Source organism: Nitrincola sp. A-D6, from assembly GCF_000764495.1.
Taxonomy (GTDB): Bacteria; Pseudomonadota; Gammaproteobacteria; order Pseudomonadales; family Balneatricaceae; genus Nitrincola.
Map to the genome: position 1 here is coordinate 1 of NZ_JRLB01000096.1, position 42,271 is coordinate 42,271.

The window sequence follows — 42,271 nt, forward strand, 5'->3', positions numbered from 1 at the left end:
GGGTCCAGCTGTGGTTGAAGCTCTGCAGTTGCGTGGTTTTGATGTATTTCTTGATCTTAAATTTCACGATATACCCAATACCACCGCCAGTGCAGTGAGGGCTGCTGCAGAGCTGGGTGTCTGGATGGTTAATGTGCATGCGTCTGGTGGTCGGCGCATGATGCAGGCTGCACGTGAGGTGCTGGATAAGCAGTCAGACTGTCAGACTCTGCTAATTGCTGTGACTGTGCTGACCAGTATGGAGCAGTCTGATCTTGAGGATATTGGTATTGCTGTTGCACCAGAGCAGCAGGTGCAGCGTCTGGCACGTTTAACCGCTGAGTGCGGTCTTGATGGAGTGGTCTGTTCTGCACAGGAAGCGAAATTGTTGCGTCAGCAGTTACCCGATAGCTTTAAGTTGGTTACGCCTGGAATACGTCCCCTGGATGCCGATGCAGGTGATCAGCGTCGTATCATGACGCCACTGGAGGCCTTGCGCCAGGGTAGTAATTATCTGGTTATTGGTCGACCGATCACGCGTGCGGATAAGCCTGCCGATCGCTGTCGCCAGATTCTGAGTGAACTTCATGCGGGTGGATTTATCTGATCGGCGTTTGATCTGTGTCAATCTATTTGCTGTTTTTTTGATCTTAGGCTGGTGTGTCAGGCTGATCCGATTAAGTTTAAGGCGCTGGTCTGGAGACCGGCGTGTTTCTCAAACATGGAGGTTTACAATGAAACTATCTTTTCTTGGTGCTTTGGCACTAACTGCTGCTTTATGTTTTACCGCTCCGTTATCGGCTTCAACGCCGATTGATCTAAATACTGCCAGTGCTGAACAGATTGCCGCTGCTTTATCCGGCATAGGACCGGCCAAGGCGCAGGCTATTGTTGATTACCGTACTGAAAAGGGTAGCTTTGTCAGTGTTGAAGAACTGACTCAGGTGCAGGGCATAGGTCCAGCGACGCTGGAACGCAATCGTGATCTACTGCAAGTTGAGCAGGTCGCGGTACAGGACGACTGAGTCAGTTATCCTCTGACGGCAGACGTTCCCCTTTGCCGTCAGAGTGTAAAGGCCAGTACGATTGGAATGAACAGTAAACTGCCGACATTGCCAATTAGTACGATGGCCGCTACTAAATGAGGTTCCTGGTTATAGCGTTCTGAAACCATATAGTTAAGTACAGCGGGTGGTAGTGCTGCAAACAGCAGTAAGTAGGCGAAATGACGTGGCTCGAGTTGTAAAAAGGGTTGTAAGGCTGCTGCAACGAGTAAGCCTGACAGTGGCGCCAGTACAGCACCCCACAGACCAATTTTCCAGTGAGTAAAGTCTATATTGGTCATGCGTACTCCAAGTGCAAACAGCATGAGTGGAATAGCGATCTGTCCAAGCATATCAACAAAAGTGCGTAAAGCCGCTGGCAGAACCATATCGGAGTAGCTCCAGGCAACTCCTGCAAGAGTTGCAATGATCATCGGCATGCGTAGCAGGTTAAGTAAGCGGGTTTTATGGTCAAGAATATACAGCCCCAGCGTAAAGTGCAGCAGATTTTCAACCAGGAATAAGACAACGGCAGCGGGAAGGGCTGATTCCCCAAAAGCCAGTACAATCAATGGAATACCCAGGTTGCCGCTGTTGGAAAACATCATTGGGGGCAAGAAAGTTTTAGGCTTGACGCCGATAAAGCGACACAGTGGCCATATCAGTAACCCGGAAGCAAGAATAACAACGAATGCAGCAAAGGCCAGTGGATAGTAGCTCGGCAGATCAAAACTTTCAGTCGACATAACTGAGAAGATCAGTGCTGGCGTGAAGATATCGATGTTAGCTTTATTCGCGACTGACATGTCTGTCGGACGCTTTCTAGCATAAATGAAACCGATCAGTACGATGGCCAATAAAGGGAAGATGGTCTGAAATATACGATCAGCGACCATCCAAGCAGTGACTTCCATAAAAACAACCTGTTTACGCATAGGAATCGCTGACTATACGATTAAGTGACTGCCATGTCAGGCCATTTGTGGTTAAATTCTATATAACACGAGTTTGATATACTTCTGGATTTCAATCTAGACGTTGTTGTGATGTTGTTCAGTGAAAGGTAGCTAGTGCGATGGTCTATAAAAGTGTCAGGCAGCCCAAAATATCTGATGCCATTATTCAGCAGATAGAAGAGATGATATTAGAGGGGGCATTGAGTCCTGGACAGCGCTTACCACCTGAACGGGAACTATCAGTAAAATTTGGTGTTTCCCGGCCCTCATTAAGGGAAGCAGTACAAAAATTAGTTGCCAAAGGGCTGCTGACGAGTCGTCATGGTGGTGGGACATTTGTGGCAGAGAAGCTTGGATCAGGCTTTTCTGATCCATTGATGGCCTTGTTTGAAAGTCATCCGGAAGCACAGTATGACTTACTTGAATTTCGTTCTGCGCTTGAGGGGGTGTCGGCATACTACGCCGCATTACGCAGCACTTCGGCGGATAAACAGAAGATTCGCCATTGCTATGAGGATTTACAGCGTTGTCATGATGTGCGTGACTTTGAAAATGAGGTGCGTGCGGACGTAGAGTTTCACCTTTCAATCGCTGCTGCAACGCACAATACAGTGCTTTTGCACATGATGCGGGCACTGTTTAGTCTGCTGAGTCATCATATTGGCGATAACCTAAGTAAAATTTACCCTAAAGCGGATTATCGACGTACCATACATGAGCAGCATGGCCTTTTACTCGCTGCCATTGAGGTAGGTGACCCTGTAGCTGCAAGGCAAGCAGTTCAGGACCATCTTGCCTATGTCGAAGATGCCTTATTGGAACAGGGTAAAGAAAATACCCGAGTTGAGCGTGCTTTACGTCGGGCTGATCTTAATCTGCAAGATAAAACAGCTAGTTAGTAAAATAATTCTTGTATATTTATTACAATTAGTCCTATTTTTGCGCCTATTTAATAGCAATATATGCTCATATGGACAGTAAATCCCAAAAAAGGTAGTATTACTACATAATAATCTGTGCGGTGCAGCATGCAAAACATGCAGCATACGTCTAGGCTTTCATAAATACAGTTATCAACTGGCCGGAGAATACAAAGTGCACGATATAAGAGAAGATGTGGATCCATTGGAAACTCAAGAATGGCTGGACGCGCTTGAGTCAGTTGCCAAGCACGAGGGTGATGACAGGGCGCGTTTTATTTTAAAGAAGCTAGGCCATAAAGCTTCAGACATAGGACTCGGTGCAGCCGGTTCCTTGACAACACCTTACTGTAATACCATCTCACCGCGTGATGAAGTTCGGATGCCTGGCGATCTGTTTATGGAGCGTCGTATACGCTCTTTTATTCGCTGGAATGCCATGGCCATGGTCATGCGTGCCAATGACAACAATGATGCGCTTGGCGGACATATATCCAGTTTTTCATCCTCCGCTACACTGTATGACATAGGGTTTAACTATTTCTTTCATGGGCCGGAAGGCGATCGTGAATCGGATATGGTGTTTTTTCAGGGGCATATTTCCCCGGGCATCTATGCCCGTGCTTACCTTGAAGGGCGTTTGACTGAAGAACAGATGGATAACTTCCGCCGTGAAGTCGATGGCAACGGCCTGCCATCTTATCCGCATCCCTGGTTGATGCCGAATTTCTGGCAGTTCCCAACTGTGTCTATGGGGTTGGGGCCAATTCAGGCGATCTATCAGGCGCATGTGATGCGTTATCTGTCAGCGCGTGACCTGGTTAAGCGTGGCAACCGTAAAGTCTGGGCCTTCCTGGGCGATGGTGAGTGTGATGAGCCGAGTCCCTGGGGGCTATTTCACTGGCGGGTCGTGAACAGTTGGAAAACCTGGTGTTTGTGGTCAACTGTAACCTGCAACGCCTGGATGGCCCGGTGCGCGGTAATGGCAAAATCGTGCAGGAGCTGGAATCCATTTTCCGCGGTGCCGGATGGAATGTAATCAAATGCTTATGGGGCCGTCATTGGGATCCATTATTTGAAAAGGATCATCAAGGTCTGTTACAGAAGCGCATGGACGAAGTCGTCGATGGCGAGCTACAGAACTACAAGGCTAACGGTGGGGCCTATACCCGTGAGCATTTCTTTGGCAAATACCCTGAACTTCTGGAAATGGTCAAGGATATGTCGGATCAGGAAATCATGAACCTGAACCGCGGAGGCCATGATCCTTACAAAGTATACGCTGCCTATCATGAGGCGATGAGTCATAAAGGCAAGCCTACCGTTATCCTGGCGCAAACCGTCAAGGGTTATGGTACAGGGCAATCAGGGCAGGCTAAAAACGATACCCACTCACTGAAAAAAGTGGCGCTGGAGGATCTTAAGCTCTTCCGTGACAACTTCAATATTCCGTTGACAGATGAGCAATTGGAAACTGTACCCTATTACCGCCCATCGCCTGAATCGGCAGAAATGAAGTACATGTTTGAGCGGCGTAAACAGCTGGGTGGTTTTTATCCGGCGCGACGCAACAGTTTCGAAAAACTGCAAACACCTGAGCTGGATACCTTTAGCAGTCAGCTCAAGGGTACTGGTGAGCGTGAAATTTCAACGCAGATGGCGTTGAACCGGGTAATGAGCACGCTGGTTAAAGATAAAAATATCGGCAACCGTGTTGTGCCCATTGTGCCGGATGAAGCACGTACCTTCGGTATGGAAGGCATGTTCCGCCAGTTGGGTATCTATACCTCTCAGGGGCAGCGTTACACACCCCATGATCGTGACCAGATCATGTTCTACAAAGAATCAAAAACCGGTCAGATACTGGAAGAAGGTATCAACGAATCAGGTGCGTTTAGTGCCTGGTTGGCCTGTGCCACTTCATACAGTAACAACAACTGCCCGGTGATTCCTTTCTATATTTTCTATTCCATGTTTGGTTTCCAGCGGGTGATGGATTTGACCTGGGCCGCTGGCGATTCCCAGGCGCGCGGCTTCCTGATAGGGGCCACGTCTGGCCGTACCACACTGAATGGTGAGGGTTTGCAGCATCAGGATGGTCACAGCCACTTGATGGCGCAGATGATTCCCAACTGTGTCAGCTATGATCCGACTTACAGCTATGAATTGACCGTGATTATTCAGGACGGTCTGAAGCGGATGTTCCAGGATCAGGAAAACAAGTTCTACTACGTGACAACGCTGAATGAAAACTATCAGCATCCAGATATGCCCGCCGGTGCAGAAGAAGGCATCATCAAGGGGATGTACCTGCTTGATGAAGGTAAGAAAGCCGAATTGCGCGTACAACTGATGGGTTGTGGTTCAATTCTGCGTGAAGTCCGCGAAGCCGCGACTATTCTGCGTGAGGAATTTGGTGTTGAAGCTGACGTTTGGAGCACCACCTCAATCAACGAGCTACGTCGTGACGCTCAAGCGGTTTACCGCTGGAATATGTTGCACCCCGAAGAGCAGCCCCGTGAATCCTATGTGGAGCAGTGCCTGAAAGGGCGGGAAGGTCCGGTGGTCGCATCAACTGACTATATGCGTATGTACGCCGATCAGTTGCGTGAATATATTCCACGCCGTTACAAGGTGCTGGGTACTGATGGCTTTGGCCGTTCCGATACCCGCGCCAAACTGCGTGAGTTCTTCGAAGTGAATCGACACTATGTTGTGGTTGCGGCACTCAAGGCGCTGCAGGAAGATGGCAAGCTGGAGGCGTCCGTCGTCGCCAAGGCCATGCAGAAGTTCAACATTAACCCTGAAAAGCCGGCCCCCTGGACCGTGTGATACAGGCACTTCTGACTGGTTAAGCGAGAGGATACGATTGTGAGTAAAATTACTGTAACAGTTCCAGACATTGGTGGTTATGATGCGTCGATATCATTGAACTCTGTGTCAAAGAGGGTGATGTGGTAGCCGAAGGCGATTCCCTGATTGTACTGGAAACCGATAAAGCCTCGATGGAGGTTCCATCCACAGCCGCAGGCAAAATCACCAAGGTATTACTGAAAGAAGGTGATACCTGCAGTGAAGGTGATGCTGTTGTTGAATTGGAAGTGGAGGCCGGTGAACAAGCAGCGGCAGAACCAGCGGCTGAAAAACCGGCGGCTGAAGCTGCACCAGCACCAGCACCAGCACCAGCTTCTGCAGCCCCGGCCGCCTCTGGCGGTGTTGAAAAAGTCTTGATCCCCGATCTGAGTGGCGCTGACGATGTTGATGTCATCGAAGTGTTGGTCAAGGTGGGTGACAGTGTTAGCGAAGGCGATAGCCTGATTACACTGGAAACTGACAAGGCGTCGATGGAAGTGCCTGCGCCTATGGCGGGTGTGATTAAGGCGATGCACATCAAGGAAGGTGACAAGGTTAACGAAAATGACTTGTTACTGGAGCTTGAAGTCGAGGGTTCTGCGGCACCCGCGCCTACATCGGCTGATGCCCCTGCAACTGAGGCTGAACCCGCTAAAGAAGCCAGTGCTCCAGCACCAGCTGCTTCAGGTGGTGTGGAAAAAGTACTGATTCCGGATCTCAGTGGTGCCACAGATGTGGACGTTATTGAAGTATTGGTCAAGGCGGGTGACAGTGTCAGTGAAGGCGACAGTCTGATTACACTGGAAACCGACAAAGCATCGATGGAAGTGCCTGCACCCATGTCGGGTGTGATTAAGGCGATGCACATCAAGGAAGGTGACAAGGTTAATGAAAATGACCTGTTGCTGGAGCTTGAAGTTGCTGGCAGTGCTCCTGCTCCTGCGGCTAAACCCGCAGAGGAAAAGCCAGCTGCACCTAAAGCGGCTGCTGCTGAGCCTGCGCCTGCCGCAGCAAAAGCCGCGCCCGTAGCTGATCTGAATGCACTGGAAAAGAGCAACCGTCAGGTACATGCTGGCCCGGCTGTGCGTGCCCTGGCACGTGAGTTCGGTGTAGATCTGTCTAAAGTGAGTGGCACGGGACCAAAAAACCGTATTCTCAAAGAAGATGTACAGCTCTACGTTAAAACAGCGTTGCAACAGGTTGCCGATAAGCCGCAAGCCGCCATTAGTGGTGGTTCCGGTATACCTGCCATACCTGAAGTCGATTTCAGCCAGTTTGGTGAAATCGAGATGGTCAAGTTAAGCAAAATTGCTCGCCTGACCCGCGATAATATGGCGCGTTGCTGGCTGAATATTCCGCATGTGACACAATTTGATGATGCCGATATCACCGCGCTGGAAGCCTTCCGCAAGGAAATGAAGGAAGAAGCATTGAAGTCAGGTGTGAAGCTGACGCCGCTGCCTTTCCTGATCAAAGCCTGCGCGCTTGCACTGTCTCGTCATCAGAAGTTCAATGCATCTTTGCACGCGGATGGTGAACATGTGGTGTACAAAAAGTACGTCAACATCGGACTGGCTGTGGATACTCCGAATGGCTTGATGGTGCCGGTCATCAAAGACGCTGACAAGAAGAGCGTTTATGATCTGTCCAAAGAAGCGGCTGAGCTGGCAGGTAAGGCGAAAGATCGCAAGCTTAAACCCAATGAGATGCAGGGCGCCTGCTTTACCATCTCTAGCTTGGGTGGCATAGGCGGTACCGGTTTTACACCTATCGTGAATGCGCCTGAAGTGGCTATTCTGGGTGTTTCCAAAGCCGATATCAAACCACGCTGGAACGGTAAAGAGTTTGAAGCGCGCCTGATGTTACCGCTGTGTCTTTCCTATGATCACCGTGCCATTAATGGTAGTGATGCGGGTCGTTTCCTGACAGAGCTGAATGGCCTGCTCAGCGATATTCGGCGTTTGTTGCTTTGATCTAAAACGCTTTGATAGATGATTTAAGGCCCCTTTTTGGGGCCTTTTTTGATTTGAATCGTAAAAAAGTCAATTTATATTTGCCACAGGTCTGGTAGTGGATGGTAGAATCTCCCGTCATCGTTAAGTCTGGCAATCTGGGAAGTATGTCAGGGCGTTGAGTTAAAGCAGAGCCTGTGGTATGTGCAGGTTTGAATGGAGCTTGAAAGGAGTTCGAGATGCTGATGGAACTGAAAGTTATCAGTGAACAGCAATTACAACTGAAAGACAGATGTTCAATCCAGTTGGAAAGTGAGCTACTCTCGATTGGGAGGGGGGCTGACAATCACTGGGTTCTCCCCGATGAAAATTTGCACTTATCCGGTAAGCACTGCATTGTCAGTCGCAAAAATGATAGCTTTATCATTACTGATCTGAGCACTAATGGTGTGTATCTGGATAGCCAGGATACCCCTTTAGGCCGTGGTCGTAGTGCTGTGCTGAAACATGGTTCGCTGATCCGAATGGGTGACTACAGAATCAGTGTGTCGATTGATCAGCCAGTTGGCCGACCAGCCGATGCGGTAGCTTTTCATTCCAGCGAGCATGCCGGTAGTGGCTTAACGGCGGCGCTAGCAAATACCTCGACAGCCGCATCGGTTGTTTCCACCTCAGCAGATATAAAAACCTCTGATGATCATTTGAGCCCTGAGCGTGTCAGTTTAACGACATCTCGGCCTACATCCTTGCCTGATCATCAACCGGTGCTGCCGGATGACTGGTTCCTTACCATGGATGCTGTAGCAACAGAGCCCAAGGTTCTAGTGGATCTGCCAGAAGCGCCGACAGATAGCGAAGAAGATGTGTTTGCAGCCCTTGCTCCCCTAGCTGAATCCGAACCCGAAGCGCTAGAAATAGACGCTGAAAACGCCGTTGCTCCTTTGTCAGCGGCGGTAGTAACACAATTAGAGCCAACACCAACACCAACACCAACACCAGCACCAGCACCAGCGGCTTCAGTTGCACAGACTGATTTGCTGTCTGATGCGGCAATGTTAAAGCGAGTTTTACAGTCCGCTGGTTTGGACCCATCACTACTTAAAGATTCGCCGATGTTGGCTGACCGGCTCGGCTCTCTGCTTAAAACCTTTGCTAATGGCATGATACAGGCGTTAGCAACACGTTCGCTGGTAAAGGGCGAGTTTCGTTTGCAGCAGACTATGATTCAGCCAACCGATAACAATCCATTCAAATTTTCCCCTACTGGTCGCGAAGCACTGAACATAATTTTGTTTTCTGATGGGCAGGCTTATCAGGCAGGTGATAAGGCTATAGAGGAAAGCTTTGCTGATATACAGGCCCATCAGCTGGCGATGATGTCAGGTGTTCAGGAAGCGTTGTTTAAACTGCTGAAACGCCTCGATCCCGAATCGCTGGAAACACAATTTCAGCGTAAGCCTCGCCATCTCACGGGTATGCCAGGATTGAAAAAAGTGAATTGCTGGGAAGAGTATAAAGATTTTTATGAAACCTTGAAGGCGAGTATGTCTGATGATCTGCAGGGATTTTTTATCAAGGAGTTTGGTATGGCATATGAAGATCAACTTAAAAAGCTTAATCATGACAGTTAGCCAGCGTTGGTTGTTATTGGGGTTGTTCAGCGTGCTGTCGGGCTGCAGTGCATTGGATGCCATGCGTATCATCGGTAGTCAGGAAGGTAAGTTTTTTGTCAGTGTTGAATTGATTGCTGATGCGCATCTTAATCCAAATAGTCTGAATCAATCTTTTCCTGTCGAGGTACAGGTGTTTCTTATGGAGCGCGAATCAGAATTTGTACGTGCCGATTATTTCGAATTTCATAATCATAGGGCCGCAAGCGTTTCGGATTTGGCAAAAACTGTTGTTATTCGTCCGGGTGGCCGTGAAACAATTCTGTTCGAAATTGATGAGTATGTGCGTTTTGTCGGTGTCATTGCTGCGTTTCAGGATATAGATAATGCCAATTGGCGTGATGTTATTCAGGTCGGAGACAACCGAGGATTTCTGGGTAAATACCTCAGCCTGAATAACCATGTTCAGTTACGTGTGAATCTAGAAGGTAAAGTGGTTACATTCGAAAATTAAAAGGAAGTATTTCGATGAGTTGGCATAAAAAGGTTGCCTGGACTGAAGGCATGTTTATTCGTCCGCAGCATTTTCAGCAGCAGGACCGATATTTTGAAAAACTGATCAACCTGAAAACCACAGCGCTGAGCGGTTATGCCTGGGGAATTACCAGTCTCTCACTGGATGATGGCGCGTTAAAAATCGGCAAGGTGCTGGTTCGTGAGTGCAGCGGAATTTTTGAAGATGGCACTCCTTTTGATATGCCTGGTACGGATACCCTGCCGGATGCACTGGATATCAGCGAGTTGCAGGACGGTGATCGGATTAATCTGTGCTTGCCGTTGTGGAAAAATGGCAGTGTTGATATGGATCGACTACAGAGAACGGCCAGTAATGCCCGCTTTCGGATCGAAACCCAGCAGTTTACCGATGTGGTGGCAGATACCAACAGTGCCGCTGATATAGAGGTTGCCCATAAGAAAATTCGGCTTCAGCCAGAACGTATTACGCATCAGCAGAATACCGTGATTCCGATTGCTCAGGTGCATTCTGTGGCAGGTAATGAGATTCGTCTGGACAGGCGGTTTATTCCACCCACGCTATTTGTTGTATCCGATCCGAACCTTCAGGGATATGTGCGGGAAATCACTGGGCTCTTGTCCCTGCGCAGTCAGTTGTACTCACAACGTATCTTGAATGCTGGGACTGAAGCAGCTGCAGATATATCTGATTTGATGTTGCTGCAGATTGCTAATCGTTATAAGGCCTTGTTTGAGCATTATGGGCGTTTGGGCAGGCTTCATCCACTCGAAATCTATGAGCAAGGACTCAGTCTTGCGGCAGAGCTCGCCACCTTTACCTCAGACTCGCGTTCATTAATGGAACTGGTTGGCTATAACCATCAGGATCTCAAGGCCTGCTTTGATGAGCTGATGCTGGAGTTGAATCGCTCATTGAACACCCTGCTGGAGCAAAATGCTTACCGGATCGAGCTTGAGGTAAAAAGCTATGGCGTGCGTATTGGCATGATCCCGGGTGAGGAGTTGAGTGAGCGCTCTTATGTATTGGTTGTATCTTCGGACTTGCCCAAAGAAACACTCAGAAGCAAGTTTCCTACCCATCTGAAAATAGGGCCTGTAGAGCATATCACGCAACTGGTGAATCGACAGCTGCCCGGTATTCGTATTGAGCCGATGCCTGTAGCGCCGAGACAAATACCCTACTACGGTGGCGCAGTCTACTTTGAGCTTCAAGCACAAGGACGTCTATGGGAAGCCATTCGGACTAACCGGGCAATTGCACTACATATTGGGGAGCAGTTTCCCGAACTGAAAATGGATCTTTGGGCGATTAAACAGTAACACAGGAACGGTGTATGGGTTTTAGTGGTGATAGAACAGTCATGATACCTACCCCGGGTGGGAGAGGTCAGATTGACTATGAGCAGATTCAACCGGCGCGTACAGTTGGATCTATTATGGCAATAGAGGAAATTTCATCGCTGAGCAGCGGGCTGAACCTGCTCGAAAATGCCGCGTTTGAAATACTGGCGATGTTACCGTCGATTCGCAACTACGAGACCCAATTGAGCGCAGAAGCACTCAAAATGAAGCTCATCGAGTTGATTAAAATATTTGAGAAAAAAGCCTACGAAGCCAATGTAGACTCCAAGGATGTCGAGATTGCCCGCTATCTACTCTGTGCCACGGCCGATGAGTTTGTGTTGAACACTCCGTTGGGTGCCAAGAACAACTGGAGTCGCCATAGCCTGCTAAGTTACTTTCATGCTGAGACCTGGGGGGGCGAAAATTTTTTCGTCATCTTGGGTAATCTTGAAAAGAGCCCAAGAAATAATATTGATTTGCTTGAGTTGATATATATCTGCCTGGCGCTGGGGTTTGAGGGTAAATTTGCAATTGAGCCTGACCGTGCAAGTAAATTACAAGAACTTAAAAATGGCTTGTTCCGCACCATCACTCAGATTCGTGGTGCGATTCCCAAGCCAGTTTCGATTCATTGGAAAGGCGAAGAAGTGGTTGCGGAGAAGATTCGCAATACATTGCCTTATGGGTCCTGGCAGTTTTCCTGCTCGCCATTATGTGCGTGGTGTATTTCTATCTGCTTATACGGGTAAACGATCAGTCGAGCTTCTCACTGCTGAATGCCTCGCGAACCTTAACAGAACAGCATGGTGATTTTCAGGTACAGGTTCCTGAAGTCGATGAATCGGTACTGGTACGAATCAATCGCTTGTTAGAACGTGAGGTCGAGCGGCGGCAGGTGAGCCTGAATGATCGTCAGAACCAGATTCGCATCGTCATCAACACCGATCAGTTGTTTCGCTCAGGCAGTGCGGATGTAGAGCCGGATTATGCGACTCTGCTCAACCATATTGGTACTGCGCTGATGGATGTTGAAGGGCGAATTATCATTGAAGGGCATACCGACAGTATTCCAATCAATACACTTCGCTTTCCATCCAACTGGCATCTATCTCAGGCGCGTGCAGAGCAGGTCAAGGCATTGTTGGAACGCGCGGGGAATGAGCTGGGGCGCTATAGCATAGATGCTAAGGCCGATACTCATCCAGTAGCGGGCAATGATACACCAGCGGGTCGTGCCCAGAATCGTCGGGTAGAACTGGTGTTGTTACCAAATTCAGAATGGCGTTGAGGATAGGGAAATCAGCATGAGGATATTTCTAGGGATTTTTCGGAATATAGGCGGGCTACTGGGCTTGCTTGCTCTGCTGATATTAGCGGCGATTATCTGGTTTGTGTTACCTGCTCTGTCAATTGGCAACAGTAACCCTTTCCAATCGGCGTTAGCACGCGGAAGTATGATTTTTACGATGTTTGCCGTGGCACTGGTCTATAAAGTCCGGACCTGGGTGCTGGCCAGAAAGCGTAACGATCAACTGGGTCAGGGGATGGCGAAAGCTCCCCTGATGGCCTGAACGATAAAGCCGATAACGCCAATGAAGCCGAGTTCAAAACCAAGTTTGAAGATGCAATCCGCTTACTTAAAAGGCAGAAAGGGCCGGGTGCCGGCGGAAATTATCTATACAACCTACCCTGGTATATGTTGATTGGTCCGCCCGGATCTGGAAAAACTACGGCTTTAATCAACTCAGGTCTGCATTTTCCGCTGCTGGATCAGTTCGGTGCATCGATACGGGGTGTAGGTGGTACCAAAAACTGTGATTGGTGGTTTACCGATCAAGCCATTCTGGTGGATACCGCGGGTCGCTTCACTACTCAGGATAATCAACAGGCCAGAGACAAGCAGGATTGGAATACCTTTTTGTCTCTGTTGGCAAAGTACCGCAAGCGTAAGCCAATTAATGGCATTGTTGTTGCCTATAGCATTGAAGATTTGGTGCGCAAAGACGAAGCCGATATTGTCTCGGATGCTTTGTTAATCAAAAAAAGGATATATGAGCTTTATGAGAAGTTAAAAATAGAGTTTCCAGTGTATTTGGTGTTTACCAAGTTGGACTTGCTACCTGGCTTTGAAGAGTTTTTCGGTCATCTGGATAGCGAAGGGCGAGAGCAGGTTTGGGGTACCACGTTCAAAATAGCAGACCAGCAGGATGATCCGGTCAGTCGTTATCTGGTGGAGCATAAGCTCCTGACTGAACGTTTGCAGCTCAAAGTGCTTGATGGACTTAAAAACGAAGCGGACCTGACCAAACGAGACAGTATCTACATGTTCCCGCGCATGATGGCATCTTTGCAGGATCGAATTAGTCTGCTCTTGGATACCAGTTTCAAGCCTACACGGTTTGAAACCGATCTGATGTTGCGCGGCGTGTACTTCACCAGTGGCATACAAGATGGCACAGTTCTGGATAGAGTAATTAGTGGCCTGTCCGCCCATCTTGGGCGCACGCGTGGAGCAGGAGGGCGACAGGGTAAAAGCTATTTCATCAAAAATTTACTCAATGATGTGGTATTTAAGGAAGCGGGTCTGGCTGGTCATAATGCCCGATTCGAAAAGATTCGTTCGATGCTCTATCTTGGCAGTTATGCGGCGTTACTGGCTGTCTGCATTGGCATAACTGCCTTTTGGTATCACAGCTTTACGCAAAACACGCAGCAGCTGCAGCAGTTCAATCAAGCTATTGCTCAGGTGGAAGAACAGCGTCAAACGGTTCAGGAATCTGATCATGACATCAAACATGTCCTGCCCATTCTGAATACATCACGAGATATTCCATTTGGTCATGGAAGCTGGAATGCTGAGCGTCCTGTTATGTCCGGTTTTGGTTTGAATCAGACAGGTAAAATGCATGCAGAGTCTGTCAGATTATATGAACGCTCCCTGATCAATTTATTGCTACCAAGGTTGGTTTTCCACCTTGAAGAGCGGCTGTTGCGTCAGGAGGAAGGACTGTTTGATGACTTGAAATTTTATCAGGTATTAGGTGGAGAAGTTGAAACAGATCAAGCGTTTGTTAGTTGGTATATTCAATCCCGTTTTCGCCACTACGACAGTGCTTCCCGCGATACATTGGAGAGCCATGTAGAAAAATTAATCAGTATATTGCCTGCACATTATTACCCATCACTGAGTTCAGAGTTGGTTCAGCTGGCTCAGCGGCGCCTGCTGCAACAACCCGTATCCTTAAGGTTGCTGGAGCAGATTGAGTCGCATGCTGCCCATGATTCAGTCAGTCAAGGTTACCGTTTGCTGGATCTGGTAGGAAATAACGGTGTACTGATTTTTGCGGTAGAAGGCAAAAGCATTCAGGAAGTTCTGATTGGCGGGCTCTATACCGTGTTGGTGCGCAGCGCTATTTTGCACAGCAGTCGGGTTTTCTGGATAGATTGTTGGAAGAAGACGCCAGTATTTTAGGTTATGACCAGACGCTTGCAGAGCGTTACAAGGCTGAGCTTTTCAGACAGTATCTACAGAAATACCAGCAAGTCTGGCTGGATACCCTGCATGCCATTCAACTGGATAATATTAACGATGTACAGGCTAAAGCACGTGCCATTGACTTGCTTACCGGTGAGTCCTCGCCCATCAAACAACTCCTTGGTCTTGTCAGAGCGAATACGGAGTTTTCAACCTTCTTTACCTCTGTAAGCGCAGCAGCTAACTCAGAGAATTATCAGCAGGGATCCGTTGCATTGGCCGTGCTCAACGACGACCTAATGGAACTGGTGTCGTTAGAAGTGCTACCAATTTTTGCCCGGATTAACCTTTTTGCCACTTCTTCAGACGCTGAGGAGCCTGAACGACTTTCGGCACTATTTTCCCAGTTGGACGCGTTAAAAATATTTTTGCAGGGACTGCAGCACTCAGTAAATGCTGAACGTTCAGCCTGGATGCGAGCCAGCAGCCATCAGGGAATGGGAGAGGTCGTATCGCAATTGGAGATGGAAATTGCCAATTTGCCCAAACCCCTGTCTACCTGGCTTGCTCAACTACTGGACTCAGCCAAAGCGGAAACCGGGTCGCAGGCACGTAGTTATATTCAAAACCAGTGGGCAAGTAATGTTGTACCTGCTTGTCGCGACATGATTGAAGGTCGCTATCCTTTTGCATCCGATGCTAATCGTGAAATCACCCTGAGGGATCTGGCGAGCTATTTTGCCAGCGGTGGCATAGTTGATGGGTATTTTGAGGACTATTTGTCTCCTTATGTGGACCGTTCCCGTTCACCCTGGCGTTGGCAGCAGGTGACAGGCTTTGAGTCAGCTGGGGTGAACACCTTGCTTAGGCAAGTCGAGTTAAGTAATCGTATTCAAAATATGTTTTTTGGGCCGCGGGGGATACACCTTCTCTCAGTTTTGAATTGGTTCCCCGCGATGTCGATCCGGAAATACTGAAGATTACCCTGGTGATTGATAACGAGGAACTCAGTTATGCGCATGGCCCGAAGTTAGGCCGTCGTTTTGACTGGCCATCATCGAATTTGTCCACCCAGTCTTTTTCGCGTTTGGTTATTGAGATGGATCAGAACACTGAAGCCATTACTGAGCAGGGCGACTGGTCATTATTCAGGCTGTTTGACCAGGGGCGCATGACACGCATTGATAGTGAACGCTACCTCATCGAGTTTTCTACCCGTTCAGGTCATCGTTTTAATTTTGAACTGGTTGCAGGCAGTGTCTATAACCCGTTTGACGCTAATTTGTTCAAGTCCATCAGGTGCAATTAATGAACTTTAATATTGCAATCTACGGAAAGCTACCTGCACATTCAGATTATGTGTTGTTGAATTTTCCTGCTGGAATAGAAACCGCTCTGCACCAATGGTCGGTGCAGGTGTTATCTGCAACAGAGCAGGAACTAGGGCGGGAACAATGGTTGCCAGCCTTTCTTAACGCCAATCCTTGCGGATGTGTATTGCAAACCCAATGCCCGGCTTCGGCGACATTTTATGGCGTCATGATACCTAGTGTAGACAGAGTCGGGCGTTATTTTCCGCTGTTCAGTGGCGTGTTTATCGAGGGGCAGGTTGATCTATCAAGGCTGGATAAGTCGCTGCTTAACATGGTCGTGTTAGCGATACTTGATGAGCAGGTTGCGGCTCTGCATGGTCGTAAACAGGTGGACCAGCTCTACACAGCTTTGCTGGAGCGATCTGTTGTGGCAGAACTGGTTGCCGCATTGGAGCGGCTTTCATCTATTGTAGCTAATGAGATAGATAGGCCATCAAATATGGATGTAGTTTCATATAGCTGGTGGTGGGAAATAGATCACCCGGATCAGATGTATACAGCCACGGGTATGCCGCCCGTTGCCTATTATCAGTCGATTTTAACCAGGGAACCGGTATGACATGAGTGATGAGCCATTATATTCGATAACCCGGCCAGGGCAGAGTGATACCGGCAAAAGCTGGATCAGTGTCGGTGAAAGTATTACCGGGCCGGTAAGACAGAACAATGAAGACCGGATCTATGCCGATGACCTTCTGGGGTTGTGGTGTGTGGCGGATGGTATGGGCGGGCATCTTGAAGGTGGCGTGGCCAGCAGCTTGATTGCCCAGTCACTGGAAGATCTGCATCCAGAGCAGATGAGTTCAATCGATGCCTTTATTGGCAAGTTGATTGAGCTGTTGAAAAGCACCAATCAGATCATCTATTCAATTTCGAATGAAATGTTCGAATCGAAACAAATTATTGGTTCCACTTTCGTCATTCTGGTGCTGCACCGGGACAAGGGGTATGTGCTTTGGGCCGGAGACAGCCGTTTGTATCGTATGCGGGATGTCTATTTTGAGCAGGTGACGATTGATCATACCCAGTATGAGGCACTCAAAAGTCAGCACCTGCTGGATGAAACTACTACCGAGGATGCCCAGAACCACCCAGCAAACCATATCCTTACCCGGGCAATGGGTGTCAGGGAAGAGCTGGAATTTGAAATGGTGGAAATTGATGTACAGGAAGAGGATGTGTTTCTGTTGTGTTCTGATGGGCTTTATAACGTTATTGATCAGATGGAACTGGGAAAATCACTCTACTATGCCGATGACTACGCGGCCGCCCTGAAAACCCTGATCAATTCAGCGGTGCTTCGGGGAACAACCGATAATGTCAGTGCAGTAATCGTGGGGATGGCAGATGTGTAGATCAGTCGTACTATTGATAGGTTCGTTACTGGTGTTGGCTGGCTGTACAGCTGGAAATCAGAAACCCATACAGATTGATCCAGTTGATGCAGCCAGTGAATCGGAGTTGATGGATTTCTACAAGGGGTTACATCAAGTCGGCGTGCGCCTGTTAGCTGAAAATGCGGGAGAGGGTGGGCGTGCGAATTTACAGCGCTTCAATGCATTGTATTTCACAGGAAATGAGCAGCAAGCTCTGAAGTATCTACGTATGTCATTATTCGCCGACCCATTTAATTCGGACAGCAAGGCTGTTGCGGCTCAACTGGAGTCAACGGATTTGTTTGGTTTACTCAGTGACCAGGTTGGCAGAGATGTTGGTCGTCGAATTACCTACGGTGTACAGGAATCACTGCCGGATGTGTCAGCACGAATTTATGGTAACGAACATTATGCCGTACTGTTACAGCGCTACAATGCACAGGTTAATGCTGATTATCTGAAGACACGGCAACTCTTTGCACCTGACCTGAAGCAACTGCCAGTGCTGGATTACTATTACCAGCCCAGCACACCTGCACGACCCGTGGCTACACCGGCTGTGCGTGCTACAGCCACAGCCACAGCTTCTGCATCACCCACCACCCCAATCGCAGAATCTCAGCCGGATGTTGTGCCTGATGCATCTTCTGATCAGGAGGTGGCTCCATTAATTGAGGAACCTGTAGAACCTCAGCCGCCGACACCACAAGAACTGTATCAGCAGGGGCATTCTGTCGCGGCTTATCGTTTACTCCGGAATCAAGCTGCTGCCAAGCGTGATCAACCCTTGTATGAGCGCTTGCGGGAGTCGTTGGTGGAAGCACCTTACCGCGAGGGTGTCAGCTATTTTCATGCTCAGGAGGTACGAGAAGCTATCGAAAAATTTGAGCGGGTGTTGAGCATTGAACCGGAGCATCAACGTGCCCGGCAATATATGGACCGGGCAACGCGGCTTGATGCGCGTTTAAGTGATATCGATTAAAGAGTGGGATGAGATGAATACAGCTGAATTGATTGCAAGCCGTCGAATGACCCGGAAACTCTCGGGTGTATTGCAGCAACGAATGGAATTGTATCTGTCCTGCCTGGCAGGCTCCTTTTCCCCAGTGAATGTGTTGGGGAAGTATATCAACGGACAGGGCAAAGCGAATGTCAGTAATGATGATCTGGCCTTCAATCTGATACAGGAACGCTATAGCAGCCTTGCGGCGGAAGAGCCGTTTAACCTTAAAAAATCGCTGTCGGCTCCAGTTGATGTGTATTCACATAGCCCGGGTCTATACAAATTCAGTTACGAGCGTGTGATTGAAGATGAAAATGCGGAACTGCAGGTATTTGATATCTTGTCTCCCAATCGCTGGATTCTTGGTTATACAGGCTTTGACTTACGTGATTTCAGAGATCAGGTGCAACAGCGCAAGGCGATAGAGGGAAACCGGTTGGAAGACTATCTGCTGCATTATCTACTGATGTGCCAGGTTATGGAGTCAAATCCGAAGTTGAATACGCTGTTAAGTGATTTAAATATTCGCGTGGAAGAAGTGCGACTGGCGGGTCTGGGCAGTATGCCATTTGTCATGCTGACGGCTGAGATTGACAGCTTTCTGCCAGAGGATAGTGTACTTCTGGAAGTCAGCAGTGTGTCAGGTACTAATCAGTTTGAAGAGCTGATAGATATCGATTCGATAAAGGAACAGCCCAGCAAGTTGCGCTTGCTGGTTGAGGCTCTTTTGTAAACAGGTGAAATCAGGACAGCTATATGGATATGCAAGCGTTACAACAACCTATATCGGGTGACATGCCTCAAGGAGAGGATCTACGTTCCAGTCACTGGGCCAATGAATTTCATTCATTGAAAGACCTGCGCAATGCCTTGAGAAATGAAGAGCGTCAGGCACTGAATATAGATGATATTTATGCCGGTTATACCGGGTGGCGTACGCTCTATGAACGCGCAATTGAATTGCTGAAAGTGGGTAGTAAGGACATAGAGGTGACTGCTTGGACCATTGAAGCAGCTATTCGGCTGGAAGGTTTTGCCGGTCTGGCGAATAGCTTTGAGTTACTGCACCAGTTATTGCTGCAGTATTGGCCAAATCTCTACCCTAAAGATGAGGATGGTTATGAATCAACGCTGTTTCCCCTAACTGGTCTTAACGGGGTTTCTTCTGATGGTGCATTGATTATGCCTTGCGTATGGCACCTCTGTTTCCTCAGGGGCCGAGTATTTCATTGCTGGACTGCATTAAAGCATTCGAAGTATCTGAAACCAAAGATCCTCAGAAAAAAGAAGCACTTAAACGCAAAGGGTTACCCGACTATGAACAGTTGCAGTCTCAGGTTGCTCAACTGGGCGCTGACGTACACAAGGCTTCCATCAAAGCTTTGCAGCGCTGCATCGAGTGCTTCAGTCAGATTGATGCCTATTTGTATGCACAGTGTGGGCATGAATCACCGCCTTCTTCTCAGATTAAAAGTCTGTTGCAGGAAGCGCTGGATAGAGCCAGGCATTTGTCCGGTATGACCTCTGTTCCAGAGTTGTCCGAGGTATCTGATCATCCAGAGGTGAATATGCCTGCAGAGCCAGTAGCACAGCCAACGACACATACAGCACAGCAATTTAATCTGGATCACTACCGTCCGGCCAACCGTGAAGATGCCTTTATCCTGATCCGAAAATTGATTGTCTTTTTTAAAGAGACAGAACCGCATTCACCCATTGCTTACAACCTGGAACGCATCAATCGATGGGGGGATTTAAGTTTACCGGAATTGATCGGTGAACTGATTACAGACGATAGCGCACGCGCGAATTTCAACAAGATCACTGGCGTGGAAGTGATCAACAAGTAAGGGAATAGCATCATGAATGAAAGTATTCATAAAAAGCTTGAACGAGTCCGTAAGCCCAGGGTTCATATCAAATACGATGTGGAAACCGAAGGTGCCATGGTAGAAAAAGAGTTGCCGTTTGTGATGGGAGTCATGGGAGACTTTACCGGCAATCCGACAGCCCCGAAAAAACCCCTGTCGGAGCGTAAGTTCATCCAGATTGATCGGGACAATATCAATGATGTGATGAAAAAAATGGAGCCGGGCCTGAATCTGAAAGTCAAAAATACTCTGGCTGATGATGGCAGTCTTATGTCGGTCAACCTCAGCTTCAAGTCCATGGATGACTTTGAACCGGGTCAACTGGTTGAACAGGTAGAGCCGTTGAAAAAATTACTGGATACACGTAACAAGCTACGTGATCTGCTAACCAAATCAGACCGGTCAGAAGAGCTCGAATCTCTGCTGGAAAATGTGCTGCAAAGTACCGATGAGGTAAGTCGACTGGCGGAACGTCTGAAAGGTGAAGAAGAGGGTGGTAACGATGAATCAGTTTAAGACACAGGATGGTGCTGAAACAAGAGTCGTTGACCAGGACGACATCCTTGAGCAGGTGATTTCTGCTACCAAACAAACCAGTGCAGATGATACCCGTGATCTGATCCGCAATCTGGTAGACGAAGTACAGGAAGGTACCGTGGTATGGGATCGCAATATTGCCAAAACCATTAACCGTGCCATTGCCCAGATCGACAGTAAAATTTCTTCGCAACTGGCGGAGATCATGCACGCAGATGAATTTAAAAAGCTGGAAGGGTCATGGCGTGGCCTCTCTTATCTGGTGCACAACTCTGAAACCAATGCGAACCTGAAGGTGAGAGTACTCAACCTGACAAAGCGTGAGCTATACAAGGATCTGGATCGGGCTGTGGAGTTTGATCAGAGCGAAACCTTCAAGAAAATTTATGAGAACGAATTTGGAACACCGGGTGGTGAGCCTTATGGCGCGGTGATTGGTGATTTTGAGATGACCAACCATCCGGAAGACATTGAATTGCTCTCAAAAATGTCTAACGTGGCCGCTGCTGCTTTTTGCCCGTTCATATCGGCAGCGGATCATAGCCTGTTTGGACTGGAGAGCTGGAATGAGCTGTCTCGTCCACGCGATCTGGAAAAAGTGTTCGACTCCAAGGAATACATCAAATGGCGCAGTTTCCGTGAGTCTGAAGACGCGCGATTTGTCAGCCTGACGCTGCCACGCACACTGGCACGCTTGCCCTACGGCTCCGATACGCTGGCTGTTGACGCTTTCAACTATGAAGAAGCATTGAAAACGCCGGACGGTAAAGCGCTGCCCTTGCCACATGATGACTATTGCTGGATGAATGCGGCTTATGTCATGGGTACCCGTTTAACCCATTCATTCTCGACAACCGGTTGGTGTACTTCGATTCGCGGAGCCGAAGGTGGAGGGAAAGTGGAAAATCTGCCGGCGCATATATTTACCAGTGATGACGGTGACCTGGATCTGAAATGTCCGACTGAAATCGGTATTACTGATCGGCGTGAAGCGGAGCTTTCAAAATTGGGCTTTCTGCCATTATGTCACTACAAAAATACTGATTACGCGGTATTTTTCGGTGGGCAGTCTGCGCAGAAACCCAAGAAATTTGATCGTCCTGAGGCAACTGCCAATGCTGCCATATCGGCCCGTTTACCTTACCTCATGGCTACGGCAAGGTTTACGCATTACCTGAAAGTTATGGCGCGGGATAAAATCGGTAGTTTCATGGAAGCCGATGATGTAGAAGCCTGGCTTAATCGCTGGTTGATGAACTATGTCAATGACAACCCAAACTCGGGTCCAGAGATGAAAGCACGTTATCCGCTTAAAGAAGCCAAGGTCAAGGTGACCGAGGTGCCAGGTCAGCCGGGTGCTTACAATGTGGTTGCCTGGATGCGTCCCTGGTTACAGTTGGAAGAGCTGACTGTCTCCATGCGCATGGTTGCCAAGATTCCTCAACTGGGCAAGGACTGATTTAAGTGATGTCCGGAATGGATGCCGCTGCACAGACTGAGCGACTTAACGCCATGGCAGGACGCGTGGCTGTAAGTCGCTGGATTGCGGATATTGATGAGCAGATCAGTCAGCTGCTGCATGAAATTCTGGTGCATCCGGACTTTCAGGCACTGAAATCCGCTTGGTACGGGCTGCGTTATCTGGTCGAGGCTACATCAATCACATCGGTTAGCGTACGCATGTTGGATGTATCCTATGCCGAGTTGCTCAAGGATTTTGATTTTTCCATTGAGTTTGATCAAAGCAATCTGTTCCACAAGGTCTATAGCCAGGAGTTTGGTACAGCTGGTGGCACACCGTATGGTGTGATCCTCTGTGACCACAAGGTTAATCTGCAGCAGCAGTCGTCTTTGAATGCCTATGTTGGCTATCTTCAGCATCTGGCACAGATCGGTGCGGCGGCATTTTGTCCCTTTCTGCTGGGTGCTCCACCGGCATTACTGGACCTGGAAGGTTATGATCAGTTATCAGGTCGGATAAACCTGGATACGACTTATCGGCAGCTCAAGTTCCTTAAATGGAATCGTTTTCGGGCCCATCCAGATGCCCGTTTTATCGGTATGGCCTTGCCTGGTGTACTGATTGATACCCCGGTTCATTTACAGTCTTGCAGCGGCTTTATGGTCAGTGAAGCCCTGGCGACACGCAATGCTGACAGTTTTACCTGGATGAGTCCGGTGTACTCGCTTGGCCGGACGCTGACACATTGTTATGAGGCGAGCGGGTGGATGGCTGAAATCTGTGGTGTAAAACCACACGGTGCAACGGTCAATGGCAATGCCAGTGGTTTTAGCAGTCTGGTTGATGAGTTTCCCTGTTTGCAAGCTGAGAAACTGGTGCATGATGAGCTATCACAGTCCCTGGCAGATTATGGCTTTATCAGCCTGACAAGCACCACCAATAGCGCCAAAACCGTTGTGTATACCGCGCCAAGTCTGCATAGCCCTCCCAGCTACGATGATATGGCCGCGCAGCATAATGCAAGGTATGCCGCCCAGCTGCAATACGTACTCTGCGTATCGCGCTTTTCGCATTACCTGAAAATACTGATGCGCGATAAGGTAGGTAGCTTTACCTCTGTCGATGAGTGTCAGGCGTATCTGAAAAACTGGCTATTGAACTATGTCATGTCTACCAGTGATGCCTCTGAGCATTTGCTGGCCAAATACCCCCTGCGTGAAGCGCAGGTCAGTGTCTTTGAACTGCCGGGCCAGGCCGGTGTATTCAGGTGTGTCGTCAGATTGACGCCTCATTATCAATTGGAATGTGTTGAAACAGAGCTGCTGTTCTCGACGGATGTTGTGAACAGCGGTTGACGGAACTAACGAGGAAAGTCATGGATAGCGTGTTAGCAAAGTTTAACCAGGGTGCCTTGGATCAGGCTTTATCGCAGGCACAGTCAGCCTTGAAAGCCAAGGCTGGTGATGAAAACCTGCGATTTTTATTGGTGCAATTATATCTGCTCGGTAATCAGTATGAAAAAGCCCTCACACACTTGGGCCTGCTTGAGCAATCGGTCGCGCAGGATATGCAAAAGGCATTCTCGATTCACTGTTACCGTCAGATAGTCCAGGCCATGTCGTCTCGACAGCTGTTGTTTAACCAGCGCAAACTGGTTGAAGTTGACGTATCACAGGTTTCCGAACAAGCGTTGCAGGCGCTGTTACGCCGCTTGGCAGGGGAGACGGACATTGGTGATGGCATGGATTCCGATGAGTCGAATCGCCAAGCGCGTGTTTGCATGAACGATGGCGCTAGTTACCAAGGTGAGTGGTTGGATCCAGATGATCTGTTGCGGGGGTTTGTCGAGTGTATATCGCCTCAGGGTGTGTACCGTTTAATTCCCATGGCACAACTGGAAAGCCTGAGTTTTGAGCCACCAGGCAAACCGTTAGACTGCTTGCTGCAACGTGTCACGGTTAGCTGGAAAGCGACGCCGTCATCGAGTGCCAGGCAAGAAACGCTATTACATATCAATCACTACCCGTTTGCACCTAAAGGGGTTGTCGACCTGAATGCGACAGATTGGGATGCGCAGCGACTGCCTTGTGGGGTTGTTGGGGTCGGGCAGAAGGTGTTTTGTCTGGATGATGAGTTGATTGCGGTGAGTCAGCTCAGTTCCATCGAGTTTGAGACCTGAGTATGTCGGTTACATTTTTAACCCGCTTTCTGGATGACCAGCCAGGGTTTACCGAAGATCAGCCAGTTTCTCAGCGTTTGCAGAGCCGCCTTTACATGGATTCTGTCCTGGCTGATTTGGAAAAAGTGCTGAATTCCAAAATGAATGTGGATTTCTACCAGCAGGTTGCCTTCGACACTTTGTTAAGTTTTGGCGTGGTGGACTTTTCCTCAGTCAATGTCGCTTCGAAAGACAGTGTGGAGCAGTTGCGCCAGATATTGTTGAAGACGCTACGGGCGAATGAGCCACGCTTCTGTGATGTCAGGGTATCCATGAAAGAGCCAACGCTGAATCGGACACAAATCGCCTTTCAGGTTGATGCCGTGTTATCTCTCCATGATGGGGAAGAACTGGTGATGTTTAATGCCTCCTTTGTACCGACTGTCAGACGCTTCAGGCTTAGTGAGTAACCATGAAAGCAGCATTGATTGAGCTTTATCAAAAAGAATTAAATTATCTGGAAAGGGTGGGTGAGGACCTGGCCCAGAAGTACCCAAAGATTGCCCATCGCTTGCAGTTGACTGAATCGGGCAATCGAGACCCGCATGTGGAGCGGTTGATACAGGCCACTGCGCTTCTGAATGCACGCATTAGGGCCAAGCTGGAAGACGATTACCCTGAATTGAGCCAGGCAATCTTTGATCTGATTTATCCTCACTACCTGAAGCCATTACCGAGCCATACGGTGGTCAGCTTCCAGCCTTCGTCAGACTTGTCTAATGCGGTACGTATACCCCGGGGTAGCCTGCTGGAATCTCCGGAGTCATTGGATAGAAGCTGCCGCTTCACCACGCTTTATGATGTCGATGTGCTTCCGTTGGCTATACAGCAGGCGACGTTGCATCCAGCGCCTTTTCAGGCGCCCCGGATTCCCTGTGTGAATCAGATGGCTGGTGTACTGCAACTGGTTTTCGATGCGACCGGGCTGGATACTCAGGCACTGGCTGACACATCCTTGCAGCGTGTACGGATCTATTTGAATGCACCCAAGTACATAGCCTACCAGCTCTACGAGCTATTATTCAGTCAGGTCAATACACTGGCTCTGGCCAGGCACGCCCTGGATACACAACCGATACTACTGAGCAAGGAGATCATCAAAACAGTCGGTTTTGCTCAGGAAGAAGCGGCCTGGAGTTACTCTGAACAGTCGTTTCCAGGTTACAGGCTGTTATCCGAATTTTTTGTATTTCCGGAAAAATTTCTGTTTGTCGAACTGGATCTCTCGGCGATGCAGCAGTTGGCAACTGATGAAGATACATTCAGCCTGTTTTTCTATCTGAATAAAGCCTATGACGACATTGCATCACATGTTACCGCAGAGCATTTTCAATTGAATGCCACGCCCGTCGTGAACCTCTATGCGCAAATGGCTGAGCCGATCCGCATTACCCATACCCGGTCTGACTATCCCGTGGTTGCGGATGCGCGTAATCGGCAGGATGTAAAAGTCTATTCGGTTGAGTCAGCGGTGTTATCGGATGGTAGCGATTATACAACGCCCTTAAGCCGCTTTTTTGATTTTGAACACTATGCGGATTATTCCGGACGGCCCTTCTGGCATTTTAGTCACAAACTGAACGAAACCAATGCCGCAGGACCGGACGCCGGAGTTTCATTACACAACCTGCCACTGGAGGTGCTGAGTTCTAATCGACATCTGCTGCTGCTTGAGTGCTTGGTGACTAATGATAATTTGCCTCATGAGTTATGGAAGCTTGGGAAGTTGACGCATCTGTCATTGTTGGAGGCCAATCCTGGCGTAACGAATGCCAAAATCTGCCTGCCAGTCAAGCCTGCAATTGTTGACTATGACCGTGATGGACATCACTGGAAGTTGATTTCACACCTGAATCTTAACTATTTAAGTCTCGGTAACCCGGCTGACTCAAGCAGCATTCTCAAAGAAATTCTATCGCTCTACGATTTCAAGAACAGCCCTGAAACCCGCAAAATGATCGATGCATTGCAGGTGGTTTCTATCGAGCCTGAAGCGCGACGGATTATCTCTCCTGCTGGCATGGCATTTTTTTGTCGGGGAAGCCGCTTCAGCGTGCGGCTTGACCCCAATGATTTTCCCGGGGCGAGCCCGTTCCTGTTCTGTACCCTTTTGGAGCGATTTTTATCGATCTACACCAGTATTAACTCCTTTACGCAGCTGGATGTACAGCTCAGCCAAACTGAAGAACCCTATCATACCTGGCCACCCAGAACGGGGGATCAATGTTTGATCTGAATTTTTATTTGCGCTATCGACCGGTTGAGTATGATTTTTATCAGTTGATACGTTTGGCTGAGTGTCTGTATGTGGCAACCCAGAACAGTCGGGCAGGATTGCTGCCCTCGGATCAGCCGCTGGAATCGGAGTTTATCGTATTTTCACAGCAGACAGAGTTGAATTTCAGTACTCAGGGAGTCATCGCAGTCGGTCGTGATGCCGATATGCCGGGGAAAAATCGCCTGAATATTGCCATGTTTGGTTTGTTTGGTAGTCAGGGCGTACTACCGCCTTTTTATACCGAACTGATTCATCAGCGTGCCCGGCAAGGTGATCATGCCTTTCGTGTCTATCTTGACGCGCTCAATAGCCGGACACTGGCGTTTCTGTTTACCGCCTGGAACCGCAATCGCTTTCCCTTTATTCATGAAAGACGGCAGCGGCTGGAGGATAAATCTGCGTTTCGGGGTGAGAGTCTGATATCAGGTTATGCAGGCACGCATCTTGATGCATTTCAACAAGCGCCGGTGATGACACAGGTTGCCAGCTATTTTTGCGGATATTTTTCCAATCAGCGTAAAACCTCGGCAGGCTTAAAGGCTATTTTATCGAAAGTGATGGGGGTCGAGGTCATCATTGGACAGTTTCATGCCCGTCGATATAAGCTTCCGGTGGATGAGTGCAATCGACTTGGCTGCCGCGCATCCCGCCTGGGAGTGGATTTTGTGGCTGGAGAAGAAATTATCGACGGCAACATGAGTCTGCGAGTTACAACTCACCCGGTTGATTATGCTTTGTTTGATGCCCTGCAACCCGGGGGGGCTTTGTACCGACTGGTTGCAGCGGTGACAGAGCAATACCTTGGCATAGGATTTGACGTGGAGTTGCAGCCAGTGCTGCGTAGTGCCGACGTGCCTGTGGCAACTTTGGGTGAAGGAGGTTTTACCAACGCCACACGTTTGGGATATAATGCGTGGCTTGATGGCAGGATGCCGGCAATGGATGCAGATGATGTGTGTTTTACCTTGACCGGACAAACAACAGGATAGAGGAAGGATGGAATCCTTAGGACGATATCAGCTTAAAAGGATGTTAGGTGAGGGGGCCATGTCTCAGGTCTACCTGGCCTATGACCCCAAGCTACAGCGTGAGCTCGCGATTAAACTGCTGAAACCTGAGTTTGCTCAGGATGCCCAGCGCGTAGAGCTTTTTCTGAATGAAATTCAGCTCTCAGGCCGACTTCATCATCCCAATATTGTTTCCATCTTTGATGTAGGACAGGTGGATGAAGTGCACTTCATTCTGATGCAGCACTTCGAATCCCGTAATCTTGAATCCTGGTTTTGCGACCATCCCGATCTGACCATCGAGCAATCACTGCGTATTGTGGTGCAATTGCTTAAAGCGATTGAACATGCGCACGCAAAAGGCATTTACCATCGAGATATTAAACCCAGCAATATATTGATCAATGATGAAGGCTTGGTTCAGCTGACCGACTTTGGTGTAGCTTATCTGAATGAGTCAGGCGTGACAGACGATACCTTCGTGATTGGAACGCCTTTTTATATGGCGCCAGAGCAGTTGCAGGGACATCGACCAACAGCTCAGAGTGATCTCTATTCGATTGGCGTGCTGCTTTACTATCTGGTGTTTGGAAAACTGCCGTTCCAGGCCAGTACCCTGAAAGACCTTGATGAGCTGATTCAGCGCGCGGAGGTGGACCTGGACTCGAAGCAGATCCCCCCCAGTCTTAAAAAAGTTCTCCGCAAGCTGTTGCACAAAAATCCGGCATTTCGTTACCAGTCTGCCACAGAACTACTCAAACAGCTGGATGCTTTGAATGCTGAGCTCAAGGATGGCGGCAAACTGTTGAATTTCCATATAGGCACTACCTGGCGTAATACGGGTATTGTTGCACTTTGCTTTGGCATGTTGTGTGCTGCCTTACTGTATCTCACCGTCAATCAACTCTCTTCCAGTCTGCGTAACACTCTGGTGTCTTACGGCGACATGTTTGTTGCTCAGATGCATGACCATCTGGCTGAGCCCGTATTACTGGGAGATGGCGCGTCTATGCATGCGATCATTAACCGCTTTTCAGCGGCGGATGAGATTCTCTATGTTCATTTAGTGGATAATGAAGGGCGGTTCATGGCCTCCACTGACAAGGTTGATTCAGGGAGCTATTATCAGGCACCTGCCGGACTTTCCCGTTTACAGCTGGATTCACAGTATGATGTGTTTCACTATCCTCTGGATTCATCCGGTTCTGAAATCTATCGTTTCTCCAGTCGTATTCATTATGCCAATTCAACACTGGGACGGATCTATGTCGGGATCAAGTCAGAAAATCTGGATGGAATCGTCAACAAAACCTTTCTCTATTTGCTCAGTTTTATTTTGTTGATCTGTGGGCTTGTTATTGCTGTTGTCTATTTGATTTATCGATACTTCTTTAAACAGATCAACGTGTTGAATGATGCACTGCAGAGTCTCTATGCCGGTAATTTCTACACGCGACTGAAGGTTGAACGCAAGGATGAGATAGGTGCACTCAAGTCTCAGTTTAATGATCTGGCTGAACAGCTGGAGAACTTCTTTGATCAACAGCGTAAAACAGCTCCCGCTGATGATCTTAATTTTGTACAGGGTGCTTCACCGCAAGCGGCTGATGTGCCTATTGAAGCAGACAAAACCGTGATATTGAATCTGAACAAAGGGATTGAAGGATGAATGCAAGGGCTCTGATCGGAAAACTCTCGGAAACCTCTCGCGAAGGTGTTGAAGCAGCAGCTTCAGTAGCCGTCGCGCACCGTCACTACGCCGTTGAGCTGGAACATCTGGTGATAGGTTTGTTGAGAACCGAGTCCAATCAATTGGCTGGGCTGCTGGCAACATACAATTTGAATGCTGTGCGCGTTATCGAAGAGATGGAGCGCAATATTGCCCATTTTGATCAAGGCAATACCCAGGCACCGGCTTTTTCACCCAGGGTGATTGAGGTATTTAAAAAGGCCTGGATGTTATCGAGCCTTGAATATGGTTTTCCGGCCATCGCTTCAGTGGCTTGTCTGGTGGTGTTGTTTAAGGATGAGTCGCTCAGGTTATTAATGCTGTCGCGGTGCGCCTCTCTGCAGCAAGCCGATCTGGACCGCATCGTACGTGAAGGACAGCGACTGGCACGTCATGAATTTGCCTCGTTTTCCGAGAAAACAGTTGATGATAACGTTACGGACAGCGCTGAAGAATTTCCGCAAACTGGCGCTTCCCAGCCTGCAGCACGGCTTGGAAAACCTTCAGCCTTGGACGCCTACACTCTGGATCTTACTGCCCGGGCAAGGGCAGGGCAGATAGATCCGGTGGTGGGTCGTGAAGCCGAAGTGCGTCAAGTGATCGATATCCTCTGCCGGCGTCGGCAGAATAATCCGATCCTGACAGGTGAGGCGGGTGTAGGTAAAACCTCGATTGTTGAAGGGTTAGCGCAACGGGTGATTGAGGGTCGGGTGCCTGAATCACTCCGACAGGTCGTCATCCGCATCCTTGATCTGACTCTGCTTCAAGCCGGTGCCGGTGTTCGAGGCGAATTTGAACAGCGCCTCAAGTCGGTGATTGAAGAGGTCAAACAGTCACCGGTGCCGATTATTCTGTTTATTGATGAAGCCCACACCCTGGTGGGTGCGGGTGGGAATGGCGGTCAGGGCGATGCGGCTAATATTCTTAAACCCGCCTTGGCGCGTGGAGAGTTACGGACCATTGCTGCTACGACCTGGGCTGAGTACAAAAAATATTTTGAGAAGGACGCGGCGTTGACCCGTCGTTTTCAAGTAGTGAAGGTTGAAGAGCCTTCTATCGAGCAGGCCACCGCCATGCTAAGGGCTGTGGCTGACAGGTTCGAATCTCACCACGGCGTGATGATTCTGGATGAGGCTATCCAGGCCGCCGTCACGCTCAGTAAACGTTACATCAGCGGTCGGCAACTGCCGGATGTGTGTATTTCCTTGCTCGATACAGCTTGCTCACGTGTCAGTATGCAGCATCAAAGTAGCCCCTCGCATCTGGAAGATATTCAGGCGGCAATTCAACAGCTGAGTCTGCAGGTCAAAGGCCTTGAACGGGAGCAGCAGGCCTATGGCGTAACGCATCAGGCGCTGGATTCTTTGGTGGGCCAATTGTCTGAACTGGATCTTGAGCAGCAGGCTGTTGAACAGCGCTGGCAGTCTGAAAGTGAGTTAGTCACTCAAATTGTGGCGTTGCGTGGTCAACTGACCGAGTCCCCTGAAGAGCCCAGGGAGCTGCATCAGCAATTGAACGAGCTGCAACAGCAACTGCAACTGCTGCAGGGAGAACAGCCACTGATACGTCCGCATGTTGATGTGCAGGTAGTATCAGAAGTGGTCTCGGCCTGGACCGGTATTCCGGCAGGTAAAATGCTTTCCGGTGACGTGCAACGGGTGATGTCATTACGCCATGATCTGGGTAAACGTATCGTTGGACAGGATCATGCAATTGACCGTGTCAGTGAAAGTGTGCGGGTGTCCAGTGCGCGTTTGTCTGACCCACGACAGCCCCTGGCGGTGTTTATGTTCTGTGGCACCAGTGGTGTTGGCAAAACCGAAACGGCCCTGGCCTTGGCCGATCTGATGTACGGTGGCGAGCAAAATCTGACCGTCATTAACATGTCTGAATATAAGGAAGAGCATAAGGTTTCTCTGTTGATGGGATCACCTCCAGGCTATGTCGGTTATGGTGAAGGAGGTGTGCTCACAGAAGCTGTCCGCCGCAAGCCATACAGTGTGGTGCTTTTGGATGAAATTGAAAAAGCCCATCCAGGGATTCAGGATATTTTCTACCAGGTGTTCGATAAAGGCACCTTGAAAGATGGAGAAGGTCGGGATATAGATTTCCGCAACACCCTGATCATCATGACCTCCAATGCCGGTACCGAAACCCTGACCGGGCTGGCGGCTGATCCGGATACCTTGCCAGATAGTGAACAGTTGGAGTCCCTGATCAAACCAGAGTTGTTACGTTATTTTAAACCCGCTTTTCTGGGGCGGCTGCGCATTATTCCTTACCTGCCTTTGCATGATGAAGCTATGGCCGGGATCGTACGCTTGCAGCTGGATAAGATCGTACAGCGTATCGCGCAGGAGCATGGGGTTCAGCTTCGCTACGATGACCAGCTCTTGCAGACTATTGTCTTGCGCTGCAAGGAAGTGGATACGGGGGCCCGCAATGCTATTCACATTATCAGCAAACAGATTCTGCCAGCTCTGTCGCTGGAGTTGCTCAATGCCCTGACAGACGAACAGCCGTTGAGAGCTTTACACCTGTCAGTGGATGAAAGTGGGCAGTTTAGTGTCGCAAGAGGTGATCAGTCGTCATGAAACCCGTCAGGCTTTTCAACACCCTGCTGGCGTTGATCCTGTCTCTGGTAGCGGGTCAGTCCTTTGCAGAGACAGACAACTTCCGTTTTGCGCTACCTGAAAGTTATCAACCTTTCGGTATGACGCCACACCCTGTTCATCATGGTAATGCCTTAGTGCTGATGCCAGCAGAGGCAAGGACACCTTGGCAACAACAAGGGTACCGTAATATCCGTGTGCTGACGCTGACCGAATCCCCGGAGGCTACCGGTTTTACTTCTACCGGACAAGGCGTGCGAGCTTATGCTGGCTCGATACTGAATAACCTGGATAGTGACTGCGAGCAGTCGAGTGTGCATGTCGGCTCTCCAGTACAATTGCGCGGTGGGTTGGGTGTTGACTGGCGTCGTAGCTGCCGTTCTACACATGCCGAAGGATTATTCCTGGCTGAGCAAGGGCGATTGTTTTTCGACGACAAGGGTGTTTATGGGCTGAGCCAGTTTGGTTTCAGTAGCAGCGCCCAGGCTTCCATGACAGAAGCGGAGCGACACTGGTTCGCCAAATTTGTGTTCAATTCAAATTTCTGTCGCAGTGGTATGAATTGTGGTGATGAGGGTTACTTCAAATACTGGGTTGAATATCAACCAGAAGTGCCCGCCACCCCTGAATAAATCTGTTTTTCTGTTGCTGGCGCAACAGGAATACAGGTTTTGTATGTACATGTTTACGTAGTCGTGTATCTGTGAGTTCTGCTGCCTTATTGGGGCCAAAGTCTCAGTGGGTAGCATTCTAAATGCAAACTAAAGGATGTTTACATGGCTATATATTTGAAGATTGATGGCGTAGAAGGTGATGTAACTGAATCAACTCATACCAATTGGGTTGAATGTGACTCAATGAGTTGGAATGTCAGTCGAGGCCTCTCTACTAAACCTGGACAGGGTAAAGACCGTGAATCGACCTCTCCGAGTATTGGTGAAATTACGCTGACAACCAAGATGGATAAAACCTCCCCCATCCTCTTTTCCGAAGCTTGTGTGGGACAGGGTAAAACAGCGTTGATTCACATGGTTCAAACCAGTCCAAATGGTATTGAAACCTATATGGAGTATACCTTAACCAATACGCTGGTAAGTGAATACAGTATCCTTGCCGATGAAAATGGCCGTCCGAGTGAAACTATTAAGCTGAACTTCACTAAGGTTGAGATGAAGTATACGCCGTGGGATGAGTCACATCGTCCTGAAGGCAGTGTCCCCGCAGGTTACGATATCGCATTGGGCGTCAAGCTCTGATCGATAGTTGCAGCCAGTCGTAGCACTTTATCTTCGGGTAAGGTGCTACGGCACAGTAAGTTAATCGCAATGTTACTGATGTGCTTGATAAGGGATTACTATGGCTCTCTTTACCCAACAGGATAGACTCCTGGCTATTGATACTCCTCTGGGGTCCGATGTATTGCTACTGACCCGATTAAAGGGGCAGGAAAATATATCGGCGCTGTATTCATTTGAAGTGGAACTCTATTCCGCCAGTACCCAGGTCGAGGCCGACAAGATTGTGGGTGAAAATGTGACGCTGAAAATCATGCAGACAGACACGCTGGGACTTCGCTCAGGTGGCTATCGGCATATTAATGGTTACGTCCGGCGTTTTCGGGGTGAAGGCGAGCAGTTGCAGGGATTACGCCGTTACACGGCCGAAGTAGTGCCCTGGTTATGGTTCCTGACACAAACCAGTGATTCGAAAATCTTTCAGAATAAAGATATTAAACAGATCGCCACAGAGATCTTTTCTGAAAATGGCTTTAATGATTTTGAGTTCCGACTGATCGGACAACACCCGCACAAGGACTATTGCGTCCAATACCAGGAAAGTGACTTTACCTTCCTGTCACGCCTGTTTGAAGAGGAAGGGATTTTCTACTATTTCCTGCATGAAAAAGACAAGCATACCCTGATTATTGCTGACCATAATGGTGCTTATGAGCCCTGTGAAGAGTCTTCTGTCAGCTATCGGGCTGGTTCGCTCTCAGCTCACAGTATTCATGCCTGGACCCACCAGTATGAGTTTCGTACCGGACGCTATGCCAAGCGTGACTATGATTTCAAAAAGCCCTCAGATCGCCTGCAAACCGGTGTCGCGGCAGACATGCCATTAAATGGTGTGAAACGCTTTGAACATTTCATCTACCCAGGGCGCTATGAGGACAAAAGCTTCGGTGATCAACTCACCCGTTTGCGGGTTGAGCAGGATGAAGCCTCGCACGATCAGGTCAAGGGCGAAAGTGGCTGCCGGAGTTTCACTCCAGGGCACAGCTTTACCCTGAACCGTCACGATGACGCTCCTGACGAAATGGATGATTACTTGCTGCTGGGCGTAGATCACCAAGCGAGTGATTACAGTTATACCAGCCAGGATGACGTCGAGCGCGAATACAAAAATGCATTCCGCGCCATGCCGGCTTCCCGCGTTTATCGTCCGGCGATGATCACCGGTTGGCCGAAAATGCAGGGCCCCCAAAATGCCATGGTGGTCGGTCCGGCGGGTGAAGAGATCTACACCGACAACTATGGCCGGGTAAAAATCCAGTTTCCCTGGGACCGCTACGGCCAGTACAACGAAAACAGCTCCTGCTGGGTGCGCATGAGTAACAACTGGGCCGGTAAAAACTGGGGTGGCGTCTTCATACCCCGCATTGGTCAGGAAGTGATTGTCGATTTTTACGATGGCAACCCGGATCGACCGATCATCACCGGTCGCGTGTATAACGCCGAGCAGATGCCACCCAACACTTTGCCCGCCCAAAAAACCCGCATGACCCTGCGCAGTGATACGCACAAGGGCGAGGGTTTTAATGAGCTCTCCTTTGAGGATGAGGCTGGGCAGGAACAAATATATCTACATGCACAGAAAGACCATAATACCGTTATCTTGAATGATGAAACGCATCAAATAGGTCGAGACAGGGCGAAGTCTGTCGGACAGAATCAGTCTGAACGCATCGGTAATGATAAGAAAATCAATGTTGGTCATGATCATGATGAAACCATCGTAAATGATGGGCGATACTCCATAGGTCGTGATGTTCATTATGATATTGGGAGAACGCAGCATGAACATTATGGCAAAGATCATATAGAGGGTGTTGGCAATATTCTTAAACAGAATATCTATGCCGACCACCTCTACCAGACAGGCCGGAACTATGAAGGACAGGTTAATGGAACCTATAAGCTGGATGTTGGAACCAGTATTGATACCAATACGGGTGTTCATCACTTAAAGGCCTATAAAAAATTTATTATCTCGGGCCCTGCGGGAAAAATTGTCATTGATGGTTCTGGAATCACATTAGAAGCTCCCAATATTCGTTTAAAAGGCGCTGTCTCGATGGGCGGAAGTGGTGGTGCGCAAGTACCTACGTTGAATTTAGCATCCAATGAAATTCAGGCCATCTGCGAAGAATGTGAAAGAAAGAAAAAGGGATAATCTATGTTGCCGATTGCGCGTGTTGGAGATGCTCATGTCTGCCCTAAAAAAGGCCATGGTAGAGGTACGATCGTCAGTGGTGGAAGTGGCATAGTAGAAGGAAAGGCCGTTGCCAGAGTGGGCGATAAAATTTCCTGCGGTTGTGTCATTGTTGAAGGAGCGATTAATTCTTTAGATGATGGAAAGGCCATTGCTATATTGGATGTAAAACATCGGGCGGTGGGCAAATCATTTCAGGTGCTTCGCAAAGCAAGGTACAACCATGATGTTTTGTAATGTTCATTGGTTAGGATGAAGAAATCATGAGCTTTATTCCTTGGGTTGGAGATTGCTTTTTAAGGGCAAGAAATATCGATGATAGCAAAAGCTATGTTGCATTAGCGGCTATCTGGGCTACAGACCGTCAAGACTTTCTTGAAGCTGCTCGAGATGCATTAGCAGGTAAGGGGTACACTCTTTACTGGGTCGATAATGTGATGCCAGCTACACAATGGATCAAGTCTAAAGGACATGATGCTAACGTGATAGGATTGGCACGAATTGTTTCACCCGACCATCCTGTCGAAATTAGCGACATTAAAGTGCATCAGCAATCGCTCGATCACGTATCACTGGAAGATTGGTTAGTTCATGAAACATTGGCAGACGTTGTGCCGCTGGATTCCCAACTTGGCATGTTAGACACATTGAGCGTGCCTCCTTCGCTCTATCCGTATTTATTTGAAGTTTCACCGCCCTCACTAGAAGAGCAAAATCTATATAAAAATCAGCCGCAGGTGCCATCATTACGAACCTATGCGGTCTTAGATTCATCCCGCGTTCCATTGCTATTAGAAAGGCTGGAAGAGGCTAATTTGCCTTTCCAATGCCTTTTTAAAGGGGATGCCGAAGAGAGTCTAAAATCGGCCGCACCTTACCTTGTCGAGCTGAAAGAACATCATAAATTTACCCGTCAACTGTTCAGTAAAACAGGCATGGCGTCCGATCTATGGGATAAATATCCAGGCATCTACTTCCGTTCACGTGCACTTATGGATCAATTAGGCACTCACTTTAGGCGTTTTACGAAGGTTAAAAATGAACAGGGTAAGTGGTTATTTTACCGTTTTTGGGACAGTAATTTTTTTCTAGTGGTGTTAAGGCAGTTATCTCCTGCAAAGGGGCTGGCTATTATGCCACCACACTTAATCCACTCTATGCTGTGTATTTCCATGGACGGTATCGATTTCTTTAAAACCCAATCTTTGGACGATATACCCAAAGTGGGCTGTGAATTGGTTTTGGATGAAACCTTATCCACTGAGTTACATAAACGCAGTCTGGAGTTGTTTATTTATCGGTTGCGAAAGCTGTATGTGGATGAAAAAGGGATGCATGAGGAATTGTTTGCTAGTGTGATGCAATCTATTCAGGATCATCAGTTTGAAGAACGAGAGACCATCCGAAAAATACTCGATTATGCGTTAGCTCACGATGAAAACCTGTTGGACAAAGAAGAGCTAACAGGTGAGTTGACTGCAAATCAGTCGATGCCTGATTCCATTCGCTTAGGTCGATTAATGATTAAAGTAAACCGGAGTGCTTCTCATGACGCGCCCTAGTTTGAATCAGTCAATAGCGAGGTGTCCTGGCCCTTGCGATATCGCTATTCCCATTGTCTATCCCAATCAGCCTATCACTATTCCCGTGGCCGCTGTGCGTGAGCAAATACCCTTTGATGGTATTGATGTGGAAGCCAGTCTGCAAGTAACGTTTACTGATCCAGATGCATCACCACCACTATCTATCCAGAGCATAAGACCTCAAGGGCCTGCCGTCACTGGTTTGGGACATGCGGGAATAGCGATCATCAATGGAGTTACAGGTGCGGTAGCATACTTAGAATATGGTAGATATGATGGCGCTAGAGGTTTTGGTCGAGTCAGAGCGGTAGCCTTGTCTCCCTCAGTCATCACCTTTGATGATAGCAACAAACCTGACTCAGCAAGCTTCGCATCATTATTAAGGTCATTGGCGCAAACCAACAATCCGACTGCTGGCTATGACTTTGAAGCCGTCTATATTGAACTACCCAATGGGGCGTTTGATATTATGAAAGAATTTGCTGAGCAAAGGCGACAGCAGGTAGAAGAAGGTCCTGAAGGGGGCGCTCAACCTTATAATGTTGCCAATAATCATTGCTTTACCTTCGCTATGGAAGTTATATCAGAAGTGGGGGTGGGCTTTAATATACGACAGGCGAATCCCCTGAACTTAAAGCTTCAAGGTGGTAATTTTTTAACGCGAGGGGCAGTGTCTACCTTTGCACCAACGTTTGAAGTGCCTGCGCGCCAAATGCGAGCACTACAAACCCAACACCCTGCTTTGAACGTGAGCAATGAAGGACGGATTACCAATGGTTTTCAATTTCCATAGCATCAGCCGTGTCAGGTATAGGCAGTGTTTTACCATGATGTGTATAGCAGCAATGGCAAGTGCTTTATTGGGTTGTACTTCTACTGATAATCATGCTGAGACAGTAAAAACAAATTTAGAAGAGGCTCTTATGACTCAACAGTGCTTTACAAACTATGTTAAACACCCCAATGAAATGGAATTTTATGAAGAGACATTGACGCTGACGCGTGCAGAGTTAGCAGCCCAATGGCAACGTACTATTCCGGATAACTTGATGTTGATCGGGGGGTAGATATGTATGGACTGGCACGCTTCTGTCAATTATCTGAAGCGACCCCCGATCTGTTTGAAGGGGAGTATGTTGACCCGAGACTCTGGATTAAAGGTACTTTTCGTTATCACCATCCGAAGGGCTTCCTATGCCGGAAGATATCTTCAATGAGTACTATATGTCGGATTATACAGGCCAAAGCTTAGTACTCTACTCACGACCTGATCATAAAGAACGCTTTCATTTGGTGCCGGTCGATACCATTAATTTTCCAATACCCGGGCAAAATCAAGAATAACGCTATCTAAGCAAGGATGAATAGACACTATGGCAAAAACAAACGACAGCATCGCTTACTGTGACCCACGAAAAATTGTTCCCATTATTCCCTGTCGTTATGTGGTGTCAGATGAAATATTGTTAACGGATCTGGACGATCTGCCCCAGGCACTGCAAGCTCCCGGAGGTATCGGAAATTCTCCACATCATCAAATCGCTTCAATTCGTCAAGGTTATATCTATTTTTACGGTTACTTAGGCTTTAACGAAAGCGATTGCACTGATAAAAATATGACCTGGCTAATTTTTCGTTATCAAACCCGTGCCGATGATTGTAATTCCAACGACGAACCTACGGCCTGTGCCAGCACCTTTCAGTATTACAACTACACCTGGAAAAATGGTACAGCACGGAGTGAGTGGATTGCCCATCAAATGGAATCCGAGCCCTTTACCTATGTCAATATGGCTGCAATGGATACCTACATTGCCTACAGCGAAGAACGTTGGCCTGCGTACATGTTCGAGGAGATAGAACGTAATCCCAGTTGGCGCGATAGGGTCATGCAACCCTTCACACTGCATGAAGAGGACGGCACAGATCCTCATGTGATGAAGCTGGATAATCTGCAAGCGTTAGTCGAAGACTACAAAGATAGCGACCCGGAAGAGCGTGAAGCTAATGTGCTTCGTCATACGGCGATCGGTCAACTGGATATCACCCCCTTCGAGCAAATGAAAAACAGCGACAATGAACATATTCGAGAGCGCTATGAATATGCTCGAATCGTAGCCATACAAGACACCCTGGGCGAAGCCAAAGACCTGCTGCGCTTATTGGAAATTGAAGAAGCCAATATCCAAAACTACGAAACAGAACATCACTACGCGATGGTGACAGCAAAAGCGATTGCTTCTGTCGATAAATTAGAAAATACGATCAATAAACGGTATGTAGATCCAGGTATACAGTTGTGGAATAACATTACCTATGCCACTCGAAAAGTGTTTAGTACAGACCCCTTTAACCGCTCAGCCGACGAACTGAGACACAAATTTGCCACCTATGGCCCAGAGCAGCGAAAGAAATATAAGCGCCTTGCGGAGTACTGGAAAACACTGGATCAACGACCAGGCGTACACGAACCCGCAAGATTGGCGTTACAAGGCGCAGAGCAAAAAAGATGTGAGCAATGCATCGGATTTGCAGCCAGTCAACTCGGTGCTTATGTCGATGGCGTGAGGCTCAATGCGTTTACACCGGCAGCCCTTTATAACAAGCTCAAACTAAATCCAGATGATATTGAAGGAAACGATTGGGATAATTCTGAATGGGCCATTCTTTTCGCTGGGATGACCAAAGTGGCATCAGAAATCGTTAATGAGCTTTCGGATCCGATCGTCATCAATCGGATACAGCAAACATTTTTTGACGTTTATATCGAAGTTTCAACAACCCTGTTTGAGGACAATAGCCAGATTCAAAAAACACATTTAGAAAGATTAATAGGGGTAACCGAACGCAAGGTACGCATCCCCACCAGTGAATTAAATAACCAAATGCATCAGTATTATGAACGGTTCTTGATAGGGGAGTCTTCGACCTTAACAGTATCCTCAGACGGACAAAGTTCACATGGAAGAAATAGTGGCCTACAGCAGTCCACACACCGTTATGGCACTATCGACATCATCACCTACGATCACATCACCGACACCCCTGTCGGAAAAGTCAGCACTGGATTGTCAGGCATCGCCATGGTCTTAGCCCTGTTCAGTGCCCAACAAACCATCAAAGGTTGGCACGACAGCCACAACTTCGACGCCCGATCCAAAGCCGGCGCCATCGCCAACCTGCCCGCCGTGCAACTCAGCCTTGCCTTCAGCACCGTAGTTGGCAACTATGCCACCCTAAGAGCCGAACCCACCTATATTCGGACGGCTCAACAGGCGAGCCGTCTTGCGACGCGCTTCGCCGCCTATGCGATCAGTGGGGCTACAGGAAAAAACTATATACTGCCTCAAAAAGCCAATATCGGTGGAATCTCAAATGCACAGCTGTTGGAAAGAGCCAAGTATGCCAAGCTATTAGGAGGGCTTGCTCTCGTCACCGGCTTACTCGTCTCCGCAGGCCAAGGCGCAGAAGGGTATAAACGCGAAGACTATGCCTTAATGTCAGGCCATGCATTGCAGGGAGTGGGGTCATTGGTGATGTCTGCGTCTTTGATAGGAAGTGTATTGACCACCTTTAGCTCAGGTACTGTAGTGATGTTAGGAACCAAACTTGTTGCTTTTGGTGTTCCTGGTGCCATCATCGGCGGCGTAATGATCGCCCTCGGCCTTTTGTTCACCGCCTCAAGCAGAACTGGCTTAGAGCAATGGATTTATGAGGGGTTTTGGGGGAGTAGTGAAAGGTACTGGGGTGAAGAGCGCCCCGAAGAGTTTTCAGATCAACTAAAAGACTCACTTGGGCTACTTAACTCTGGAAATTTAGAAAATGCCCTGAATAAAGAGATGCGCGCCTTCGAAAAATTAGTCTGGCCAATTACAGCCAAACAATTAAAGGACTGGATTGTTCAAATTGAATTTGAGGGATTAACTGATAAAGATCAGTTAGCCCAATTATCTATCAGCTTAGAAAATTATCAGCCGCGAGGTGCACACGGCATGATGACTGGCTCTTCAACTTGGGCAAGGATACAAAGTCATCAGATACGTCGTGAATGGGTAGGCCCTGGTGTCGCATCGTTACATTTATCTGCTTATGCTGACGAGAAGAGGCTTCGCTTAACCGTAAGCTTTGATAGATTGATGCCGGATGGTGAAGCACAGAGATTTATCATGTTAGAACCGCTTGAAATTACAGCAATAAAAGCTAAATAAAATATAGGATAACCTGATGTCGTTACCACCTCCGCAACTTATTTCCAATCCAACGGAAAGTCCCGAAGTGATTGAGGTGATGAATCTATCAATCACGCGTATTGATGACGATACTATTGAAATACCTTCATTTGTTTCAGATATCTTGAATGCTTGGTTCAAGTTAATATTTTTTGCATTAATATTGGGGTTAGGGCCCTCGTACGATCCTGGCTGGTTTACATCAGATGGTGAACCAGGGGTTGCATATGCTGCTATATATAAAATGTTTAATAGAGAAGAAAGTATTAAGTCAGCATTTTTACGATACGAGGATGAAAACAATCCAGGTTTTACTTATTCTGGTAGAGATTATGAAGAGTTTAAAGCTGGTCAGATAAACCGCCACGGCCGCGGCATCGTTGCAGGATTATTTTTTATCGGCATAATAGTTATTCCTTGGTTTTTATTAAATATAGCGGTGGGTAATCCTTATCGTATCGATCGAAAGCGACGAATCATCTACACTTGGATGCGGGGTCATTTTGTCTGTGTTCACTTTCCACCAGGTATGAGTGATCCATTACAAGTGATCGAAGCCCATGTGCCTCGCGGTAAACAGGCTAACGATCCTTATAATATGAGTGGTCCGTTAAATATCTGGTTGCCCCTTCCGTATAAACAAAAAAATGGCTTGTTGAGTATAGGCGCCAGTTGCTTCCTGAATGGCGCGATGGTCAAGTATCAATCCTATTATTTACGTGATTTTCTGACCGACTATTTAACTAATCCTAATCCGAGGTGGCTGGATCAACTAGGGCCAAAACGTAAACCCAAACATGTTCAATGGTATGACTATCTCTTTTATAGACTG

General features: G+C 48.2%; 36 protein-coding genes and 3 pseudogenes. 38 read left to right on the forward strand and 1 reads right to left on the reverse strand.

Annotated features, from left to right (window positions below; translation table 11 throughout):
* Both pyrF and LH51_RS15150 read left to right on the forward strand, forming a co-directional pair.
* On the forward strand, positions 1-586 hold a 586-nt coding region (gene pyrF, locus LH51_RS15145; protein WP_036523674.1), incomplete at its 5' end, for an orotidine-5'-phosphate decarboxylase.
* 127 nt (positions 587-713) lie between these two features.
* Positions 714-1,004, forward strand: a complete 291-nt coding sequence (locus LH51_RS15150) for a ComEA family DNA-binding protein (RefSeq protein WP_036523677.1) — start codon at positions 714-716, stop codon at positions 1,002-1,004.
* 38 nt (positions 1,005-1,042) lie between these two features.
* Here the strand turns inward: LH51_RS15150 and LH51_RS15155 are convergent, their stop codons facing one another.
* Positions 1,043-1,936 (reverse strand): AEC family transporter, encoded by an 894-nt coding sequence (locus LH51_RS15155; RefSeq protein WP_144244295.1) that lies wholly within the window; start codon positions 1,934-1,936, stop codon positions 1,043-1,045.
* Between the two features lie 161 nt (positions 1,937-2,097).
* Between LH51_RS15155 and LH51_RS15160 the strand changes: the two genes are divergently transcribed.
* The 36 genes and pseudogenes from LH51_RS15160 to LH51_RS15330 form a co-directional block, all read left to right on the forward strand.
* Positions 2,098-2,877, forward strand: a complete 780-nt coding sequence (locus tag LH51_RS15160) for an FCD domain-containing protein (RefSeq protein WP_036523680.1) — start codon at positions 2,098-2,100, stop codon at positions 2,875-2,877.
* Between the two features lie 205 nt (positions 2,878-3,082).
* A pseudogene (gene aceE / locus LH51_RS15165) lies at positions 3,083-5,730 on the forward strand (pyruvate dehydrogenase (acetyl-transferring), homodimeric type).
* A gap of 39 nt (positions 5,731-5,769) precedes the next feature.
* Positions 5,770-7,724 (forward strand): annotated as a pseudogene (gene aceF / locus LH51_RS15170) (dihydrolipoyllysine-residue acetyltransferase).
* A 218-nt stretch (positions 7,725-7,942) separates the two neighbouring features.
* The gene (gene tagH / locus LH51_RS15175; RefSeq protein WP_036523683.1) at positions 7,943-9,334 is read left to right on the forward strand and encodes a type VI secretion system-associated FHA domain protein TagH; all 1,392 of its coding nucleotides are present in this window, start codon (positions 7,943-7,945) and stop codon (positions 9,332-9,334) included.
* The gene (tssJ, locus tag LH51_RS15180) at positions 9,324-9,827 is read left to right on the forward strand and encodes a type VI secretion system lipoprotein TssJ (RefSeq protein ID WP_160173744.1); all 504 of its coding nucleotides are present in this window, start codon (positions 9,324-9,326) and stop codon (positions 9,825-9,827) included. The genes tagH and tssJ overlap by 11 nt, the downstream gene beginning before the upstream one ends.
* Before the next feature lie 14 nt (positions 9,828-9,841).
* Positions 9,842-11,170 carry a type VI secretion system baseplate subunit TssK gene (gene tssK / locus LH51_RS15185; RefSeq protein ID WP_036523689.1) on the forward strand — a complete coding sequence of 443 codons (1,329 nt, stop codon included), beginning with the start codon at positions 9,842-9,844 and terminating at the stop codon, positions 11,168-11,170.
* A gap of 14 nt (positions 11,171-11,184) precedes the next feature.
* Positions 11,185-11,943 carry a type IVB secretion system protein IcmH/DotU gene (gene icmH / locus LH51_RS15190; protein WP_052063837.1) on the forward strand — a complete coding sequence of 253 codons (759 nt, stop codon included), beginning with the start codon at positions 11,185-11,187 and terminating at the stop codon, positions 11,941-11,943.
* A complete protein-coding gene (gene tssL, locus LH51_RS15195; protein WP_036523692.1) occupies positions 11,916-12,482 on the forward strand; it encodes a type VI secretion system protein TssL, long form in 567 nt (188 codons plus the stop codon). Before icmH ends, tssL begins: the two co-directional genes overlap by 28 nt.
* Positions 12,483-12,498: 16 nt before the next feature.
* A complete protein-coding gene (locus LH51_RS15200; RefSeq protein WP_036523695.1) occupies positions 12,499-12,765 on the forward strand; it encodes a hypothetical protein in 267 nt (88 codons plus the stop codon).
* Positions 12,762-14,666 carry a type VI secretion system membrane subunit TssM gene (gene tssM / locus LH51_RS15205; RefSeq protein ID WP_081960851.1) on the forward strand — a complete coding sequence of 635 codons (1,905 nt, stop codon included), beginning with the start codon at positions 12,762-12,764 and terminating at the stop codon, positions 14,664-14,666. The genes LH51_RS15200 and tssM overlap by 4 nt, the downstream gene beginning before the upstream one ends.
* Positions 14,642-15,646: an ImcF-related family protein gene (locus tag LH51_RS23685; RefSeq protein ID WP_036523701.1), complete on the forward strand. Its 1,005-nt coding sequence runs from the start codon at positions 14,642-14,644 to the stop codon at positions 15,644-15,646. Before tssM ends, LH51_RS23685 begins: the two co-directional genes overlap by 25 nt.
* Positions 15,647-15,657: 11 nt before the next feature.
* Positions 15,658-15,978, forward strand: a complete 321-nt coding sequence (locus LH51_RS15215; protein WP_235263773.1) for a type VI secretion IcmF C-terminal domain-containing protein — start codon at positions 15,658-15,660, stop codon at positions 15,976-15,978.
* On the forward strand, positions 15,978-16,601 hold the full coding sequence (gene tagF / locus LH51_RS15220) for a type VI secretion system-associated protein TagF (protein WP_036523706.1): 624 nt from the start codon (positions 15,978-15,980) through the stop codon (positions 16,599-16,601). Before LH51_RS15215 ends, tagF begins: the two co-directional genes overlap by 1 nt.
* A 1-nt stretch (position 16,602) precedes the next feature.
* Complete coding sequence (locus LH51_RS15225) at positions 16,603-17,397, forward strand: PP2C family protein-serine/threonine phosphatase (protein ID WP_081960853.1); 795 nt, start codon at positions 16,603-16,605, stop codon at positions 17,395-17,397.
* Positions 17,390-18,400 carry a tetratricopeptide repeat protein gene (locus tag LH51_RS15230; protein ID WP_036523708.1) on the forward strand — a complete coding sequence of 337 codons (1,011 nt, stop codon included), beginning with the start codon at positions 17,390-17,392 and terminating at the stop codon, positions 18,398-18,400. The genes LH51_RS15225 and LH51_RS15230 overlap by 8 nt, the downstream gene beginning before the upstream one ends.
* Positions 18,401-18,413: 13 nt before the next feature.
* Positions 18,414-19,154: a hypothetical protein gene (locus tag LH51_RS15235; RefSeq protein ID WP_144244296.1), complete on the forward strand. Its 741-nt coding sequence runs from the start codon at positions 18,414-18,416 to the stop codon at positions 19,152-19,154.
* 29 nt (positions 19,155-19,183) lie between these two features.
* A pseudogene (locus LH51_RS24875) lies at positions 19,184-19,564 on the forward strand (ImpA family type VI secretion system protein); the annotation flags it as partial.
* Positions 19,565-19,608: 44 nt separating this feature from the next.
* The gene (locus LH51_RS23010) at positions 19,609-20,271 is read left to right on the forward strand and encodes a type VI secretion system protein TssA (protein WP_235263774.1); all 663 of its coding nucleotides are present in this window, start codon (positions 19,609-19,611) and stop codon (positions 20,269-20,271) included.
* Positions 20,272-20,283: 12 nt separating this feature from the next.
* The gene (gene tssB, locus LH51_RS15245; RefSeq protein WP_036523718.1) at positions 20,284-20,808 is read left to right on the forward strand and encodes a type VI secretion system contractile sheath small subunit; all 525 of its coding nucleotides are present in this window, start codon (positions 20,284-20,286) and stop codon (positions 20,806-20,808) included.
* On the forward strand, positions 20,795-22,288 hold the full coding sequence (gene tssC / locus LH51_RS15250; protein ID WP_036523721.1) for a type VI secretion system contractile sheath large subunit: 1,494 nt from the start codon (positions 20,795-20,797) through the stop codon (positions 22,286-22,288). The genes tssB and tssC (LH51_RS15250) overlap by 14 nt, the downstream gene beginning before the upstream one ends.
* An 8-nt stretch (positions 22,289-22,296) precedes the next feature.
* Positions 22,297-23,646, forward strand: a complete 1,350-nt coding sequence (gene tssC, locus LH51_RS15255) for a type VI secretion system contractile sheath large subunit (protein ID WP_081960856.1) — start codon at positions 22,297-22,299, stop codon at positions 23,644-23,646.
* Between the two features lie 20 nt (positions 23,647-23,666).
* Positions 23,667-24,470, forward strand: a complete 804-nt coding sequence (locus tag LH51_RS15260) for a type VI secretion system accessory protein TagJ (RefSeq protein ID WP_036523727.1) — start codon at positions 23,667-23,669, stop codon at positions 24,468-24,470.
* Between the two features lie 2 nt (positions 24,471-24,472).
* Positions 24,473-24,919 carry a type VI secretion system baseplate subunit TssE gene (tssE, locus tag LH51_RS15265; RefSeq protein ID WP_036523730.1) on the forward strand — a complete coding sequence of 149 codons (447 nt, stop codon included), beginning with the start codon at positions 24,473-24,475 and terminating at the stop codon, positions 24,917-24,919.
* Between the two features lie 2 nt (positions 24,920-24,921).
* The gene (gene tssF / locus LH51_RS15270; protein WP_036523734.1) at positions 24,922-26,745 is read left to right on the forward strand and encodes a type VI secretion system baseplate subunit TssF; all 1,824 of its coding nucleotides are present in this window, start codon (positions 24,922-24,924) and stop codon (positions 26,743-26,745) included.
* A complete protein-coding gene (gene tssG / locus LH51_RS15275; protein ID WP_081960859.1) occupies positions 26,733-27,776 on the forward strand; it encodes a type VI secretion system baseplate subunit TssG in 1,044 nt (347 codons plus the stop codon). Before tssF ends, tssG begins: the two co-directional genes overlap by 13 nt.
* 7 nt (positions 27,777-27,783) lie before the next feature.
* Positions 27,784-29,463: a serine/threonine protein kinase gene (locus LH51_RS15280; protein ID WP_081960857.1), complete on the forward strand. Its 1,680-nt coding sequence runs from the start codon at positions 27,784-27,786 to the stop codon at positions 29,461-29,463.
* Complete coding sequence (tssH, locus tag LH51_RS15285) at positions 29,460-32,117, forward strand: type VI secretion system ATPase TssH (protein ID WP_036523744.1); 2,658 nt, start codon at positions 29,460-29,462, stop codon at positions 32,115-32,117. The genes LH51_RS15280 and tssH overlap by 4 nt, the downstream gene beginning before the upstream one ends.
* Positions 32,114-32,767 carry a hypothetical protein gene (locus LH51_RS15290; RefSeq protein WP_036523747.1) on the forward strand — a complete coding sequence of 218 codons (654 nt, stop codon included), beginning with the start codon at positions 32,114-32,116 and terminating at the stop codon, positions 32,765-32,767. Before tssH ends, LH51_RS15290 begins: the two co-directional genes overlap by 4 nt.
* A 144-nt stretch (positions 32,768-32,911) precedes the next feature.
* Positions 32,912-33,391, forward strand: a complete 480-nt coding sequence (locus tag LH51_RS15295) for an Hcp family type VI secretion system effector (protein ID WP_036523750.1) — start codon at positions 32,912-32,914, stop codon at positions 33,389-33,391.
* A 100-nt stretch (positions 33,392-33,491) separates the two neighbouring features.
* Positions 33,492-35,588 (forward strand): type VI secretion system Vgr family protein, encoded by a 2,097-nt coding sequence (locus LH51_RS15300; RefSeq protein WP_052063838.1) that lies wholly within the window; start codon positions 33,492-33,494, stop codon positions 35,586-35,588.
* A gap of 3 nt (positions 35,589-35,591) precedes the next feature.
* Positions 35,592-35,864, forward strand: a complete 273-nt coding sequence (locus LH51_RS15305) for a PAAR domain-containing protein (protein ID WP_036523753.1) — start codon at positions 35,592-35,594, stop codon at positions 35,862-35,864.
* A 26-nt stretch (positions 35,865-35,890) separates the two neighbouring features.
* Positions 35,891-37,189 carry a DUF4123 domain-containing protein gene (locus LH51_RS19480; RefSeq protein WP_052063839.1) on the forward strand — a complete coding sequence of 433 codons (1,299 nt, stop codon included), beginning with the start codon at positions 35,891-35,893 and terminating at the stop codon, positions 37,187-37,189.
* Positions 37,176-38,003: a hypothetical protein gene (locus LH51_RS15315; protein ID WP_036523756.1), complete on the forward strand. Its 828-nt coding sequence runs from the start codon at positions 37,176-37,178 to the stop codon at positions 38,001-38,003. Before LH51_RS19480 ends, LH51_RS15315 begins: the two co-directional genes overlap by 14 nt.
* A gap of 34 nt (positions 38,004-38,037) precedes the next feature.
* Positions 38,038-38,277 carry a hypothetical protein gene (locus LH51_RS15320; protein WP_144244298.1) on the forward strand — a complete coding sequence of 80 codons (240 nt, stop codon included), beginning with the start codon at positions 38,038-38,040 and terminating at the stop codon, positions 38,275-38,277.
* 306 nt (positions 38,278-38,583) lie between these two features.
* Entirely contained in the window at positions 38,584-41,418 is a 2,835-nt protein-coding gene (locus tag LH51_RS15325) for a toxin VasX (protein ID WP_036523762.1), read from the forward strand.
* Positions 41,419-41,434: 16 nt separating this feature from the next.
* A partial coding sequence (locus LH51_RS15330; RefSeq protein WP_036523765.1) for a hypothetical protein occupies positions 41,435-42,271 on the forward strand: 837 nt, incomplete at its 3' end.

What these genes read in the sequence shown, in the direction of transcription:
- LH51_RS15150 (WP_036523677.1), top strand. Translation starts at nt 714, where the DNA reads ATGAAACTATCTTTTCTTGGTGCTTTGGCACTAACTGCTGCTTTATGT.
- LH51_RS15155 (WP_144244295.1), bottom strand. Translation starts at nt 1,936, where the DNA reads ATGGAAGTCACTGCTTGGATGGTCGCTGATCGTATATTTCAGACCATC.
- LH51_RS15160 (WP_036523680.1), top strand. Translation starts at nt 2,098, where the DNA reads ATGGTCTATAAAAGTGTCAGGCAGCCCAAAATATCTGATGCCATTATT.
- tagH (WP_036523683.1), top strand. Translation starts at nt 7,943, where the DNA reads ATGCTGATGGAACTGAAAGTTATCAGTGAACAGCAATTACAACTGAAA.
- tssJ (WP_160173744.1), top strand. Translation starts at nt 9,324, where the DNA reads ATGACAGTTAGCCAGCGTTGGTTGTTATTGGGGTTGTTCAGCGTGCTG.
- tssK (WP_036523689.1), top strand. Translation starts at nt 9,842, where the DNA reads ATGAGTTGGCATAAAAAGGTTGCCTGGACTGAAGGCATGTTTATTCGT.
- icmH (WP_052063837.1), top strand. Translation starts at nt 11,185, where the DNA reads ATGGGTTTTAGTGGTGATAGAACAGTCATGATACCTACCCCGGGTGGG.
- LH51_RS15200 (WP_036523695.1), top strand. Translation starts at nt 12,499, where the DNA reads ATGAGGATATTTCTAGGGATTTTTCGGAATATAGGCGGGCTACTGGGC.
- tagF (WP_036523706.1), top strand. Translation starts at nt 15,978, where the DNA reads ATGAACTTTAATATTGCAATCTACGGAAAGCTACCTGCACATTCAGAT.
- LH51_RS15225 (WP_081960853.1), top strand. Translation starts at nt 16,603, where the DNA reads ATGAGTGATGAGCCATTATATTCGATAACCCGGCCAGGGCAGAGTGAT.
- LH51_RS15230 (WP_036523708.1), top strand. Translation starts at nt 17,390, where the DNA reads ATGTGTAGATCAGTCGTACTATTGATAGGTTCGTTACTGGTGTTGGCT.
- LH51_RS15235 (WP_144244296.1), top strand. Translation starts at nt 18,414, where the DNA reads ATGAATACAGCTGAATTGATTGCAAGCCGTCGAATGACCCGGAAACTC.
- tssB (WP_036523718.1), top strand. Translation starts at nt 20,284, where the DNA reads ATGAATGAAAGTATTCATAAAAAGCTTGAACGAGTCCGTAAGCCCAGG.
- tssC (WP_036523721.1), top strand. Translation starts at nt 20,795, where the DNA reads ATGAATCAGTTTAAGACACAGGATGGTGCTGAAACAAGAGTCGTTGAC.
- tssC (WP_081960856.1), top strand. Translation starts at nt 22,297, where the DNA reads ATGTCCGGAATGGATGCCGCTGCACAGACTGAGCGACTTAACGCCATG.
- LH51_RS15260 (WP_036523727.1), top strand. Translation starts at nt 23,667, where the DNA reads ATGGATAGCGTGTTAGCAAAGTTTAACCAGGGTGCCTTGGATCAGGCT.
- tssE (WP_036523730.1), top strand. Translation starts at nt 24,473, where the DNA reads ATGTCGGTTACATTTTTAACCCGCTTTCTGGATGACCAGCCAGGGTTT.
- tssF (WP_036523734.1), top strand. Translation starts at nt 24,922, where the DNA reads ATGAAAGCAGCATTGATTGAGCTTTATCAAAAAGAATTAAATTATCTG.
- tssG (WP_081960859.1), top strand. Translation starts at nt 26,733, where the DNA reads ATGTTTGATCTGAATTTTTATTTGCGCTATCGACCGGTTGAGTATGAT.
- LH51_RS15280 (WP_081960857.1), top strand. Translation starts at nt 27,784, where the DNA reads ATGGAATCCTTAGGACGATATCAGCTTAAAAGGATGTTAGGTGAGGGG.
- tssH (WP_036523744.1), top strand. Translation starts at nt 29,460, where the DNA reads ATGAATGCAAGGGCTCTGATCGGAAAACTCTCGGAAACCTCTCGCGAA.
- LH51_RS15290 (WP_036523747.1), top strand. Translation starts at nt 32,114, where the DNA reads ATGAAACCCGTCAGGCTTTTCAACACCCTGCTGGCGTTGATCCTGTCT.
- LH51_RS15295 (WP_036523750.1), top strand. Translation starts at nt 32,912, where the DNA reads ATGGCTATATATTTGAAGATTGATGGCGTAGAAGGTGATGTAACTGAA.
- LH51_RS15300 (WP_052063838.1), top strand. Translation starts at nt 33,492, where the DNA reads ATGGCTCTCTTTACCCAACAGGATAGACTCCTGGCTATTGATACTCCT.
- LH51_RS15305 (WP_036523753.1), top strand. Translation starts at nt 35,592, where the DNA reads ATGTTGCCGATTGCGCGTGTTGGAGATGCTCATGTCTGCCCTAAAAAA.
- LH51_RS19480 (WP_052063839.1), top strand. Translation starts at nt 35,891, where the DNA reads ATGAGCTTTATTCCTTGGGTTGGAGATTGCTTTTTAAGGGCAAGAAAT.
- LH51_RS15315 (WP_036523756.1), top strand. Translation starts at nt 37,176, where the DNA reads ATGACGCGCCCTAGTTTGAATCAGTCAATAGCGAGGTGTCCTGGCCCT.
- LH51_RS15320 (WP_144244298.1), top strand. Translation starts at nt 38,038, where the DNA reads ATGATGTGTATAGCAGCAATGGCAAGTGCTTTATTGGGTTGTACTTCT.
- LH51_RS15325 (WP_036523762.1), top strand. Translation starts at nt 38,584, where the DNA reads ATGGCAAAAACAAACGACAGCATCGCTTACTGTGACCCACGAAAAATT.